56 protein-coding genes and 1 other RNA gene (2 of these 57 only partly in view) are annotated in these 54,245 nt (G+C 66.1%); 24 read left to right on the top strand and 33 right to left on the bottom strand.

Translation table 11 applies throughout. The features are described from left to right. From XARJCFBP2528_RS20710 to XARJCFBP2528_RS20700, 3 genes are all read right to left on the bottom strand, one after another. On the bottom strand, positions 1-605 hold the 5' portion of the coding sequence (locus XARJCFBP2528_RS20710) for a hypothetical protein (RefSeq protein WP_026064824.1). It extends 313 nt beyond the left edge of the window; 605 of the gene's 918 nt are visible here — the first part of the coding sequence; its start codon is at positions 603-605; its stop codon lies beyond the left edge, outside the window. A gap of 94 nt (positions 606-699) precedes the next feature. Continuing rightward, on the bottom strand, positions 700-1,059 hold the full coding sequence (locus tag XARJCFBP2528_RS20705) for a roadblock/LC7 domain-containing protein (RefSeq protein WP_016904518.1): 360 nt from the start codon (positions 1,057-1,059) through the stop codon (positions 700-702). A gap of 63 nt (positions 1,060-1,122) precedes the next feature. Continuing rightward, positions 1,123-1,575, bottom strand: a complete 453-nt coding sequence (locus XARJCFBP2528_RS20700; protein ID WP_016904517.1) for a roadblock/LC7 domain-containing protein — start codon at positions 1,573-1,575, stop codon at positions 1,123-1,125. Between the two features lie 478 nt (positions 1,576-2,053). On the opposite strand from XARJCFBP2528_RS20700, the gene rocF reads away from it, so the two are divergent. The 7 genes from rocF to XARJCFBP2528_RS20665 all read left to right on the top strand — a co-directional run bounded on the left by rocF (position 2,054) and on the right by XARJCFBP2528_RS20665 (position 8,616). Then, positions 2,054-2,977: an arginase gene (gene rocF, locus XARJCFBP2528_RS20695; RefSeq protein WP_026064823.1), complete on the top strand. Its 924-nt coding sequence runs from the start codon at positions 2,054-2,056 to the stop codon at positions 2,975-2,977. A gap of 109 nt (positions 2,978-3,086) precedes the next feature. Beyond that, the gene (locus XARJCFBP2528_RS20690; protein WP_006451340.1) at positions 3,087-3,239 is read left to right on the top strand and encodes an entericidin A/B family lipoprotein; all 153 of its coding nucleotides are present in this window, start codon (positions 3,087-3,089) and stop codon (positions 3,237-3,239) included. 82 nt (positions 3,240-3,321) lie between these two features. Continuing rightward, complete coding sequence (locus tag XARJCFBP2528_RS20685; RefSeq protein ID WP_016904515.1) at positions 3,322-3,456, top strand: entericidin A/B family lipoprotein; 135 nt, start codon at positions 3,322-3,324, stop codon at positions 3,454-3,456. 249 nt (positions 3,457-3,705) lie between these two features. Continuing rightward, positions 3,706-3,915: a CsbD family protein gene (locus XARJCFBP2528_RS20680; RefSeq protein ID WP_016904514.1), complete on the top strand. Its 210-nt coding sequence runs from the start codon at positions 3,706-3,708 to the stop codon at positions 3,913-3,915. 181 nt (positions 3,916-4,096) lie between these two features. Beyond that, positions 4,097-5,386, top strand: a complete 1,290-nt coding sequence (locus XARJCFBP2528_RS20675) for a tryptophan--tRNA ligase (RefSeq protein WP_016904513.1) — start codon at positions 4,097-4,099, stop codon at positions 5,384-5,386. Between the two features lie 57 nt (positions 5,387-5,443). Further along, a complete protein-coding gene (locus tag XARJCFBP2528_RS20670) occupies positions 5,444-6,388 on the top strand; it encodes an MBL fold metallo-hydrolase (protein ID WP_016904512.1) in 945 nt (314 codons plus the stop codon). 575 nt (positions 6,389-6,963) lie between these two features. Continuing rightward, complete coding sequence (locus XARJCFBP2528_RS20665; RefSeq protein WP_016905019.1) at positions 6,964-8,616, top strand: M28 family metallopeptidase; 1,653 nt, start codon at positions 6,964-6,966, stop codon at positions 8,614-8,616. A 124-nt stretch (positions 8,617-8,740) separates the two neighbouring features. Here the strand turns inward: XARJCFBP2528_RS20665 and XARJCFBP2528_RS20660 are convergent, their stop codons facing one another. Next, on the bottom strand, positions 8,741-9,157 hold the full coding sequence (locus tag XARJCFBP2528_RS20660; protein ID WP_026064938.1) for a Rap1a/Tai family immunity protein: 417 nt from the start codon (positions 9,155-9,157) through the stop codon (positions 8,741-8,743). Between the two features lie 86 nt (positions 9,158-9,243). On the opposite strand from XARJCFBP2528_RS20660, the gene yedA reads away from it, so the two are divergent. From yedA to XARJCFBP2528_RS23025, 3 genes are all read left to right on the top strand, one after another. Next, a complete protein-coding gene (yedA, locus tag XARJCFBP2528_RS20655) occupies positions 9,244-10,140 on the top strand; it encodes a drug/metabolite exporter YedA (protein ID WP_024939056.1) in 897 nt (298 codons plus the stop codon). Further along, positions 10,137-11,048: an EamA family transporter RarD gene (gene rarD / locus XARJCFBP2528_RS20650; RefSeq protein ID WP_016902633.1), complete on the top strand. Its 912-nt coding sequence runs from the start codon at positions 10,137-10,139 to the stop codon at positions 11,046-11,048. Before yedA ends, rarD begins: the two co-directional genes overlap by 4 nt. Positions 11,049-11,212: 164 nt before the next feature. Continuing rightward, positions 11,213-11,286, top strand: a non-coding RNA gene (locus XARJCFBP2528_RS23025) — sX9 sRNA. 4 nt (positions 11,287-11,290) lie between these two features. Here XARJCFBP2528_RS23025 and XARJCFBP2528_RS20645 read toward each other — a convergent pair. The 5 genes from XARJCFBP2528_RS20645 to XARJCFBP2528_RS20625 form a co-directional block, all read right to left on the bottom strand. Continuing rightward, positions 11,291-12,406, bottom strand: coding sequence for an alpha/beta fold hydrolase (locus XARJCFBP2528_RS20645; protein WP_016902634.1), 1,116 nt, complete (start codon positions 12,404-12,406; stop codon positions 11,291-11,293). A gap of 193 nt (positions 12,407-12,599) precedes the next feature. Then, positions 12,600-13,919: an ABC transporter permease gene (locus tag XARJCFBP2528_RS20640; protein WP_016902635.1), complete on the bottom strand. Its 1,320-nt coding sequence runs from the start codon at positions 13,917-13,919 to the stop codon at positions 12,600-12,602. A 13-nt stretch (positions 13,920-13,932) separates the two neighbouring features. Then, a complete protein-coding gene (locus tag XARJCFBP2528_RS20635; RefSeq protein ID WP_016902636.1) occupies positions 13,933-15,093 on the bottom strand; it encodes an ABC transporter permease in 1,161 nt (386 codons plus the stop codon). A gap of 12 nt (positions 15,094-15,105) precedes the next feature. After that, entirely contained in the window at positions 15,106-15,795 is a 690-nt protein-coding gene (locus XARJCFBP2528_RS20630; RefSeq protein WP_016902637.1) for an ABC transporter ATP-binding protein, read from the bottom strand. A 398-nt stretch (positions 15,796-16,193) separates the two neighbouring features. Beyond that, positions 16,194-17,438, bottom strand: coding sequence for an efflux RND transporter periplasmic adaptor subunit (locus XARJCFBP2528_RS20625; RefSeq protein WP_026064353.1), 1,245 nt, complete (start codon positions 17,436-17,438; stop codon positions 16,194-16,196). Between the two features lie 291 nt (positions 17,439-17,729). Here XARJCFBP2528_RS20625 and XARJCFBP2528_RS20620 point away from each other — a divergent pair, with 291 nt between their 5' ends. The 3 genes from XARJCFBP2528_RS20620 to XARJCFBP2528_RS20610 all read left to right on the top strand — a co-directional run bounded on the left by XARJCFBP2528_RS20620 (position 17,730) and on the right by XARJCFBP2528_RS20610 (position 20,576). Then, the gene (locus XARJCFBP2528_RS20620; protein ID WP_016902639.1) at positions 17,730-18,917 is read left to right on the top strand and encodes a sensor histidine kinase; all 1,188 of its coding nucleotides are present in this window, start codon (positions 17,730-17,732) and stop codon (positions 18,915-18,917) included. Between the two features lie 91 nt (positions 18,918-19,008). Further along, positions 19,009-19,611, top strand: a complete 603-nt coding sequence (locus tag XARJCFBP2528_RS20615; RefSeq protein ID WP_016902640.1) for a response regulator transcription factor — start codon at positions 19,009-19,011, stop codon at positions 19,609-19,611. A 176-nt stretch (positions 19,612-19,787) separates the two neighbouring features. Next, the gene (locus XARJCFBP2528_RS20610; protein WP_039815015.1) at positions 19,788-20,576 is read left to right on the top strand and encodes a ThuA domain-containing protein; all 789 of its coding nucleotides are present in this window, start codon (positions 19,788-19,790) and stop codon (positions 20,574-20,576) included. Positions 20,577-20,729: 153 nt separating this feature from the next. Here XARJCFBP2528_RS20610 and XARJCFBP2528_RS20605 read toward each other — a convergent pair whose 3' ends face one another. Then, positions 20,730-21,272 (bottom strand): cytochrome b, encoded by a 543-nt coding sequence (locus tag XARJCFBP2528_RS20605; RefSeq protein WP_039512593.1) that lies wholly within the window; start codon positions 21,270-21,272, stop codon positions 20,730-20,732. Next, a complete protein-coding gene (locus XARJCFBP2528_RS20600; protein ID WP_039815017.1) occupies positions 21,269-22,366 on the bottom strand; it encodes a catalase family peroxidase in 1,098 nt (365 codons plus the stop codon). The genes XARJCFBP2528_RS20605 and XARJCFBP2528_RS20600 overlap by 4 nt, the downstream gene beginning before the upstream one ends. Before the next feature lie 162 nt (positions 22,367-22,528). Here XARJCFBP2528_RS20600 and XARJCFBP2528_RS20595 point away from each other — a divergent pair, with 162 nt between their 5' ends. Together XARJCFBP2528_RS20595 and XARJCFBP2528_RS20590 are read left to right on the top strand one after the other, a co-directional pair. Further along, on the top strand, positions 22,529-23,044 hold the full coding sequence (locus XARJCFBP2528_RS20595) for an RNA polymerase sigma factor (protein WP_016902644.1): 516 nt from the start codon (positions 22,529-22,531) through the stop codon (positions 23,042-23,044). Further along, positions 23,041-23,796 carry an anti-sigma factor family protein gene (locus XARJCFBP2528_RS20590; protein ID WP_016902645.1) on the top strand — a complete coding sequence of 252 codons (756 nt, stop codon included), beginning with the start codon at positions 23,041-23,043 and terminating at the stop codon, positions 23,794-23,796. Before XARJCFBP2528_RS20595 ends, XARJCFBP2528_RS20590 begins: the two co-directional genes overlap by 4 nt. Before the next feature lie 55 nt (positions 23,797-23,851). On the opposite strand, the gene XARJCFBP2528_RS20585 is transcribed toward XARJCFBP2528_RS20590, so the two are convergent. The 7 genes from XARJCFBP2528_RS20585 to XARJCFBP2528_RS20555 form a co-directional block, all read right to left on the bottom strand. Beyond that, positions 23,852-25,222: a leucyl aminopeptidase family protein gene (locus XARJCFBP2528_RS20585; RefSeq protein ID WP_016902646.1), complete on the bottom strand. Its 1,371-nt coding sequence runs from the start codon at positions 25,220-25,222 to the stop codon at positions 23,852-23,854. A gap of 43 nt (positions 25,223-25,265) precedes the next feature. Then, positions 25,266-26,003: an HAD family hydrolase gene (locus XARJCFBP2528_RS20580; protein WP_016902647.1), complete on the bottom strand. Its 738-nt coding sequence runs from the start codon at positions 26,001-26,003 to the stop codon at positions 25,266-25,268. Positions 26,004-26,103: 100 nt separating this feature from the next. Beyond that, a complete protein-coding gene (locus tag XARJCFBP2528_RS20575) occupies positions 26,104-27,210 on the bottom strand; it encodes an AI-2E family transporter (protein ID WP_026064355.1) in 1,107 nt (368 codons plus the stop codon). Between the two features lie 184 nt (positions 27,211-27,394). After that, positions 27,395-27,778 carry a hypothetical protein gene (locus XARJCFBP2528_RS20570; RefSeq protein WP_016902649.1) on the bottom strand — a complete coding sequence of 128 codons (384 nt, stop codon included), beginning with the start codon at positions 27,776-27,778 and terminating at the stop codon, positions 27,395-27,397. Then, a complete protein-coding gene (locus XARJCFBP2528_RS20565; protein WP_016902650.1) occupies positions 27,775-28,263 on the bottom strand; it encodes a hypothetical protein in 489 nt (162 codons plus the stop codon). The genes XARJCFBP2528_RS20570 and XARJCFBP2528_RS20565 overlap by 4 nt, the downstream gene beginning before the upstream one ends. A 3-nt stretch (positions 28,264-28,266) precedes the next feature. After that, positions 28,267-28,629: a hypothetical protein gene (locus XARJCFBP2528_RS20560; protein WP_006450942.1), complete on the bottom strand. Its 363-nt coding sequence runs from the start codon at positions 28,627-28,629 to the stop codon at positions 28,267-28,269. A 115-nt stretch (positions 28,630-28,744) separates the two neighbouring features. Then, positions 28,745-30,184 (bottom strand): Do family serine endopeptidase, encoded by a 1,440-nt coding sequence (locus XARJCFBP2528_RS20555; RefSeq protein WP_016902651.1) that lies wholly within the window; start codon positions 30,182-30,184, stop codon positions 28,745-28,747. A 242-nt stretch (positions 30,185-30,426) separates the two neighbouring features. On the opposite strand from XARJCFBP2528_RS20555, the gene XARJCFBP2528_RS20550 reads away from it, so the two are divergent. Then, entirely contained in the window at positions 30,427-31,245 is an 819-nt protein-coding gene (locus XARJCFBP2528_RS20550; protein WP_016902652.1) for a hypothetical protein, read from the top strand. A gap of 501 nt (positions 31,246-31,746) precedes the next feature. Here the strand turns inward: XARJCFBP2528_RS20550 and XARJCFBP2528_RS20545 are convergent. The 8 genes from XARJCFBP2528_RS20545 to XARJCFBP2528_RS20510 form a co-directional block, all read right to left on the bottom strand. Then, positions 31,747-32,409: a DUF3313 domain-containing protein gene (locus XARJCFBP2528_RS20545; protein WP_016902653.1), complete on the bottom strand. Its 663-nt coding sequence runs from the start codon at positions 32,407-32,409 to the stop codon at positions 31,747-31,749. A gap of 59 nt (positions 32,410-32,468) precedes the next feature. Then, a complete protein-coding gene (locus XARJCFBP2528_RS20540) occupies positions 32,469-32,759 on the bottom strand; it encodes a hypothetical protein (RefSeq protein ID WP_026064356.1) in 291 nt (96 codons plus the stop codon). Positions 32,760-32,858: 99 nt separating this feature from the next. After that, positions 32,859-34,043 carry an ATP-binding protein gene (locus XARJCFBP2528_RS20535; RefSeq protein ID WP_016902655.1) on the bottom strand — a complete coding sequence of 395 codons (1,185 nt, stop codon included), beginning with the start codon at positions 34,041-34,043 and terminating at the stop codon, positions 32,859-32,861. Then, the gene (locus tag XARJCFBP2528_RS20530; protein ID WP_016902656.1) at positions 34,040-34,705 is read right to left on the bottom strand and encodes a response regulator transcription factor; all 666 of its coding nucleotides are present in this window, start codon (positions 34,703-34,705) and stop codon (positions 34,040-34,042) included. Before XARJCFBP2528_RS20530 ends, XARJCFBP2528_RS20535 begins: the two co-directional genes overlap by 4 nt. A gap of 149 nt (positions 34,706-34,854) precedes the next feature. Next, positions 34,855-35,742: a TIGR01777 family oxidoreductase gene (locus XARJCFBP2528_RS20525; protein ID WP_016902657.1), complete on the bottom strand. Its 888-nt coding sequence runs from the start codon at positions 35,740-35,742 to the stop codon at positions 34,855-34,857. A 208-nt stretch (positions 35,743-35,950) separates the two neighbouring features. After that, positions 35,951-36,544 (bottom strand): DUF4142 domain-containing protein, encoded by a 594-nt coding sequence (locus XARJCFBP2528_RS20520; RefSeq protein ID WP_047125044.1) that lies wholly within the window; start codon positions 36,542-36,544, stop codon positions 35,951-35,953. Between the two features lie 93 nt (positions 36,545-36,637). After that, positions 36,638-36,904 (bottom strand): hypothetical protein, encoded by a 267-nt coding sequence (locus tag XARJCFBP2528_RS20515; protein ID WP_026064358.1) that lies wholly within the window; start codon positions 36,902-36,904, stop codon positions 36,638-36,640. A gap of 42 nt (positions 36,905-36,946) precedes the next feature. Further along, a complete protein-coding gene (locus XARJCFBP2528_RS20510; protein ID WP_016902660.1) occupies positions 36,947-37,228 on the bottom strand; it encodes a hypothetical protein in 282 nt (93 codons plus the stop codon). A gap of 683 nt (positions 37,229-37,911) precedes the next feature. Here XARJCFBP2528_RS20510 and XARJCFBP2528_RS20500 point away from each other — a divergent pair. Further along, entirely contained in the window at positions 37,912-39,012 is a 1,101-nt protein-coding gene (locus tag XARJCFBP2528_RS20500; RefSeq protein ID WP_016902662.1) for a DUF3182 family protein, read from the top strand. Then, on the top strand, positions 39,012-39,878 hold the full coding sequence (locus XARJCFBP2528_RS20495) for an alpha/beta hydrolase family protein (protein ID WP_016902663.1): 867 nt from the start codon (positions 39,012-39,014) through the stop codon (positions 39,876-39,878). The genes XARJCFBP2528_RS20500 and XARJCFBP2528_RS20495 overlap by 1 nt, the downstream gene beginning before the upstream one ends. Before the next feature lie 115 nt (positions 39,879-39,993). Here XARJCFBP2528_RS20495 and XARJCFBP2528_RS20490 read toward each other — a convergent pair whose 3' ends face one another. Both XARJCFBP2528_RS20490 and fabR read right to left on the bottom strand, forming a co-directional pair. Beyond that, positions 39,994-40,806, bottom strand: coding sequence for a hypothetical protein (locus XARJCFBP2528_RS20490; RefSeq protein ID WP_016902664.1), 813 nt, complete (start codon positions 40,804-40,806; stop codon positions 39,994-39,996). Positions 40,807-41,423: 617 nt separating this feature from the next. Beyond that, complete coding sequence (fabR, locus tag XARJCFBP2528_RS20485) at positions 41,424-42,071, bottom strand: HTH-type transcriptional repressor FabR (RefSeq protein WP_016902665.1); 648 nt, start codon at positions 42,069-42,071, stop codon at positions 41,424-41,426. Positions 42,072-42,164: 93 nt separating this feature from the next. Between fabR and XARJCFBP2528_RS20480 the strand changes: the two genes are divergently transcribed. The 3 genes from XARJCFBP2528_RS20480 to XARJCFBP2528_RS20470 all read left to right on the top strand — a co-directional run bounded on the left by XARJCFBP2528_RS20480 (position 42,165) and on the right by XARJCFBP2528_RS20470 (position 45,796). Next, positions 42,165-43,241, top strand: a complete 1,077-nt coding sequence (locus tag XARJCFBP2528_RS20480) for a ferredoxin reductase (protein WP_026064359.1) — start codon at positions 42,165-42,167, stop codon at positions 43,239-43,241. A gap of 9 nt (positions 43,242-43,250) precedes the next feature. Further along, on the top strand, positions 43,251-44,375 hold the full coding sequence (locus XARJCFBP2528_RS20475; RefSeq protein ID WP_016902667.1) for a fatty acid desaturase family protein: 1,125 nt from the start codon (positions 43,251-43,253) through the stop codon (positions 44,373-44,375). An 89-nt stretch (positions 44,376-44,464) separates the two neighbouring features. After that, entirely contained in the window at positions 44,465-45,796 is a 1,332-nt protein-coding gene (locus tag XARJCFBP2528_RS20470; protein ID WP_016905121.1) for an IS4 family transposase, read from the top strand. A gap of 314 nt (positions 45,797-46,110) precedes the next feature. Here the strand turns inward: XARJCFBP2528_RS20470 and XARJCFBP2528_RS20465 are convergent, their stop codons facing one another. Further along, positions 46,111-47,670: an EAL domain-containing protein gene (locus XARJCFBP2528_RS20465; protein ID WP_016904459.1), complete on the bottom strand. Its 1,560-nt coding sequence runs from the start codon at positions 47,668-47,670 to the stop codon at positions 46,111-46,113. A gap of 382 nt (positions 47,671-48,052) precedes the next feature. Between XARJCFBP2528_RS20465 and XARJCFBP2528_RS23945 the strand changes: the two genes are divergently transcribed. Next, positions 48,053-48,229 carry a hypothetical protein gene (locus XARJCFBP2528_RS23945; RefSeq protein ID WP_010374782.1) on the top strand — a complete coding sequence of 59 codons (177 nt, stop codon included), beginning with the start codon at positions 48,053-48,055 and terminating at the stop codon, positions 48,227-48,229. Positions 48,230-48,825: 596 nt separating this feature from the next. Here the strand turns inward: XARJCFBP2528_RS23945 and XARJCFBP2528_RS20455 are convergent. The 3 genes from XARJCFBP2528_RS20455 to ubiK form a co-directional block, all read right to left on the bottom strand. Further along, entirely contained in the window at positions 48,826-49,335 is a 510-nt protein-coding gene (locus XARJCFBP2528_RS20455; protein ID WP_016904460.1) for a lipocalin family protein, read from the bottom strand. A gap of 281 nt (positions 49,336-49,616) precedes the next feature. Then, positions 49,617-51,137, bottom strand: a complete 1,521-nt coding sequence (locus tag XARJCFBP2528_RS20450) for a YifB family Mg chelatase-like AAA ATPase (protein WP_016904461.1) — start codon at positions 51,135-51,137, stop codon at positions 49,617-49,619. Between the two features lie 15 nt (positions 51,138-51,152). Next, complete coding sequence (ubiK, locus tag XARJCFBP2528_RS20445) at positions 51,153-51,431, bottom strand: ubiquinone biosynthesis accessory factor UbiK (RefSeq protein ID WP_016904462.1); 279 nt, start codon at positions 51,429-51,431, stop codon at positions 51,153-51,155. A 190-nt stretch (positions 51,432-51,621) separates the two neighbouring features. Between ubiK and XARJCFBP2528_RS20440 the strand changes: the two genes are divergently transcribed. Further along, the gene (locus XARJCFBP2528_RS20440) at positions 51,622-51,960 is read left to right on the top strand and encodes a P-II family nitrogen regulator (RefSeq protein WP_016904463.1); all 339 of its coding nucleotides are present in this window, start codon (positions 51,622-51,624) and stop codon (positions 51,958-51,960) included. A gap of 4 nt (positions 51,961-51,964) precedes the next feature. On the opposite strand, the gene XARJCFBP2528_RS24315 is transcribed toward XARJCFBP2528_RS20440, so the two are convergent. Then, complete coding sequence (locus XARJCFBP2528_RS24315; RefSeq protein WP_016904464.1) at positions 51,965-52,099, bottom strand: hypothetical protein; 135 nt, start codon at positions 52,097-52,099, stop codon at positions 51,965-51,967. Positions 52,100-52,412: 313 nt separating this feature from the next. Here XARJCFBP2528_RS24315 and XARJCFBP2528_RS20435 point away from each other — a divergent pair, with 313 nt between their 5' ends. After that, positions 52,413-54,245, top strand: the 5' portion of a protein-coding gene (locus XARJCFBP2528_RS20435; protein ID WP_026064812.1) for a glycoside hydrolase family 84 protein. 150 nt of this gene lie beyond the right edge of the window; 1,833 of the gene's 1,983 nt are visible here — the first part of the coding sequence; it begins with the start codon at positions 52,413-52,415; its stop codon lies beyond the right edge, outside the window.

The raw sequence follows: 54,245 nt of genomic DNA, 5'->3' as shown, positions 1-54,245 counted from the left end.
GCCGGCAGCGCGGGGCGCAGGTGCTCGGGCAAGGCGAAATACAGCGCTTCGAAGGAAATACGTTGGCTCAGTGCGCTATCGGCAGTGTCCGGCGCAATCTGCCAGCCGGGGCGGTCCAGGGCTGCCAGCAGCTCGGTCAAGGCGATGCCGGCGGGCAACTGCACGCAGCTGTTGGCCGGGTCCACGCGCACCTGCAGGTGCGCGTTGCGCAACAGCACCGCAGCGGTGCCGAATTCGCCGCGGCAATGGCGGACCAGCAAGGCCGGCTCGGCGACCTGCGCATGATCGGAGGACGACAGCAACAGGCGCATCTGCTCGTTGAGTTCGCGCACGGTGGCACCGTGCTTGAGCCATGCGCCGCCGACCGGTGTCCGCGACACCACCAGCACGCGCACGGGTTGCCCCTGCAAGGCCTGCCAGGCGGCCAGGCCATCGGGGCTTTCCAGCCCCAGCACCACCACCTCGGCGGCGTGTTGCGGCCATTGCCCCAACTGCACGTCGATGCGCTCGGCCAGCAGCAACGAACACGCCAGTTTCAGGCGCGTGGTGTGCAGCAGGTCCAGGCCGGCCGTGGCGACCCGCATGGTGTGAATGGGTGAGGTCATGACAGGGCGCCGCGTCGGCGCGTAGCAAGTGCGGTGCCTGCCGGTGCGCACCGGCAGGCGGGGCAGGCGACGCGTGCGCGCCGCCTGGTTGGCATCAACCGAAGTCCAGGGTCTTCTCGAACGCCTTGAGCTCGTGACGGGCCATGGCCAGATTGGCCTTGGCGCGATCCAGCACGACGTACAGGAACAAGGTGCCGTTGCTCTCCAGCGGGCGCAGCAGGTGGTATTGACGCGCCAGGGTGATCAGGATGTCTTCGATGGTGTCGTTGAGGCCGAGCTGCTCGGCAATACGGCGCTTGGCACGCACCACTTCGGTATTGCCGGCCGCGGCAAGTTCCAGGTTGAGATCGGTGCCGCCGGTCATGCCCAGCGCCATGCCGCTGTCGCTATCGACCAGGGCAGCGCCGACGAAGCCGGCGATCGAATGCAGGTGTTCCAGGTTGAGTTTTGACACGGGTCGTCCTTACGAGCGGTGAGAAATCAGTGCACTGGCACAAGCACGAACAGTGCCAAACGCTCAGTTGGCCGGCTGCGCCAGTGCAGTTGCCAGGCGGCCGGCGCAGTCGCGTGCGTTGAACAGCAGCGCCGCGGCGTTGAGGTCGCTGCCGCCCACCGCGGTGAGCGTCAGCGGTTTGTCGGCGCGAATGCGGATCAGCACCAGCTGCCCGCCACGCGTACTGATGGTGGCGTAGTCGGCTTCGCTCAGACTGGATTCGCGTGCCAGGGTCTCGCCCAGGGTCAGGAACGAATTGGCCATCGCTGCCAGCCGGCGGCCGTCCACATCCAGGCTGGATTGTTCGGCGATGGCACGCCCGTCGGCAGTGGACAGCATCAGCAGACGGATGCCCGGCTCGCGCTCGATGGTCTGCGCGAACTCGCGCCCGATGCGCTGCAGATCGTATTGGTGCGACGCCCGCGCGACCTCGCCCACGGCAGCCTTGACGACCTGGTTGACGGCGTTATGCGGCATGAAATCCTCCCGTGTACGAAACGCACTGCGCGATGAAAGGCCTTGCCGATGACACCGGGTCCCGCGCTGGCGGGCGAACAGTAGCATCGGCACCTTCCGTCATCGTCATAGCACCCTCAATGTCTTAACTGTGCGGTCAGACAAGCACATTCCGCAAAACGCAGATACGCCACAAACTGCCCAACCACGTCACTTCAAGCAGCCATCAGACCGCGTTTGCCGCCGCCAAGCGGGCGCGGCCGATGCACTGCCAGTGCTCCGGCCGAACTGCAGCGCGCCTGTACTGCGGCGTTGCGCCTGCCGTCCGTACCGGTCCGACGATTACCCGCTACGCAGTATCGGCCGCACTTTGGATTGCTGCAGTGGCAAATGCGATTGCGTGATCGGTGACGCAGGCCGGGCGCCGTGCTGCGCTGCCGCGCGTCAGTGCGCGAGCCGGCGACTAGACTGCAGCGCTTTCTCGATGCTGGAGCAATGCATGGCGACGCAGTACCTGCCGGTTTCCCTGATTGGCGTTCCCACCGACATCGGTGCCGGCCACCGTGGTGCGCGGATGGGGCCGGAGGCGTTGCGCATCGCCGGGCTGCAGGAGGCCTTGATCGGCCGTGGCGTGGAGGTGCACGACCTGGGCAACCTGGACGGCCCGCGCAATCCCTGGCAAGCCCCGCAGGCCGGCTACCGGCATCTGGACGAGGTGGTCGCCTGGAACCAGGCGCTGATGGAGGCCAGCTATGCGCAGCTGCGCGCCGGCCGCATGCCGATCATGCTCGGTGGCGACCACTGCCTGGGCATCGGCTCGATCACCGCGGTGGCCAAGTACTGCCGCGAGCAGCAACGCCCGCTGCGGGTGCTGTGGCTGGATGCGCACTCGGACTTCAATACCAGCGAGGTGACGCCGTCGGGCAACGTCCACGGCATGCCGGTGGCCTGCCTGTGCGGGCTGGGCCCGCAGGCGTTGACGCATCTGGGCGGCAGCGCACCGGCGTTGCTGCCCGAGCAGGTGCGGCAGATCGGCATCCGCTCGGTGGACCCGGAGGAGAAGCGCCTGATCAAGCAGCACCGCATCGATGTCTACGACATGCGCTACATCGACGAGGCCGGCATGAAGCGCACCATGGAGACCGCCCTGCAGGGCATGAGCGAGGACACCCATCTGCATGTGAGCTTCGACGTGGATTTCCTGGACCCGAGCATCGCACCGGGCGTGGGCACCACCGTGCCGGGTGGGCCCAACTACCGCGAGGCGCAGCTGGTGATGGAGATGATCGCCGACACCGGGCGCATGGGGTCGCTGGATATCGTCGAGCTCAATCCGGTCCTGGACAACCGCAACGCCACCGCCGAGCTGGCGGTGGATCTGGTCGAGAGCCTGTTTGGCAAGTCGACACTGATGCGAGATTGATCGATCGCTGAACGCAGCACGCCGCGTTCACATCAAATCCACGGCCGCGCAGTCAGATTTGTCGCCAGACACGGTGCGTCTGCACCGAACGCAGAACTGAGGAAGACCGATGAAGCGACTGCTGACACTGATGGTACTGGGCCTGTTTTCGGCCGGCGTGATGACTGGCTGCAACACCATGGCCGGCGCTGGCAAGGACATGCAGGGTGCAGGTGAGAAGGTCGAAAAGAAGGCCGACAATTGCAGCGACGGTAAGTGCTGATCCTTGCGTTTTGTTTGAACCCTAGTTGTTTGATTTGATTGATCTGCGGCAAGCCGCCGCTTTACCCACGAAGGAGTCTGTTATGAAGCGTGCAATTGTGCTGCTGGTGCTGTCGGTGTTGTCGGTCGGTATGCTGTCGGGTTGCAACACCGTCGCAGGTGCCGGCAAGGACGTGCAGGGCGCTGGCGAGAAGGTGGAAGACGCTGCGCGCAAGTAATCTAGCGCTGCATGCAGAAAAAACGGGCCGCAAGGCCCGTTTTTTTTGCCTGATGCCTTGCGCAGGCAGGGCAGTGCGGCGACGCATCTGGGCATGCGACAGTGCAGCCATGCGTAGAACTGCGCGGCAAGCGTAGGCAACCGTTCAGTGCGGTGAGTGCGGATTTGACGGCTTTTGATCTGCGGCGAACGGCGCCGTGGGCAACCTGCGTAGACGGTCAATCGCGGCCGCATCAGCGGAGTCGACGCAATGAACACTGACATCATTTCCGGCAAGTGGACCCAGCTCAAGGGCAAGGCGCAGGCCAAGTGGGGCGACCTCACCGACGACGATTTCAAGGTTGCCGAGGGCAATGCCGAATATCTGCAGGGCAAGCTCCAGGAGCGCTACGGCTGGGACCGCGACCGCGCCCAGACCGAGGTGCGCGCCTTCGAAAAGTCGTTGCGCGACGACACCTGACGGTGCCGCGCAACCGCGCCCACCCGCCGTGGTGAGCGCAACTGCACAGGACGGGCCGCTCGATGCGGCCCGTTTTGCTTCTGCCGCCGGTGCCGGCAGCGGCAGGCGCGAGGCACCGCCGCGGTCATGCCAGGGGCACGGAACCGCTAAACTTGCGTGCTGACTCCCTGGCCTTACGCAGATGACCACTCGCGTCCTTACCGGCATCACCACTTCCGGCACCCCGCATCTGGGCAATTACGTCGGCGCGATCCGCCCGGCCATCCAGGCCAGTACGGCTGCCGATGCGGAAAGCTTCTACTTCCTGGCCGACCTGCACAGCCTTATCAAGGCGCAGGACCCGGCGCGGACGCAGCGCTCCACGCTGGAGATCGCCGCCAGCTGGCTGGCCTGCGGCCTGGACCCGGAAACGGTGTGGTTCTATCGCCAGTCCGATGTGCCGGAGACCACCGAGTTGCTGTGGCTGCTGACCTGCGTGGCCGGCAAGGGCATCCTCAACCGCGCGCATGCCTACAAGGCAGCGGTGGACAAGAATCGCGCAGACGGCGAAGACGAGGACGCGGGCGTGACCGCCGGCTTGTTCATGTATCCGGTGTTGATGGCCGCAGACATCCTGATCTTCAACGCGCACAAGGTGCCGGTGGGGCGCGACCAGATCCAGCATATCGAGATGGCGCGCGATTTCGCCCAGCGTTTCAACCACGTGTACGGCCGTGACTTCTTCAACTTGCCCGAGGCGGTGATCGACGAGCAGGTCTCGACCTTGCCGGGTCTGGACGGCCGCAAGATGAGCAAGAGTTACGGCAACACGATTCCGCTGTTCGCACCGCGCGAGGAACTGCGCAAGCTGGTGTTCTCCATCCTCACCGATTCGCGCGCGCCGGGCGAGGCCAAGGACACCCAGGGGTCGGCATTGTTCCAGCTGTACCAGGCCTTCGCCACTCCGCAGGAAACGGCGGCCTTTGCGCAGGATTTTGCCGATGGCATCGGCTGGGGCGATGCCAAGCAGCAGCTGTTCGAGCGTATCGACCAGGAGATCGCACCGCTGCGCACGCGTTACGAGGCGCTGATGGCCGAGCCGGCAAAGATCGAGGCAATTCTGCGCGCCGGCGGCGCACGTCTGCGCGCGCGCTACGCCACGCCGTTTTTGGCCGAGCTGCGTGCTGCGGTGGGGCTGCGCGATCTGTCCAGTCAGGGCGATGCGGCTGTGACGCCGGTGGGCGAGAAGAGCGCGCCGCCGGTGTTCAAGCAATACCGCGAGAGCGACGGGCAGTTCTATTTCAAGTTGACCGATGGCGCCGGTGCGTTGCTGCTGCAGAGCGATGGCTTCGCCTCGCCACGCGATGCGGGCCAGCTGATTGCGCGGCTGAAGCAGGCCGAGCAGGGCAGCGACCTGCAATTGCCGGGCGTGCAAGCGCAGGTGGAGGCGGCGGTGATCCTGGCGGCGCTGCGCGTGTTGCGCGAGGCGTAACGACACCCGTGGAGCCGGTGGCTAGACTGTGGCCTCTCGCATAGCCGTGGGGGAGCAATGACAGCGACTGCCGATTCCAGCATCCACACCATCGACACCGGCTTTGGCGGTGTGCAGTTCGATGCGGCGTACCTGATCGTCGAGGCGCAACGTGGCGCCTTCGTCGATTGCGGCACTGCACTGTCGGTACCGCAGATGCTGGCCGCATTGCAGTCGGCCGGGCTGACGCCGGCGCAGGTGGACTGGCTGATCCTGACCCACGTGCATCTGGATCACGCCGGCGGAGCGGGTGCCTTGCTGCAGCATCTGCCCAATGCGCGGGTGCTGGTGCATCCGCGCGGCGCACCGCACATGATCGATCCCACCCGGCTGATCGCCGGGGCCACGGCGGTGTACGGCGCGGCGGAAATGGCGCGCAGTTACGGCGCGATCGTGCCGGTGCCGGCCGAGCGCGTGGTGGAAGCGGCGGACGGACAGACCGTGATGCTGGGCGAGCGCGCGCTGCGCGCCATCGAGACGCCGGGCCACGCACGCCATCATCTGTGCGTGTGGGATGCGCGCAGCCGCAGCTGGTTCACTGGCGACACCTTCGGCCTGTCGTATCGCCGGCTCGATAGCGCGCAAGGCGCCTTCATCCTGCCGACCTCCTCGCCGGTGCAGTTCGAACCGGAGGCGATGCTGCACTCGATCGCGCGGCTGATGGAGACCGCGCCGCAGGCGATGTATCTCACCCATTACGGCCGGGTGGAATCGCCGGCGCCACTGGCGCAGGCATTGGTCGAGCAGATCCATGCGATGACCGCCATCGCGCTGGACTGCGCGCAGGATGCGGACCGCCATCGCTGCATGGTGGCGGCGCTGACTGACCTGTATCTGCAGCGCGCCCGCCTGCACGGCTGCCGGCTGGACGATGCACGCGTGGCGCAGCTACTGGGCACCGATATCGAACTCAACGCGCAGGGCCTGGCGTGCTGGCTGGATCGCGCGACGCGCACCAATTAGCGCCACTGGAGTGGGTAACACCCCACTAGAACGCTGCAGCGAGTCGTCGCGTGGTTCGGCAACAGTCAAAAGCCGCGTCAGTCGAGCACGCGGTGCCCTCACCGCTTGCGTGACACGCCGTAAATCCGTCCGTGGAGGCGCGGTGGCGGCATCCATGCCGCCACACGGCCCCCGCAATCGGCGAGTACATCGCACCAGACAGTTGGTCGGCTGCTTTTGAAAGCTTGTTGCTCGGCTAGCGGTAGTAGCTGAGACGTTTTAAGGGCAGCTCTAAAAACCCCCGATCCTTGGCATCATAGTGCCAAAGCAATCGAGATTTCGAACCGTAGCCGCGTCTAGGCGCGAAAAGAGTCTCGGTTCAAAAAACCCAGTGAGTCGAAAGCGCGATGCCATCACCACGCGCATGACATTCCGTACACCCCCATGCAGCTCCGTGACCGCATCCATGCAGCCCAAGAGGCCTGCTAGAAAGGAAGACATCGCGTTTGCCAACGCGGCTCAAAGCACTCCCGTGGCGGCCGCGCGCTTGTAAACTGTGTGTCATCTATCTGTTGCAAGGCCATGCCGTGAATCCGATGCGCATCCTGTTGTTGTCCGCCTGCCTGTTCGTGGGGGGCGTGGCGCAGGCCGCCAACGATCTGCCCGGTGGCGGCATCGATGCCGAAGCGTTGTCGCGGCATGTGCGCCTGCTGGCCTCGGACGAGTTCGAGGGCCGTGCGCCGGCTAGTGCCGGCGAGCAGCGCACGGTCGATTACCTGGTCGAGCAGTTCAAGGCTGGCGGCCTGCAGCCGGGTGGCGAGCAGGGCAGTTGGACCCAGGCGGTGCCGTTGGTACGCGCCCAGGTCGATGGCCCGGTGCGCGCCAGCCTGCGTGTCGGCGGCAAGAGCCAGACGCTGGTCAACGGTACCGATGTGACCCTGCAGAGCCTGCGTCCACAGGACGCGGTGCGCTTGAAGCATGCGCCGCTGGTGTTCGTGGGCTACGGCATCAGCGCACCGGAGCGGCAGTGGGACGACTACAAGGGCGTGGACCTGCGCGGCAAGATCGCGGTGGTGCTGATCAACGATGCCGACTTCGAATCCAGCCAGCCTGGCGCCTTCGATGGCAAGGCGGTGACCTACTACGGCCGCTGGACCTACAAGTACGAAGAGGCCGCGCGTCGTGGTGCCGCCGGCGTGTTGATCGTGCACGAGACCGCGCCGGCCGCGTACGGCTGGGCGACGGTGCAGAGTTCGGGCCTGTCGCCGTTGTTCGATATCGAACGCAGCGATGCCGATGCGAAGGCGCAGCATGTGCCGGTGCGTGGCTGGATGCAGCAGGCGTTGGCGGTGTCGCTGTTCCAGCGCGCCGGGCTGGATTTTGCGCAGGCCAAGCAGCGCGCGCAGCAGCGCGACTTCGCCCCGATGGCGTTGGGCGATGCGACGCTGTCGGTGGACTTCAAGCTCAAGCGCGAGCGCGTGGTCACGCACAACGTGGTGGCCAAGCTCACCGGCAGCCAGCATCCGGACGAGACGGTGATCTTCTCCGCGCACTGGGATGCGTTCGGCGTGGGCAAGGCCGATGCCGGCGGCGACACGGTGCGGCGTGGCGCGGTGGACAACGCCACCGGCGTGGCCAGCGTGCTGGAACTGGCGCGCGTGTTCGCGGCCGGCCCCAAGCCGCAACGCACGCTGTATTTCATCGCGTTGACGGCGGAAGAGAAGGGCCTGCTCGGCGCCAACTATTACGCCGCGCATCCGCTGGCGCCGCTGGACAAGACCGTGGCGGTACTCAACATGGAGATGTTCAGCCCCGATGGCCCCACCCGCGATATCGCCTCGTGGGGACGCGGACGGGTGTCGCTGGAAGGTGATTTGGAAACTGCGGCCAAGGCGCGCGGCCGCAGCTATTCGCCGGACCCGAATCTGGAAGCGGGCTTCTTCTACCGCGCCGACCATTTCGCCTTTGCGCGCATGGGCGTGCCGGCGATCACCGCCGGTCCCGGGCTGGACATGCTCGACGGCGGCGTGGCGGCCGGCAAGGCGCTGCGCGACAAGTATTTTGCCGAGTGCTATCACCAGCCCTGCGATCGCTGGACCCCGCAGTGGGATGCCAGCGGCCACGCGGCCGACACCACCCTGGTCTACGACGTCGGCGTGGCGCTGGCCAACGGCCGGCAGTGGCCGAGCTGGCAGGACGGTTCGGAGTTCAAGGCGATCCGCGCCAGCAGCGACGCCGCGCGCAAGTAGGAGCAGCGGTGTGCAAACGCCTGCTGCTTTCGAGCCCGGGCGTCGGGCGATCGGCGAGGCGAACGTCAGTGCATCGGGATATTGCGTGGCGGTTGGTCGAGCCGGCTTGCGGCGACCGCGCCGCCTATTTGCGGCACGGGTAGCGCTTGGCCAACGCCTGCACGATCAACGCAGGTGCGGCCTCGTCCAGGCGCGCATCGGGTAGCGCGCCGATATCGCTGATGATCGCCTGCATATCCGGCGGGCCACTCTTGCCGGCCGGCATGCACCATTGCGTGCGGTAACTGCTGCTGGCGACGCCGAGCAGATAGGCGCCGGCGCGGTTTGCCGAGAGCATGACCTTGAGCTCGGTTTGTTCGGGCGCGATCTCCGGCGCCAACGAACCGTCCAGCCCGGCCTCGAGGAGTTTGCGCCCGCTGGGCTCCCAGGGTTCGGGCACGCGTGCCAATGCGCTGGCCGACAGCACGGTCAGGGCGGCCAAGATCAACCAGGGGACGCGACGCTGCATATGCACTCCGGGCCGGGGATCAGTGCGCACCATACCGCGGCAGGCGCCCGAGAGGCGTACGACGTTGGCGTGGGCAGGTGATCTAGAATTGAAGCTTCCGCTGTATTTGGCAATCTTCGATGTCCTCTTCACACGATGCTGTGGCGCCTGCGCGCAGCGGCCTGGTCGTTGTCGCGTTGTTGCTGGTCTATGTGGTCTGGGGCTCGACCTATCTGGCGATCCGCTTTGCGTTGGAAGGTGGTGCGCTGCCGCTGACCATGGTGTCCGGGGCGCGCTTCATCGTGGCCGGCACGGTGCTGTATGCGGTGCTGCGCTGGCGCGGTGTGGCTGCGCCGACGCGCGCGCAATGGAAGAACGTGGCGATGATGGGCGCGGCCCTGTTGCTGCTGGGTAACGGCATGGTGGTGCTGGCCGAGCGCAGCGTGTCGTCCGGCCTGGCTGCCACCTCGGTGGCATCGGTGCCGCTGTGGATGGCCTTGTTCGGCGCCTTGCGCGGGCAGCACGCCAGCCGTGGCGAATGGCTGGGTATCGTGATCGGCTTTCTGGGCGTGGTCTGGCTCAATGCCGGCAGCAGCCTGACCGCCACGCCGGGCGGGCTGGTGTTGTTGCTGATCGCGCCGATCGGCTGGGCCTTCGGCTCGGTGTGGTCGCGCGGACGCGACCTGCCGTCCCCGTTCATGACTGCCGCCGGGCAGATGCTGTGCGGCGGCGTGTTGCTGGTCAGCACCGGCCTGCTGATCGGCGAGCGCCCACAGAGCCTGCCGACCTCGCAGGGGCTGCTGGCCGTGGCCTACCTATGCGTGTTCGGCTCGATCGTGGCGTTTACCGCCTACGTGTGGCTGCTGCATCACGTGCGCCCGGCGTTGGCCGGCAGCTACGCCTACGTCAACCCGGTGATCGCGGTGGCGTTGGGTGCGTGGCTGGGGCATGAGCGTTTCAGCGCGCACGACATCGGCGCGATGGCGGTGATCCTGTCCGGCGTGCTGGTGGTGACCCTGGCCAAGGCCCGGCGATGACGGCGGTCTCGCCGACCGAGGCGCGTCGCGGGCTGTTGATCACCGCATCGACCTTCGTGATCTGGGGCCTGGTGCCGCTGTACTGGCATCTGCTCAAGGCGGTGCCGTCGCTGCAGATCATCGCGCACCGCATCGTCTGGAGCGCGCTGCTGGTGGTGGCGTGGTTGCTGGCAACATCGGGCCTGCGCTGGTGGCGCGCCATCGCCGCGCAGCCGCACGCACTGTGGATGCTGGCAGGCAGCAGCGTGGCGATTGCGTTCAACTGGGGCCTGTATATCTGGGCGATCAACGCCGGGCACGTGATCGAGGCCAGCCTGGGCTATTTCATCAATCCGCTGCTGAGCGTGTTGCTGGGCGTGCTGGTGCTGAAGGAACGCCTGCAGCGCATCCAGTGGGCGGCGGTGGTGTGTGCGGCGGTGGGCGTGCTGTGGCTGACCCTGGATGCCGGTGCGCCGCCGCGGATCGCGCTGGGGCTGGCGTTCTCGTTCGGTGCCTACGGCCTGCTGCGCAAGCTGGTGGCGGTGGATCCGGTGGCCGGGCTGGGTGTGGAAAGCGTGTACCTGTTCGTGCCGGCGCTGCTGCTGGCGGGCTGGGGCGAGCAGGGCCATGGCGGCGCCTTCCTGAGCGGCTGGGACCTGCGTACCGATCTGCTGCTGATCTTGGGCGGCGTGCTGACCGCGGTGCCGCTGATCGGGTTTGCGTATGGCGTGCGGCGGATTCCGCTGTCGCTGGTGGGCATCCTGCAATACATCGCGCCGAGCCTGCAGTTGCTGCTGGGCGTGTGGTTCTTCCACGAGCCGTTCGATCAGGGGCGCGCGATCGGATTTGCCGCGATCTGGGTGGGGCTGCTGCTGTTCGTCGGCGATAGCCTGTGGCGGCAGCGGCGGCCGGTGGTGGTGACGCCTTAAGCATCGGCCGCTGCGCGATCCGGGCAATCGCGCAGCGGCTGCGTTGCGCGGTGGGCAGCAGCGCGGTGCGCGCTTCGACAAGCCCGCTGTTGCGCAGCTCCTGCCTGGAGGTAGGGCGAGCAACAGACCACTGCGCTCACCGCGGTGCAGGTGCAGTCATCGGCATGTCATTCAGACCCACCGTTTCGTAGCGCGCGGTCCGTTCCCACCTGACGACCGCTCGCGACGTCTGTCAGCCGCTCTCAGCCGCGCGGTGCCAACGCCGGTGTCGCTACCGCCAGCGTGGAGGTGGGCAGTGCCTGCGGCGCGGGGCAGTGGCCTGGATCCTGTTGCGTCTGCGCCAGCCACTGGTCGATCGGTGCGCCCAGCAGATCCAGCCGCAGCGGCAGGCTCAGATGGGTTTCGCCAGGCAGCTCGACGTAGTGCGCGCGCGGGCTGGCCAGCGCCAGCGCACGCCCATGCGCGACCGGGATGTGCTGATCGGCATCGCCATGCACCAGCAGCACGCAGCTGCGTGTGTCGGCCAAGGCCTGCGTCACATCGACGTGGTCCAGGTCCAGCTGCAGCTGGCGGTCGGCGGCGGCGATCACCGCATCGATATTCTGGTCGGCATAGCGCCAGCGCGCATACGCGGCCACCGCCTGCCCACGCCAGCCATCCGGTTGGCTGGCGAGCAGGTGCGGGACCATGTCGCGAATGCCGCGCCCGGCGTTGGCGAAGGATTCCATCGCCACCACGCCGGTCACGCGCGGCCCGAGCTTGTCGGCGGTGAACAGCGCGGTGGCGGCGCCATAGGAAATGCCGAACAGGTACAGCGGGCCACGGATCTCGCCACGCGGTTGCAGCGCATCGAGCACGTCGATGACGTCGTCGGATTCACGCGTCCCGTAACCGGACGGGCCACCGCCGGAATGGCCATGGTTGCGCAGGTCGATGGTGATCACCCGGTAGCCGGCCTGCGCCAGTTCCAGCGACCATGGCAGCAGCGAATCGCCATCCATCATCCAGCCATGCAGCAGCACCACGGTGCCGCGCGGCGTCGGCGGGGTCGCGGTGGGCACCTTGAAACTGAAATCGACATCCAGCGCATGCGCCGGATCGTGGCGCTGGCCGAGATAGCGGTAGTGCATGGCGTACTGGCCGGGGTCGATCGCGCGCCAGAAGATCGGCACCTGGTCGCGCGTGACCACATGCCCGCTGCGGTTGGGCACCGTGGCGATGGTGGCGGCAATGCGCTCCTCGTCCAGCAATGGCGAGGTGCCACCGGGCGCAACCAGGCGCTCGCTGAGCGAGGTGGAGGACGAGGAACAGCCGGCCAGCCACAGGCAGGCGCAGGCCAGCAGAATCAGGCGCGTCATGGGCGAAGATCGATGGATGCAACGGCCGGGCAGCCTACGACCTGCCCGCCCCGCGCATCTACCGCAGTGCAGTGACAGAACGATGACAGCCCGCACTGCGTTCAGCCGCAGCAGCGCACTTGCTCCGCTTTGGCTGTCACCAATCCCCACTCCCGATTCCCGATTCCCGATTCCCGGCGGGCCAAGGCCCGCGCTACACCTCACGCAAGGCAGTGGTGATCGGCAACCGCGCCGCGCGCAAGGCCGGGAACAGCCCGCCGACCAGGCCAATGCCCAGTGCCCATTTGAGCCCGCTCCACAACAGCTCCGGCGAGACCTTGAACTGGAACACGATCTGGCTGAAGTTGCTGCCCAGCGTGGACACGCTGTAGCCATTGAAGATGGCCCAGGCGATCAGGCCACCGAGCAAGCCGCCCAGCAGCGCCAGCAGCATGGTCTCCAGCATCAGCGCCATGATCACCGGCGTGCCGCGGAAACCGATCGCGCGCATCGTGGCGATCTCGCGCGCGCGCGTGGCCACCGCCGCATACATGGTGTTGAGCGCGCCGAACACCGCGCCCACCGCCATGATCGCGCCGATCACCGTGCCCAGGATGCTGATCAACCTGTTCAAGCCACCGCCCTGTTTGCCGTAGTAGGCACGGGTGGTTTCCACATCCAGTTTGAGCCGCGGATCGGCGGCCATGGCGGTCTTGAACTGGCTGAAACCGGCCTTGCCGGCGGTGCGCACGCTGATCGACTGGTAGGCGCTGCGGTTGTAGGTGGTGGCCAGTGTCTGCGCATCGGTCCACAGCTCCGAATCGTGCGCATCGCCGGAGGCGAACACGCCGACCACGGTCCATTGCTGGCTGCCGAGGGTGAGCGTCTTGCCCAGCTGCAGTCCGCGGAACTGAGTCAACGCGCCTTTGCCGACCACGATCTCGCGCAGGCCGGGGGTGAAGCGCCGGCCCTGCACCAGCTTGACCTTGTCGTGCACCGCCCAGGCCTGTTCGCCCACGCCACGCAGTTGCGCGTTGACGTCGGTGCCATCGGATCTGGAGGCGATGTTGACCACCTGCGAGAGCTCCGGCGACAGCAGCGGGCGGCCTCTGGCATCGGCGGCGATGCCGGGCAGGCTGCCGATCAGCGGCACCAGGTCGCGGGTGATCACCGAGTTGGTTTCGGCCTGCGAGCCGCCGCGCAGAACAATCGCGGTGGTGTCGTCGCCGGTGCTGTTGAGCGTGGCCTGAAACCCCTGGCCCATCGCCAGCATCGCCACCAGCACGCCGACCACACCGGCGATGCCGACCACGATCACCGAGCTGGCACCCCAGCGTTGCGGCAGCGTGGCGATGCCGATACGTGCAGCGGCCAACGACAGCCGGCCGCTGCGCGTGACAACCAGCCACACCGCCAGCAAGGCGGCGGCGACCAGCACGCCGATCCACGGCAGCGCGATCCACACGGCCAACCCGACGGCCAGCGACACGACCGACAGCAGATTGACCAGACGGTTCTTCCATTGGGTTTGCATTTGCCTGCTCCTGTCAGCGGCCGGCGAGGGCATCGACGATCTTCAAGCGCTGCGCGCGTCGCGCCGGCAGCACACCCACCACGATGCCGATGCCGGCCATCAGGCCCAGCCCGACCAACCAGGTCTGCAGCGGCACGCCCTGCACCGGCATCACCCCGCCGCTGCGTGCGGCCACCAGCGGGATCACCAGCGACGCCAGACCCATGCCGATCAACCCGCCCAGGCCGATCAACAGCACCGACTCCACCATCACCAGACTCAACACGGTGCGGTCCTGAAAGCCCAGCGTCTTGAGCGTGGCCAGCTCCGGTATGCGCTCGCGCACCGCCTGCGCCATGGTGTTGCCGGTCAGCAGCAACAAGGTGAAGAACACCGCGGCCATGATCGAGGTGACGATCAGGCCGATATCGGCGAACTGTTTGATGAAGGCCTGCTGGAACGCCGATTCGGTCTGCGACTTGGTTTCATGATCGGAGTTGGCCGACAACGCGTCGATCGCCTGCGCCACGCGCGAGGCCTGGTCGGCACTGCGCAACGTCACGGTGTACCAGCTGACCTTGCTCTTGATGTAGTCGTTGGACTCGTCGAAGTATTTCCAGTTCATCATCAACTGGCGTTCCTGGTTGGCCGCCACCGCGCGGTCCTTCATGCGGAAGATGCCGACCAGTTGCAGCGGCCAGTCGTTGCTGCCGCCACGCGGGAAGATGGTGGCCTGCAGCGGAATGGTGTCGCCGATCTTCCAGCCATTGGCCTTGGCCAGGGTCTCGCCGACGATGGCGCCGGTGCGCGTGGTCTGGAACGCCTTGAGCTGCTCCCTGGGCAGTTCGTACTCGCTGTAGACGTCGAAGAAGTTGGGCGCCACCGAGAAGTTGGGGAAGAAGTTCTTCAGGTCGCGATAAATACCGCCGAACCACATCGCCGAGGTCACATCGCGCACGCCCGGCACGCTGCGGATCTGCGATTCCAGGCTGATCGGCAGTGATTGCGTAATCGACAAACGCGAAGCGACCACCAGCCGGTCCACACCGCTGACATTGCCGCCGGAGGTGAAGGCCACGCGCACCGAATCGAGCATGCCGAACAACAAAAATGCCGCCACCACCGACAACAGCGTCAACAAGGTGCGGGTCTTGCTGCGGAACAACTGCGCCCACACCAGCCAGAGATACTTCATGGCATCACTCCTTTAGAGCACAAGCGGCGCGTCGGCCAGCTCGCCCTTGTCCAGGTGGATGGTATGGGTGGCGTACTCGGCGGCCTTGGGGTCGTGGGTGACCATCACGATGGTCTTGCCGTGTTCGCGATTGAGTTCCTGCAGCAGGCGCAGGATTTCTTCGGCGTTGTGGCGATCCAGATCGCCGGTGGGTTCGTCGCAGATCAGGAAAGTCGGGTCGGACACGATCGCGCGTGCAATCGCCATGCGCTGCTGCTGGCCGCCGGACAGTTCGCTGGGCTTGTGGTTGCGGCGTTCCTGCAGGCCGACCAGGGTCAGGGCGATTTCCGCATTGCGCTTGCGTTGCGCGGCGTTGAGCGCGGTGAGCAGCAACGGCAGCTCCACATTCTTTTGCGCGGTGAGCATCGGCATCAGGTTGTAGAACTGGAACACGAAGCCGACGTGGTGACTGCGCCAGGTCGCGAGCTGGCCGCCGCTCATGCGGTCGATGCGCTCGCCCTGGATCTCGATCTCGCCACCGCTGGGGTTGTCCAGCCCGCCGATCAGATTGAGCAAGGTGGTCTTGCCCGAGCCGGACGGACCCATCAACGCGACGAAGTCGCCGCTGGCGATCTCCAGGTCGATGCCGTGCAGCACCTGCACCTGCTCGGGGCCGCGTTGGTAGGTCTTGGTGATGTTGCGCAAGCTGACGAGAGCGGTCATGGCGACTCCTGACGGTGCAATGGAAAGAGGCAAGCGCGATGCGGCATGGCGACCGCGATTGCATGAGGCGGCAACACGGCAACACGGCAACACGGCGATGCAGTGACGGTGAGGCGGCAAGACGGTACGAGGCTGGATGACGACAGACGCAACTGCTGGGTGACGTGCGCGACGACGCATGGCGGCGACAAGCAGGCGGCTAGTTCTGTACTGACCGATGACGCCGCTGGCTGTGGATCACCGACGCCGCTGTAATCGTTGCTATGTGCTTGCATTGCCTTGCGCGATCGCAGCGCCATCCAGGTGCCACGACCGCATCCGCCACTGCTGCCACTGTGGGCGCCGCGCTCCCCGGAGCGGCGTCGCTGCCCACCTGGTGACTGCAGTTACCGGCGCAGTTACTCGGCAGCGTCCGCGTCGGCTTCGGCCACCGTGTCGCCGTCTTTCAGGCCTTGCGGCGGATCCAGCACCACGCTGTCGCCCGCACTCAAACCCGACAACACCTGGCGGTCCTCGCCCATCACCACCCCGGGAGTGACCGTCTTCATGCTGACGGTGTTGCGCTCGCCGACTACGAACGCGACCGTGCGCGTGTCGCGTTCGACCAGTGCCGCAGCCGGCACGCGCACGCCCTGCGGCTTGCTGGCCTCCTGCGTATTGGCCCGTTCCAGAAAGCTCACCCGCACGCCCATTTCCGGCACGATGCGCGGGTCCTTGAGCTTGAGCGCCACGCGCACCTTCACCGTGGCCTTGCCGCGGTCGGCGGTGGGAATGATGGCGATCACCTCGCCGGGAATCTTCCATTCCGGATACGCGTTGAGCACCGCGTCCACCGGCATCTTCGGCTGCACGCGGCCGATGTAGGACTCGCCCACTTCCACTTCGATCTCCAGCGATTCCATGTCCACGATGGTGCCGATGCCGGTGCGGGTGAAGCCGCCGCCGGCCGACAGCGGCGAGACGATTTCGCCGGGCTGCGCGGCCTTGGCGGTGACCACGCCGGCAAACGGCGCACGCACCACGTTGAAGTCCGAGCGGATCGCCGAGATCGCCAGCTGGTCCGATGCCACGCGCACGTTGCGTTGCGCATTCTGCAGCTGTGCGCGCAAGGCATCGCGCTGTGCGGTGGCCTGCTCGTACTGCGAGCGCGACACCAGTTGCGCACCGACCAGCGATTGCAGCCGCGCCGCATCGGCATTGGCCACTGCCAGTTGCGCCTGCATGTTGTCGACCTGGCTGCGTGCGGCCGACAGCTGCGATGCCGACAGCGTGCGCTGCGCATCGGCATCCAGCGGGTCCAGCGTGGCCATCACCTGGCCTTGTTCGACGCGCATGCCTTCTTCGATCATCACCTCACGCACCTTGCCGGTGACCTGCGCCGACACCGTGGCCATGCGCCGCGCCACCACGTAGCCCGATGCGTCCAGCACCGAGGCACTGCTGCTGCCGGCGCTGATCGCCACCACCGCTGCGGTCTGCACCTTCGCCACCGGGCGGCGGGTGAACCACCACGCCGCGGCCGCCAGCAGCACGATGACGATCACGGCGGCGATGATCCAGCCGCCGCGCCGTGCAGGTTCGGGGGCGGCAGGACGCTGGCGGTCGATGCGGAGTTGCTTGAGCAGATCGGCAGAAGTATTCATCGAGGACCAGGACGGGATGCTGCGCGAAAATGTGACCGGCCGCGGGCGCCGCCGCAAGCTGCCGGAAGTCACCAATGCGGTTGCGGCGACGAACGGTAGCGCGACCAACGCTGCTGCCAGGTGCTGTGCAGCATGCGACCGCAGCGGCGGCATTCACCAGTGACAGCTGTCACCTGCCGCGCATGACAGCGGCAACTGGCCGCGCTTTCCAGGATCGGCGAGGCTGCAGCATCGGGCGCCCGGTCGGGCCCGTCAGTGGCAGAATCCGATCACTCACATGGACCCATCCCGATGCGCTTGTCGCTACCCGCCTGGCTTCGCCCCGCCGCCAATTCGCAGGTTGCCGCGCGGCTGGCGCAGGGCCAGTCGCCGTGGATGGATGGCGTGCATCTGCTGTGGTCGAGCTGGGTGTTCGTGGTGCCGGTGTTTTCCCCGCGCGGGTACGACAGCACCTGGCTGCTGTGCACCTTGCTGTCGTATCCGGTCTTCCTGCTGTTGTACGCGCGCATGTTGCTGGCGCCGCGCGGCACCCTGTATCGCTATGCCTGGGCGATGGGTGTGCTCAGTGCCGCGTTGCTGCCGGTGTATCCCTCGGGGATCAGCTATTTCGTCTTCGCCTGCCTGAGCCTGCCCCCGTCCACACGGCAGGCCTTGTGGCGGCACTTCGCGATGCTGGTGGTGATGAACGTGCTCTACCTGGGCTGGGCGCACTGGCTGGGAATGCGCCTGCAATCGCTGGTGTGGTTGCCGGTGTCGGTGCTGGGCATGGCCGGTGTCGGTGCGGTGTACAGCATCAACGAACGCAAGGACGCGTTGCTGCGCCTGTCGCAGGACGAAGTGCGCCGGCTGGCCGCCACCGCCGAGCGCGAGCGTATCGGCCGCGACCTGCACGATCTGCTCGGTCACACCTTGTCGCTGGTGGCGCTCAAATCCGATCTGGCCGCGCGCCTGATCGCGCGCGATCCGCAGGCCGCGCGCGGCGAGATCGATGCGGTGGCGCAGATTTCGCGCGATGCCCTGGCGCAGGTGCGGCGCGCGGTCACCGGCATTCGCGCCGCCGGGCTGGTGGCCGAGCTGGCGTCGGCGCGGGTATTGCTGGAGATGGACGGCATCGTGCTGGAACACGCGCTGGAAACGCTGGCATTGCCGCCCGAACACGAAACCGCACTGGCACTGGTGGTGCGCGAAGCGGCCACCAATGTGCAACGGCATGCGCAGGCCAGGCGTATGCGCGTGAGCCTGCGCGCGCAGGGCGAGCAGGCGGTGCTGGACATCAGCGACGATGGGCGTGGCGGGGTGATCGTGCCCGGCAACGGCCTGGACGGCATGCGCACACGCCTGCACGGCCTGGGCGGCGCGTTGGAGGTGGAAGCGCTGCCGCGCGGTATGCGCCTGCGCGCCAGCGTGCCGTTGCCGCAGCCCACGCTGGCGACCGCGCAGCCGCCAGTGCCGGTGCCGCTGCTGCCACCGTCGCGCTGATCGCGCACACGTCCACTGCATTGCACGCAATGCACGGCGGGCCCAAGCGCTGCTATCGTGCGCCACCGTTGTCTGCATATGAGCGCGCGCGATGATCCGGGTGTTGTTGGCCGAAGACCAGGCGCTGCTGCGTGGCGCGTTGGTCGCCTTGCTTGGGCTGGAAGACGATATCGAGGTGGTCGGCAGCGCAGGCGATGGCGAAACTGCCTGGCGCGAGCTGCAACGCCTGCAGCCGGACGTGCTGATCACCGATATCGAAATGCCCGGCCTGACCGGCCTGGAGCTGGCCCAGCGCATCCAGCGCCAGGCGCTGCCGCTGCGGGTGATGATCGTCACCACCTTCGCCCGCCCGGGATTTTTACGCCGCGCGCTGGATGCCGGTGTGGCGGCGTATCTGCTCAAGGACGCGCCGGCCGAACAACTGGTCGGCGCCCTGCGTCAGGTGCAGCGTGGCGGGCGGGTGATCGACCCGCAACTGGCGCTGGACGCCTGGGTGGAAGCCGATCCCTTGAGCGAACGCGAGCGCACGGTGTTGCGGCTGGCCGGCGAAGGCCGCTCGGCCAGCGAGATCGCGCAGCAGTTGCAGTTGTCGCATGGCACGGTGCGCAATTACCTGTCCGAATGCATCGGCAAGCTGGGCGTGGCCAATCGCATCGAAGCGTATCGGCTGGCGCGGCAGAAAGGCTGGCTGTGAAGCAGTGACGCAGACGCGTTGCGTTGCCAGCGAGCGCAGCACTGGATGGCATGGGCTGCGCATTGCCGCGTATCCGTTGTGCATTGCCGCCTGCCGCTATTCCAAATAACGCGAAAAGCATGCCGCGCAGGCGCGGGTACACTGCCGGGCCAGAACGATCCCTGCGAGCGAACGGCATGAAATCCCTGTGGCTGTTGGGCCTGCTGATGGTGTGCGCATTCAACGCGTCTGCCGAGCAGTTCAAGATCCTGGTGGCAGCGATTCCCAACCAGTATCACCACGACTATATCCCGGTCGCCAAGCCGCAATTCGAAGCGATGGCGCGCAAGCATTATGTCGAGTTGGTATGGGCGTGGAATGCCAAGGCCTTCGATGGCGATCTATCGCAATACGCGGCGATCGTGCTGCTCAATACGCCGGCTACCGATCTGGATCCCACGCAGCGTGCGAACTTTCAGGCCTACGTGCGCAACGGCGGCGGCGTGGTGGCGGTGCACAAGGCGTTTGCGATCAAGCGCGGCGACTGGCAGTGGTACGACCACCTGATCGGCCGCTCGTTCCGCACCCATCCGTACATGCAGACCGCGATGGTCGACGTGGTGGACGCCAACTTCCCGGCCACTGCCGGCCTGCCCGCGCGCTGGGTGTGGACCGACGAATGGTACGAATACGATCCGCCATACAGCGACGACCTGGTCACGCTGATGACGGTGGACGAAACCAGCTACGACCCCACGCTGATCTGGCCGGGCCAGGTGGCCAAGGGCATGGGCAAGCAGCACCCGGTGGCCTGGTATCACCACTTCGAAGGCGGCCGCGTGTTCGCCACCGCGCTCGGCCATCTGGCCGAGGCCTACAACGACCCGCGCTACCTGGAGCATCTGTACGGCGGGATTTACTGGGCCGCCACCGGCAAGGGCATCGAAGCATCCGTGCCAGCGGCCAAGACAAAACGCCAGCGTTAAATCCTAGCCCCTCTCCCATCGGGCTAGGGGTTGGGGTGAGGGTACGGGGCAACGCCACTCCAGACGGCGGTCAACCCGATGCTTCGCCCGTACCCGCATCCGCCCCTGCGGGGCACCTTCTCCCGGCAGGAGAAGGGAGCCAGCAGCCATCCATCAACGCGCAGACCGCTCGCCACGCGCCATGCTGGAAAACACGCCATCGCGGCGCACCCAGGCATGGAACAGCGCCGCGCTCAGATGCCCCAGCACGGTGACGAACAACAGGTACGCCAACCAGCCGTGCGCGCTCCGCAACCAGGCGTACAGCGCAGGATCGTGCGGCGCGATCGCCGGCAGGTTCGCGCCCGGCCACAGCACGATCGGATAAGCGCCGGCCGACAGCATCGCCCAGCCGATCAACGGCATGCCCAGCATCAGCGCATACAACAACCAGTGCGAAGCGGTCGCCGCGGCCTTCTGCCAGGCCGGCAGGTCGGCCGGCAGCGGCGGCGGGCGGTTGCGCAGGCGATTGATCAGCCGCAGCACCGCAAGGATCAGGATCGCAATGCCCAAGGGGCGATGCAGATCGATCAACCACGGCCGCTGCGTCACCGAAGCCACCATACCCACGCCGACGAACAGCATGGTCAGGATCATCGCGGCCATCAACCAATGCAGCACGCGTGCGGGCAAGTTGAAGTGGGTGTGGCTGCTCATTGGCGTGCTCCCTGGCCGGTGGCGGCGCTACCTGTGCCATTGGCGATCTCATGCTCGCGTCGGTTGAACGATTGCGAATACACCGACGAGCGCGCCGCCAGGATCGGGTCGTTGGATCCGGCGATGCCCTTGGGCAGGATCAGCGGGTCGTAATTCAGGTCGCGGCACGGGCCGGTGGCCTGCGGCTCGGCATGATCGATCGACACCGTGCCGGCGACGATCTGCTTGCGGCTTTCCGGCCATGGCTGCGAGGGATCGTCCACCGCATCGCCCGGCTCGGCCACGGTCAGCACCAGGTCCCAACGCAGCGGCCCCTGCGCCAGGCGCGTGTCCAGATCGGTGGCGAGAAAATCGCCATCGGCCTGCGCGCGCTGCTCGGCGCTGAGCTCCTGGAACGGGGTATGCGGACGCATCGACCAGCGGATGTAGCGCTCGCGTCCATCGGCGGCAATCGCGCGGAACGCATTCACCCCGTTGTATTGCGTATTGGCCCAGCTGTCGGACCACGGTGCGGTCTTGGCCCACTGCTGGAACTTGGCTGCTTCCGGATACTGCTTGCCGAACGCGGCCAGCTTGGCCGGGTCTGGCTTGCCGGTGGCCGGGTCCGGCCGGGATGCCACGTTCAATGCCTGGAAACCGGCCGGTGTGGCCACCACGAAGAACGGAAAGCTGTTCATCGCGGTGCGCCATTCCTGCCCGTCGTCGCTGCGCAACAGCAATGCCATGCTGCGTACGCGTGCCGCACCATCGGCGCCATGCGGGTCGCCGCCGCCGATCGACAAACGCCCGAGCACCGGCGTGCTGGCCTGGCTGAAGATGCGTGCCGACGACAGCCAGGCGGCCTTGCCGCTGGCCTTGAAGTCCCCGCTCACACACACGCCCTTGGTATGTGCGCGGCGAAAGCCCGGATGCGGCGGCCCGCTGGCCTCGATGGTGTCGGTCATGCGCGCGGCGGTCAGCCGGTCGCCACCGATCCAGCCGGCGGTCCAGGCGAACGCAACCGCCAGGCCGCCGGCAATCGCGGCGATCCCCAGCAAGGGCGCCACGCGGACGCGTCCATGCTGTGGCGGTGGGGAAGGAGGTGGCAAGGTCATGGCTGGCTCCAGGGGTCGGTGCGGTGAGTGGTCGATGCAGTGAGACGACGTGCAGGCCGACTTATTCCCGTGATCGCCCAGGCGTTGTGGCACGCGCATCAATCGTGGGAATAGTCCACGCTCCAGCGCGTCTACTGTGTGATGCCACCACCAAACCTGCCGATGGATGCTCTGGACGATGACCAACTGCGTGCCGTGCTGCCGGCGCTGCGTCGCTTCGCGCGCTCGCTGAGCGGCGAGCCCGCCAGCGCCGACGACCTGGTGCAGGCCACGCTGGAACGTGCGCTGCGGCGTTGGCGCACCCGCCATACCGCCGAGGCCCTGCAGCCGTGGCTGTTCGCCATCCTGTACCGGCAGTTTCTGGACGGGCAGCGCCGCGCCGCGCGCTGGCAGCGCGTGGTGGGCTTGTTCGCGCCGCAGCAGCCCAGCCAGTCCGCATCGGCCGAGCAGGTGCACGACGGCCGCGCCATGCTGGCCAGCCTGGCGTTGCTGCCGCCGGAACAGCGCGCCTTGCTGCTCCTGGTCAGCGTGGAGGGTTTCAGCTACCGCGAGGTGGCCGACACCCTCGGCATCCCGATCGGCACGGTGATGTCGCGGCTGTCGCGTGCGCGCGAACGCCTGCGTGCATTGAATGAAGGCCACGTGCGCCATGCACCCGCATTGAGGATCCTGAAATGACCAGTACCCCGCCGCCTGACGAACACGCACTGCACGCCTATGTCGATGGCCGGCTGGAGCCGGCGCAACGCGCAGCGGTGGCCGCCTGGTTGCAGGCGCACCCGGCGCAGGCTGCGCGCGTGGCGGGCTGGAAACGCGATGCCGAAGCGCTGCGCGCCGCGCACGCCGGACTGGAGCCGGAGATGGCCGCACTGGCGCTGACGCCTGCAGCGATTCGCCGTGGCCTGCAGCAACGCCGCCGGACCCTGGTGGCCATGGCCGCCAGTTGCGTGCTGGCGCTGGGCCTGGGCACCGGGCTGGGCTGGCAGTTGCGCGAGAGCCGGCTCGCCATTCAGCGCGTGCCGATGGCCGATGCAGTGGCCGCATACCGCCTGTTTGCCGATGTCGACGCGCATCCGGGCGTTGCGTTGGAGGTGCAGCGCCGTACGGAATTGGAGCCGTGGTTGCGCACGCATTTCGGCAACGCCGGTGTGGTGCCGGATCTGCGTGCGCAGGGCTACGTGCTGCGCGGCGGGCAGTTGCTTTCCACACCCGAAGGCGCGGCAGCGATGCTGGTCTACAGCGATGCCGACGGCGCGCGTATCGGCCTGTACCTGCGTCCGCGCAGCGGGCCGATGCCCACCGGCGAACGGCGCGATGGCCGTCTACTGGCGCAGTACTGGGCCGAAGGCGAGACCGCGTTTGCGCTGGTCGGCCCGGCGACGCAGACACGCATGCGCACGATCGCGCCATTGCTGCGCAGCCAGGGATGACCGGCGCGACTTGAGGCGCGTGCTGATGGCCGCGCGCGCTGCGTGCGCGGCGAGCTCAGCCGCCGTAGCGTTGCTGGAGCATCGCAAAGGCCGAGCGCAGCGCCAGCGCCTCGCCGCCCGCCGGGCGGCCGGGGCGGTCGCTGTCGTTCCAGGCGTACACGTCCAGATGCGCCCACAGCTGGCCCGGCGCGACAAAGCGCTCCAGGTACAGCGCGGCGGTGACCGCGCCGGCCATGCGCGAGCCGGCGTTGGCCATGTCGGCGACGTGGCTGTTGAGGTAACGCAGATACGGGCGCCACAGCGGCATGCGCCAGACCGGGTCGCGGGTCTGCTCGCCGGCACGCAGCCAGGCCTGCGCCAGCGCATCGTCGTTGGCGAACAGCGCGGGCAGGTCCGGCCCCAAGGCGATGCGTGCGGCACCGGTGAGCGTTGCGAAATCCAGGATCAGATCGGGGCGCTGCTCGGTGGCGTAGCTCAGCGCATCGCACAGCACCAGGCGGCCTTCGGCATCGGTGTTGTCCACTTCCACCGTGACGCCGGCGCGGGTGGTGATGACTTCGCCCGGGCGGAACGCGTCCGGGCCGACGGCGTTTTCCACCGCGGCAATCAACAGGGTCAGTCGTACCGGCAGCTGCTGCGCCATCACCAGGCCGGCCAGCGCCAAGGCATGCGCCGCGCCGCCCATATCCTTCTTCATGTTGCGCATGCCATCGGCCGGCTTCAGATCCAGCCCGCCGGTGTCAAAGCACACGCCCTTGCCAACCAGCACCAGATGCGGATGCGCCGCATCGCCCCATTGCAGCTGGATCAGTCGCGGCGCCCGGTGCGAGGCGCGCCCGACCGCGTGGATGGTGGGGAAGTTCTGCGCCAGCAATTGCTCGCCGACGATGGCATCGACCTGGGCGCCATGCGTTTGCGCCAGTGCGCGCGTGGCCTCTTCCAGATGCTGCGGGCCCATGTCCTCGGTCGGCGTGTTGACCCAGTCGCGCACGCGGATGCAGGCCTCGATCAAGGCACGTGTCTGCGGTGTCGGCGTGGCGGCCAGTTCGGCCGGTGCGCGAGGCACCTTGCGGTAGCGCGAGAAGCGGTACGCACCCAGGCCCCAGCCCAGGTGCAGCAGCGCCTGTTCGCTCTCGCTCAGCGTGTTGGCCAGCGTCCAGCGGCTGGCCGGCGGCAGCGCCATCGGTGCATGCGCGTAGGCGTAGGCATCGGCGCGGTCGCCGATGCCCAGCACCGCGCCGGCCAGCCCCTGTTCGCCCGGCAGCAACAGCACGCTGCCTGGTGCGGCATCGAACCGTTGCGCCTGTGCCCACGCCAGCACGCGCGTGGGCTGCTCGGCGCACCAACGTGCAAAGCCTTCGCGGTCGAGCACATGCAGCGGCAAGGCTGCGGCGTTGGGATCGATGAAACCGGTGAGCTGCGACATGGAAATCCTCGGGGGCGGCGCCATGCGCCGAGCAAGAAGTGGCTCAGGCGGGAAGGCGGATGCCGGCGTGTGCGGGGTCGGGGTGCGGTTGCTGCGCGTCCAGCCAGTCGGCCAGCCCGGTCATGGAGTCGAACTCCAGATCCGGTTGCTGGGTCGGGTGCGACCACTGCGCTCCATCACGGTTGATCCAGCAGGCGCGCAGCCCGGCATCCAGCGCGCCCAGCACGTCCATGCGCACGTGGTCGCCCACATGCAGCACCTGCGCCGGCGGCACCTCCAGCCGCGCACATGCGGCCAGGAAGATGCTCGGGTCCGGCTTGGCGCTGCCGTGCTCGCGCGAGCCCAGCTGAAACGCGAAGTGATGCATCAGCCCGATGCGTTGCAGATCGGCATTGCCGTTGCTGAGCGCCGCCACCGGCACATGCGCGGCGATGCGCGCCAGCGCGTCCAGCGCATCCGGGTAGCACTCCACCTGGTTGCGCGCGGCGTAGAAGACGTCGTACGCAGGCTCCAGCAAGGCCAGGTTGCCGCCGCTCTCGCGCAGCGCCATTTCCAGCGTCAATCGCCGCAGCGCGCTGAGGTCATGATGCAGGTGCGGGTTGTCGGCAAAGCTGCGCTCGCGCAGTTCGCGCATCGCCTCCACCGGAAACCGCTCGGCGGTGACCGGGCTGTGCTCGCGCATCCAGTCGTACAACACCTGGTCGATCCGCGCCCCGATCGGCGCAAAGGGCCACAACGTATCGTCGAGGTCGAGGGTGATGGCGCTGATGTGGAAGCTCATCGCGAGATTGTAATGCCGGGAATGGGGAGTCGGGAATCGAGAATGGGTAGAGCGCAGCCACTGCTCTTGCGATTCCCGATTCCCAACTCCCGATTCCCGGCTACTCCAACAGCCGCGCCCAACGCTGCATTCCCTCCACCCGGCTCAGCACCATCTTGATGCAGACCAGCAGCGGTACCGCCAGCAGCAAACCGACCATGCCCCATAGCCAGCCGAACAGCATCAGCGCCAGGATCAGCATCAGCGGCGAGATCGCCATGCGGCGGCCGAGCACGATCGGGGTGACCACCTGGCCTTCGATGGTGTGCAGTGCCAGGTACAGGATCGCCGGCAGCATCGCCGACAAGGTGGTGCGGAATTCCACAAAGCCCATCAGCAGCATCAGCATCACGCCGATCAACGGGCCCACATACGGCGCGAAGTTGAGCAGCGCCACCACCGTGCCCCATAGCAGCGCTTCGGGCAGCGGAATCTTGAGCACATAGAGAATGCCGGCGAAGACCAGTCCGACCAGCGTATTGATCACGCTGATGGTGAGCACGTAGCGCGAGACCTCGCGCTCGATGTCCAGCATGATTTCGGTGGTGAAGCGTTGCTGCTGTCGATTGGGCAGCAAGGCGATCGCATGCCGTTGCAGGCTTTCGCCGTAGACCATGAAGAAGAACGTCAGCAGCACCACCGCAAGCACCGAGGCGGCCAGCTTCGGCGTGCGCACCAGCGCCTTGTAGGGGTCGTCCATCTGCGTGCGCACGATCTGCACGCTGCGCTGGCCATCGCCGCCTGCCGCGCGTGCAAAGTTTTCCGCGGCCTGGTTGGCCTGCATCACCGGCTTGGTGAAATCGCGCACATCGCGGGCGATCTGGCGCATCTGCCGGGGCGCCTGCTGCACCCATTCGGCGGCCGGCCCGGCCAGCTGCGCGGCCAGGGTCACGGTACCGGCCAGGCCCAGGCACAACACCATCAAGGCGCCGAGGAAGCGGGGGATGTACAGCTTGCGCAGACCGCGCAGGATGGGGTTGCCGATCAAGGCAAAGAAGGCGGCCAGCATCACCGGCAGGATGATCGTCTGTGCAGCCCACAGCGTATAACCAACCGCAAGCGTGGCCAGCACCACCAGCGAGACAGGCGCACGTGGGCGCGGCGCCGGTGGCGGCGGGAGCGAATCTGCCGCAACGGCAGCATCCATAGAATCGACGGGAAGAGTCATGCGCGCCCTGGCAGCAGACTGGCGTGCTGCCAGCGGTGGGCCATTATCAGCCGAACGCGTCAACGCAGCGCACAGAGGGTGTGCGCGTAACGTCAGTCCTTAACAGCACCAGTGGCGGGCTCTGCCGCGCAGCGGGCGGCGGACACCCGCAGCGTGATCCCGAGCGGTGCTCGGGAACCCGCCATTACGCAGCGCGATCGATTGGCGCCTGCACCACCGTCACCGGCGGATCGGCAGCGACCTCTTCGGCACTGTCTGCAGCACGTTCGGCCTGCTCGGAAGCTTCCTGCGCACGGTGTGCGGTGAATAGCGCAGAGATCGTGCTGATCATCTGCAGAATCTTCGGGATACCGCCCAGTTTGCTGGCAATGCTGCCCAGTGCTGCCTGCGGTTCGTTGCGGCCGGTGACAAACCCCAGGCCGAAACCAACCACCATGATCCGCAGCGGAGACCACCCGGCACGCCAGGTGTCACGCAATTCTCCCCAATGCAGGCGTGTTTCCTGGGCGCGCCCTTCCACCAGGAATTCGGCGCGTTCCACGCGCTGACGCAAGGTGCCAAACTTCATGTGCGTGCTCCATTGGCAGCCGATGCGTGGGCATCGTCGTCGTCGCTGCTGTCATCGAAGATGCCCAGCTTGACCAGCTGACGACGTGTTGCATTCAAGCCGGTGTGGTCGAAGTAGAAGAACACCCGCCACGCCGCAATGCCGGTGACCAACAAGCTGGCCAGTGCGGTGAAAAACATCGCCTGGAACCACGAAAGGCCGGCGCGTTGCAGCAGCGCGATGATTGCACCTGCCAGCAACAACCACGACGACGCGCCGAAGACCACGGCAACGCATGCCCAGGCCAGTCCGCGCCCGAACGCACTGCGTGCAAGTTGCAAGTCGGCCGACACCAGCCGGCGCAACGCGCGGCTGGTGTCCTTGGCCGAGCCCAGCGTTGCGCGGCCGGCTGCGCCGACCGCACGTACGCTTTCGTCCAGTCCTGGCGTTTCCGGACGCGCGTTGGGCGCGTCGGAGGCGGCAGCTGTAGAGGCCTGGTCGCTCACGACTTAGTTGTCGTTGCTGCGTGCCAGCTTGGCAATGATCCAGCCGGTCGCAAACGCAACGCCGAACGCAGCCAGCGGGCGCTCACGAATCAGATCGGTGGCGCTTTCCAGCAGGTCGTTGCCCTTGCTGACCAGCACATCGAGCTGTTCCTTGGCAGCGGCGCCGCCGAACTCGGCAGCGGCCATGCCAGCCAGTGCGGTATCGGAGAGCTCAGCCTTGACGTTGGCGCGACCGAGCTTGAGCTCATCGCCTGCAGCACTGGTGGCGCCCTTGACGGCTTCGCCTGCAGCGCTGGCGGCAGACTTCAGGTGGGTGCTGGCTTCGCTCAGATTTTCTTTCAGCTGGTCGGTATTAGTGGGGCTCATGCGATATCTCCTTCGGTCATTGATGGCAGCCGCGACAGCATGCGGGCGTGGTGCAGCAATAGCATCGCTGCGGTGTAGGAGGTGTTAGTGCACGCCGATGGCAGTGCACGCCACGTCAACGCATCAACGCGTCGTACTGCGCGTTGCCACGCAGGATGCGCACGACCAGTTGCTGCGGCTTGCGCTGGAAATTGGCGCGCCAGCTGGCCAGATCGGCAAACTCGCCCACGCTGCTGGCCACGATCACATCTCCGCTGACCAGACCATTGGCTGCGGCACGACCGCCGCGTTTGACCTCGCTGACCATGACGCCGGTAATGCCGGATTGGCGCAGCGATTCGGGCAGATCCACGAAGGTGGCGCCGCCCAGGCGCGGGTCGAGCATGTCACCGGTGACTGCGCGGTCCTGCTCCTTCAGTTTGGCGGTGAGCGTGAGCGGTTTGCCATCGCGGCGAATCTCCAGCCTGACCGCGCTACCGACCGCCTGCAGGCCTTCGTAGTTGTGCAGCGCCTCTGCGCTGTCCACGCGCTGGTCGTTGGCGGCCACCACCACATCGCCTGGTTGCACGCCTGCGGCGGCCGCAGCCGACCCTGGCAACACGCGCGTCACCAGCGCACCGCGCAACGAATCCACGCCCAGGCCCTGCAGCATCTGCTGGGTGAGGTTCTGGGTTTCCAGCCCGAGCGTGCCACGCACCACCACGCCCTTGGTCACCAGTTGCTCCACCACATTGCGCGCCAGGTTGGACGGGATCGCCAGGCCCAGGCCGATATTGCCGGCCATGCTGCCCTGGGGATTGAAGCTGGCGGTATTGATGCCCACCAACTGGCCTTGCAGGTTGACCAGCGCACCACCGGAGTTGCCCGGATTGATCGAGGCATCGGTCTGGATGAAGTTCTGGTAGCCCAGCCCGCGAATACCGCTGCGGCCCACCGCCGAGACGATGCCGGAGGTCACCGTCTGGGTGAAGCCGAACGGGTTGCCGATCGCCACCACGAAGTCACCCACGCGCAGCGCATTGCTGTCGGCCAGCTTGATGTCGGTGAGGTTGTCGGCCTTGATGCGGATCAGCGCGATATCGGTATCGGCATCGGAGCCGATGAAATCGGCCTTGACCGTGCGCCCGTCGCCAAGCGTCACCTGCACATCGTCGGCATTTTCGATGACGTGGTGATTGGTCAGCACATAGCCTTTTTGCGCATCGATGATCACGCCAGAACCCAGCGACTCGTTGATGCGGTCCTGCGGCACCTGCGGAAACAGCCGGCGCAGGATCGGGTCGTTGAAGAACGGGTTGCGCACGCGCACCACTTGCTTGGTATTGACACTCACCACCGCCGGCATCGCCTGTTGCAGCATCGGCGCCAGCGACGGCACCGGTTGCCCGGCGACGGCGGCCGGCAGTGCGGCGGCCGCGGGCAGGCTAAAGGTGGTGGCCGCGCCGGCCGGTGTGGCCTCGGCGCGGTTGTCCATCCAGGCGTTGATGCCGGTGGCGGCAAATCCGCCGAAGGCAGCGGCCAGAGAAAGGGTCAGCAAGGTGGGCAGCGGGCGCATGCAACGAGTCCGGGTTACGCGGTGGAAGAGGAATAGGGCGTCTGACTGCGTAAATCAAGCTGAACGAGAGTGCCAGCGGGCAATTTAACGCCTGGTGAAAGCGCCGCCGAGCCCTTGCCGGCGCTGCGTTGACAGTCGCTTGAGCCCGGCGTAGCGTCCGCTTGATCCGATGCCTGTTCAGCATACGCATGCCGCTGCGCATCGCCCGCGTTTTCAGCACTGATGCCCTTAAGGAGGGTCCTATGAGCAACGGCAATGGTGTGACGGCAACCCTGTCCGAGGCTGTCGATAGCGTCAAGAGCACTGCCACCGAACTGGGCGAGACCATCGCCAGCACCACCAGCGACGCGGTGGCCAGCGTGCAGGACGCGGCCGGCACGGCGGCGGCAGAGGTCAAGATCCGCGTCGCCAAGGCCCGCAAGGCCGTGGTCAAGGTCGAACAGCGCGTTGTCGAAAAGGCCGGCGATGCAGCCACCGCGGTCAAGCGCAGCGTGGCCAAGACCAAGCGCTCGCTGGTGTCGGGCAAGGAGGCCGCCAAGGACAAGTTGACCGCCACCAAGGACGCTGCCAAGCAGAAGCTTGCATCTACCAAGGATGCCGCCAAGCAGAAGCTGAGCAGCACCACCGATGCTGCCAAGAAGAAACTGGCCAACACCAAGGCCAGCGCCAAGCAGAAGCTGGAAACCGCCAAGGCCAATGCCAAGGCCGAAGCCGCAGCACTGAGTGCCAAGACCGCTGCCAAGAGCGCAGCGCGCAAGAGCGCGGTGGCCACGGTGGGCGCGCGTACGGCAGCGAAGAAGGCTGCGGCCAAGGCGGCCCCGGTCAAGAAGCCGGTCGCCAAGACCATCGTCACGCCCGCCGCCAAGAAGGCACCGGTGGCCAAACAGACCGCCACCAAACAGGCCGCAGTGAAAAAGGCCCCGCTCAAGAAGGCGGTGACCAAGACCACCCTGAAGAAGGCAGCCAAGGTCACCAAGACCCCGGCCACGCGTGCCGTGGCCAAGACCACCGCCGCCCGCAAGGCGGTGGGCAAGAAGGTGGCCAAGCGCGTGACGCGTTGATGCTGCAGCACCAAGATGGCATTGCACGCTGACGATGCGTTGGCCGTGCAGACTGACAAAGGCCGGCGCTGTTCGTACAGCGCCGGCCTTTTTTGTGGTGTGATCGTTAACGAGGCGGTCCCTTGCTTGCTGCGCTCATGTGATCGGGCAAGTGACTGGATCTGACATTTGAACCGGATGGGCATCTGTCCGCACCGCTCGCCAGATGCGGAACATCAAGCCACTCTCCTCACGGAGCGAGAAGGTACGGCTTGCACGCCATGGGTGCGCGTGTCCTGGAGCGCCCGCGCCGCAAGAGTGGGTTAGGCGTGCAGCGGCGCTGGGATGAAACCGACGAAGCCCGCGTGTCGTTCCGAGTTCGCGAGGCTTCGCCCGGACCCTCATCCGCCTCTGCGGGGCACCTTCTCCCGGTGGGAGAAGGAAACTGCAAGCCATCGCTTCCGCTAATCCGATTCCCGATTCCCGATTCCCAAATCCCAAATCCCAAATCCTAAATCCCAGCTACTCCATTCCCTTGACCAACTGCTCGGCGCCCTTGCGAATACCGGCCTTGGCCGCGTCGTAGGCGCCCAGGCTGGCCTTGATGTTCATTGCGCTCGGATACTGTTTTTCGACATAGGCGGCGAGTAGGCGGTTGCTCTGCGCGTCGAAGATTTCCACCGCGTAGCTGACCGAGCCGGAGAATGCGCCTTCCTTGCCGCGTGCGGCCTGCACCGCGTTATAAGAGCCGCCACCCAGATCCACCTTCATGAAGGTGCCCAGCACCCGTTTGCTGGGCTTGGCACCGGCCAGGCTGATGCGCACGCGCAAGGTGTCGCGATCGGCCACCGTCGCGCGTTGCCAACGCTGCCCGATCGCATTGCCGAACTCCTGTTGCATGTAATCGGCGAGCATGCGTTTGTCCTGCTCGGGCACGTCTTCGAATTGCGCGTCAGGACCGCGATAGATGCTGACCGGCTCGACCAGTGCGGCGCGGTAGCGCGTCCAATCCACCTCGCCCTGGTAGGCGTACGGCATGCGGTCACCACGGCTGCCATCGTGCGGGCGCAGATAGCTTGAAGACGGCAGCTGGCTGTACGGCATCGGGCGCGTACTGGCACAACCGATCAGCGTCACGCCGACAACCAGCAGCGCGCAGCAACGGACAAAAGAATGCGACGACATGGGCAGATACCTGGAGAGGAAGCAGATAGGGACAAGCACGCGCGAGCGGGGCCGCGCGCTCAATGCATCAGATAGCTGGCCACCGCCAGCGCAAACACCACTGCGGCAGCAGTGAACATCACCCCGCTCTTGGCCCAGTGCTGCAGCCGGCGCGCCTGACGCGCGCTGCGGATATCCGGCAGTTCGCTCCAGATGTCGCGATTGCGCGTGCCGGTGCGGCCACAGCGAAAGTCCAGCAGCAGGACATCGGCGACAGGGGCAGGGGCAACGCTATCGTTGGCAGCCGTATGCGGTGCCAGCAGCGCGATGGCGGCGGGAGAGAGCGGGGTGGAACGGATCGAGTGGAACATCACCATGCATCCTGGATGCGTGCGGTGAGTGCACTGTAGGCAGCGGGTGTTGGAAACTTATTGGTTGGGCGCTGGACGATCGCCGCACGCCGCCTGCGTTCAGCCGGTGCGGCGCACGCCCTCGCTGGCGAACACCACGCGCACGCACAGGCCGCGGCCCTCGTGGCCTTCGCAGGTTTCGATGCTGGCTTCGTGCAGGCGCGCGATACCGGCCACCAGCGACAGACCGATTCCGCTGCCCTGCACCTGGCTGCCGGCAACCCGGTAGAAGCGTTCGAAGATGGATGCGTGGGCACTCTCCGGGACGCCGGGGCCGTCATCGCTGACCTGCACGAACGGATGCAGCGCATCGGCGCGCAGGCAGTAGCCGCAACTCACTTCCACCATGCCATGGAGCCGGCCATAGCGGATGGCGTTGTCGACCAGATTGCGGATCAGGATACCCACCGCATCCACATCGCAACGCAACAGGCACGGCGATGCTTCCACCTGCAAATTGATGTGGCGGGCCTCGGCCTGCACGCTGAATTCGTCCAGCACATGCGAGATCAGCTCGCCCATGTCCACCTGCTGATACGCCGCCGAGCTGATGCCTGCATCCAGCCGCGCCAGATCCAGCAATTGCTCGGCCAGGCGATTGCTGCGGCGCGCGGTTTCAAGTAGCTGCTGCAGCGCCGCGTCCTTGGCCTCCAGCGTGGGTGCGCGCAGCGCGACCTCGGCGTAGGCATGCAGCGCAGACAGCGGGGTGCGCAGTTCGTGCGCGGCGTCTGCCACGAAATCGCGCTCGGCCTGCACGGTCTTCTCCACGCGGGCCAGCAGCGAATTGAAGGAGCCGATCAGCGGGCGAATCTCGTCTGGCACCTGCGCCAGCGGCACCGGCTCGGTTTCCAGCCCGGTGCGTTGCGCGATGGCGCCGGAGATGGCGCGCAGCGGTGCGAGCGAGGTGCGGACCGCCCACCACACCAGCACGCCCAATACCCCCAGTTGCAAGGTGTTGAGCACCATCGCAATCAAGGTCTGCTTGAAGCTCATGCGCGAGGACGCATTGCCGATCGGGGTGTGCGTATCGACCGCGGCCGGCGGCTCCGCTTGCGTATCGAAGCGGTGCTCCAGCGCATCGGGCAGGGCGCTGATCAACTGGTCGCCGAACATGTTGAGCTCCTGCTCGAACACGCTGTGATGGCCCTGGGTGACCAGGGCGACCAGGATCCACAACGAGGTGGACCAGCTCAACAACACGATTGCGGCCAGCGCCGCCAGCATGCGTGCCTGCAGCGATTTCATTCCGGTGCCTTGCCGACCATGTAGCCCTGGCCATACACCGTGGAGATCAGCTCGTCGCCGAGCTTGCGGCGCAGCTGGTGCACGTATACCGCAATCATGTTGCTGCCGCCTTCGGACGGACCGCCGTAGACGCCTTCTTCCAGTTGATCCTTGGTGACCACGCGCCCGGCGCGTTCCATCAGCGCCAGCAGCAGGCGGTATTCGTGCGCGCTCAGCGCCACCCACTTGCCGTCGCGGGTGACCTTGCGGCTGCTCGGGTCCACGCAGACATCGCCCTGCGTGAGCAGCGGCACCACGCGGCCCTGGCTGCGCCGGGTGATCGCACGCAGTCGCGCCATCAGCTCGTCGAACTGGAACGGCTTGACCAGGTAGTCGTCGGCACCGGCATCCAGGCCGCGGATGCGGTCGGTGAGCTGGCCGCGCGCGGTCAGTGCGATCACCGGCGTGGCGTCGTAATGGCCGCGCATGAAGCGGATCACCGTCAGCCCGGACTCGCCCGGCAGGCCGATGTCCAGCAGCACCGCGGTGTAGCGGTGGTCCACCAGCACGGTCTTGGCGGCATTGGCGCTGCCGACGTGGTCGATGGTCCAGGACTGCTGGCGGACGCCATCGCAGATCGCGTTGGCCAGCATGGTGTCGTCTTCGACAAGCAGCAGGTGCATAGGTGTTCCGCCGGGCCCAGGGCCAGTCCGAGATCGGCAGCACTGTCGGAGATGGTCGTTAGGCAAATATTAGTGCATGGCACGCCGGGCCGTTACAGGCGGCCGGCAGCCCTGCCATTGCGCAAGGCCGCAGGGCCACCGCGCAGGCGCTAGCGCTGCAGGATGGCGCGCAATGCCGCTTCCAGGTGGACGTACTGGAAGCGGAAGCCGGCATCCAGGGCGCGTTGCGGCAGCACGCGCTGGCTGACCAGCAGCAGCTCGGCCATCTCGCCAAAGCCCAGCCGTAGCAGGCCGGCCGGCAGCGCCAGCAGCGCCGGGCGATGCAGCACGTGGGCCAGGGTGCGCGCGAACTCGGCATTGGTAACCGGGGTCGGCGCGGTGGCGTTGTAGGCGCCGGGCTGGCCGTGTTCCAGCAACCACAGCAGCAAGGCCACCATGTCGGCGCGGTGGATCCAGCTCATCCAGTGCCGGCCATCGCCGAATGGGCCGCCGCCGCCGAAGCGGAACGCCGGCAGCATGCGCGCCAGCGCGCCGCCGTCGCGGTCGAGCACGATGCCGGTGCGCACCCAGCTCACGCGCGGGCCGAGCGCGGCGATCTTTGCCGCTTCGGCTTCCCAGTCGCGGCACAGCTGTGCAGAGAAATCGTCGCCTGCGTGGTCCGCCTCGGTCAGGACGCTGTCGCCACGCTCGCCGTAATAGCCCACCGCCGAGCCGGAAATCAGCACCGCCGGGCGCCGTTCGGCCGGCTGCTGCGCGATCCAGGCATGCAGCTGGCCGGTGATGCCCAGGCGCGATGCGCGGAAGCGCTGTTTGCGCGCATCGGTCCAGCGGCCGGCCGCCAGCGGCTCGCCCGCCAGATTGATGACCGCATCGGCCTGCACGCCGTCCAGCGTGTCCACCACGGTCATGCCGGGCAGGTGACGCGCCGCGCGCCGCAGGTCGCGGGTCAGCACGCTGACCTGGTGCCCGGCCTGCACGAGTGCCGGACACAAGGCCTGGCCGATGAACCCGGTGCCGCCGGTGATGAGCAACTGCATGGGATATTCCTGCGCTGAATCGATGCGGCACGATAGGCCAGCGCTGCCTGCTGCAAAGTGAAGTCGCTGCACACGCTGCGATGGCCGCGTGCGGCACCAGGACGGTGGCCGGGCGGAGGGCGTGTCCGATCGGCAAGACCGGCAAGGCTCAAACGCCAACGCGCCGGACAGGCCGGCGCGTTGGCTGCTTGCAGACGCTGTAACAGGCTCAGCGCGAGGAGGACACCGCGTGGGCACGCTCGAAGTGCGCTGACACCACGCGCCGGCTTTCTTCCAGATGCTGCTTGAACGGCGCGCTTTCGGCGGCGGGCAGCAGTTCGGCGTCGATGATCTTGATGGTGTCGCCGTGGTCGCTGACCATCGTGCGCAGGAAGGCATTGCGGTAGGCGTCCTTGCCATCGGGCAGGGTCGCTGTCTTTGCCAGTGCGTCCACCGCTGCCTTGCCCTTGGCGCGCATTGCATCGGCCCGCGGGCTGTCGGTGGCACCCAGTGCCTTGCTCTTTTCCAGGTTGGCTTCGTGGTCGTGCAGCAGCTGCTTGGCGAAGGTGTCGGTCGCGCCGCCCAGATCCTGGGAGATGGCCTGCTTGGCCAGCGCGATTTCGTTTTCATCCAGCGCCGCCAGCACGCCGAGCACGGCGGGATCGCCCTTAGCCAGTTCGGCAGCGCCGGTGCCGCTGACCGGTGCGGCAGTCGGCTCAGGCGATACTGCCGGCGCAGTCCGCGAGGCATCCCCGCCGGGGCGATCGCAGGCGGTCAAGGAGAGCATGGCAAGGAGCGATGTCGCGACAAGAAGGGATTTCATGGAGGTCCTAAAGAATGCGGCCAATACTGCCGACGGTGAAATGCAAAGGAGCCGCTACGCGGCTCCGGTGATGCGTGGATCGGCGCCTGCCGGTCAGGCCAGCTGCGCCTGGGCGGCTGCGCCAAGGCCCAACGATCTGGCTGGCGTACGCACGGTGTCCTGTGCGGTGCGGCACACGCGCGCCATGCGTGCGGTGCGTTCGCGAATCAAAGCGTGTTCGCTGGCCGGGGCACTGCCCAGCAAGCTGGCGACATGGAAGCCTAGGATGTCCTCCGCGCGGTCGCCTTGGTCGCTGACGATGTGCGGAACCAGCCGCTCCAATCGCTCCAGCTCCTGCTGCACTTGATACGGGGTTTTCATGATGCTCTCCAATGAGTAACGGTCCTGCTCAATACGTGCTGCTCAACTATTGCGTGTGCCCAGCCGCTGCCAGCAATCGGTAGCCAACTGTTCGTAGTTGGACTGGGTGCTGGATGAGATGAAGTGATGCTCCAGGCGGTCGCGAAACAGGCGCAGACGTTCCTGATCGCTCGAACGCGGCGCCTGTAGGTAGATATCGCAGGCCATTTTCACCACCGGGGACAATTCGCTGAACTTGCCTGCACCCAAGTTGCCCTGGGCGTGCCGCGCCTGCCAATGCGCGATTTCGGCTTGTACATCGATGACGGATGGGTCTCTGCTCATGACTTCGCGTGGTCCGGGTTAAACAAACTTGACATGCAGGGTAACTGCGGCTGTGTCAACGAATGATCATCGAACACGACTATTCAACGCGTTGCGGTGGTGCGTGCTTAACTGGTCAGCTTGCGTTTGCGCCTCTACACGCTGCGTATGCAGGCAATGTCGCGCGTGGACTGCAGTTGTGATCGAAGTCGTAGCGTCGTGCTGAGCAACAGCCAGCAATCGATTGCATTGGCTGCAATGTCGGCAATCGAGGTACGAGACTTGCCATCGCGCATCGGCTAGTAGCTGCGTTGATGAGCGATAAAACGCCCACGCAATGCCGCAATTTACGGAAGATTCTGAATCGTTCCACACTTGTGTAACGTCTGATGCTTAGGATGTGGGATGACTTTAGGGAGATGAGAGTACTCAGGATGCAGGACAGCGAAAGCAGCCGTAAGCCGCAAGCCGCCAGCGGTACCTCCGAAGCACGCGTGTGGTGGCATGCCTTGGTGGAGCTACGAGGGGGACGTGTCGCCATCAGCTTGATCGTCGTCCTTGCGATCGTATTTGCGTTCTATCTGACGCTGAAATAAGCCGGTTCTCCCAGGCATCGCGTAGCGCTGCATCAATGCCTGCGTGCGTCTCAACTGTTTGAACAAGCCAGCAACGGCACGCAGCTCGACGCTGCGAGGGGAGACGTGATGGCGCACAAGCAGTACTGCCAGGTCGTGGGGCATGTCACGCGGCCGGTGCCCGAGTACGGTCACGAGCGTGCCACGCATGCCTGGGTCTGCGGTGAAATTGCGCGATTGTTGGGCGTACGCGGCGCAGGGCATGCCAGTGACTCCAAGCATGCTGTCCCCAAGACCGTGTTTCATGTGCCCGATGAGACCTTGACCTCGGAACAGGCGCATGGACTCGGTATCGATGACGCGGCGGACCTGCTGGGCGGCATCGTGCCGCATGCCTTCCTGGCGACCAAGGTGATCGGCCACCCGCTCATTGGCGACCACGCAGCCAGCATCGCCGGATGGAACCAGGCATTGGCCACCGCGCTGATCCCGGCTACATTGGTGGGCTATACGGTGTTTTCGCGCATCGATGCCCTGCGTGCATTGGAGATCCTGCTTCCGGACGGCGGTGTGCGACTCAAACTGCCGACCGGCGTGGGTGGCAATGGCCAATGGCGCATCGCCGGCGCAGCGCACCTCGCGCAGGTGCTGGACAGCCTGCCGGAGCACTATCTGGGCACGCATGGCGCGGTGCTGGAGCGCAATATCCTGCAGCCCGTGACGCACAGCGTTGGCGAGCTCTGCGTGGCTGGTGTCCAGATCGCCTATTACGGCACGCAATGCAGCGTGCGCAACATGCAGGATGAAGAGGTCTACGGCGGCTCGTCGCTGCATGTGTATCGCGGATCGCTCGAGGCACTGGCCATGACCGCGCTACCGTCGCTGCAACAGCGCGTGGTCGAGCAGGCCTGCAGATACGATCGATTCATCACCGCCGCCTATCCTGGGTTGCACATCTCGCGGCGCAACTACGACGTGGTCAGCGGCGACGATGGGCAGGCCGGTCCGGTCTGCGGTGTGCTGGAGCAATCCTGGCGCGTCGGCGGCGCGACACCGGCCGAGCTTGCCGCGATCTCCAGCTTTCAGGATGACGCCAATCTGCGGTGGGTGCACGCATCCACGCATGAGATCTATCAGGGCGAACCGCCCGCGGATGCGCAGATCTACTACCGCGCAGAGCGCGCCGGGCCGGGTCCACGCTTCAAATACAGGAAGGTATTCACCCCATAATGGAAGCCAAACTTTCCAGCATCCAGATCCCGGTCGACCAGGACGAACTCAGCGGCACCTTGCTGACGCCCACCGGCATTCCCGCCGTGTTGTTCGTCCATGGTTGGGGCGGCAGCCAGCACCACAGCCTGGTGCGTGCGCGCGAAGCGGTTGGCCTGGGCTGCATCTGTATGACCTTCGACCTGCGCGGTCACGAAGGCTATGCGTCGATGCGCCAGAGCGTGACACGCGCGCAGAACCTGGACGACATCAAGGCGGCCTACGATCAGCTCGCTGGCCTGCCGTACGTCGATCCGCAGTCGATCGCGGTGGTTGGGCTCAGTTACGGCGGCTATCTGTCAGCATTGCTGACGCGCGAACGCCCGGTGGAATGGCTGGCGCTGCGTTCGCCCGCGCTCTACAAGGACGAGCACTGGGATCACCCCAAGGTGAGCCTCAACGCCGATCCGGAGTTGATGGACTACCGGCAACGCGTGCTGACCCCTGACGATAATATCGCCCTGGCGGCCTGTGCCGATTACAGGGGCGATGTACTGTTGGTGGAGGCGCAACACGATGTGATCGTGCCGCATCCGGTGTTGCGCAACTACGCCAATGCCTTCGTCAATGCGCGCTCGCTGAGCGCGCGCGTGATTGCCGGTGCCGATCACGCATTGAGCGTCAAGGAACACCAGCAGGAATACACGCGTACGCTGATCGACTGGCTGACCGAAATGGTGGTCGGCCGGCGCATCGCGCTGGCCAAGGAAGTGGTGGCCGCGCGCAAGCAGAGGCTCAAGCAGCAGAGCGATGCGCCATCCTCGCCTGGGCAAGGCGCGAACGAGTTCCGTGGCGATATCCGCGCGGTGGAGAACAGCTCCAGCTGATTCGAGCGTTCGCCAACGCGTCTCGTGCCTAATGGCGCTTTTGACAAAAAAGAACGGGCCCTCGGGCCCGTTCTTTTTCCAGTGTGAGCGTTGTTTAACGCCAGGCTGTCATGACTTAGACGCGCGGATCGGTCGGGTTGCGACGTGCCGCCTCATCGTGATTCTCGGAATCGAAGGCTTCGCGCACTGCATGCTTGGCCTTTTCCCAGCTCAGACGCGAGTTGGACTTGAACCGGTCCCAGCCATCGCCCAGGTCGCGTTCCAGATGGTCGTCCCACTGGCGGCCGGCATGTTGCTGGCGCGCCTGCATGCCATAACGGTAGGCCGGACGATAATCGTCATAGGAATACTCGGCATCGCGATAGCTCGCGCTGTCGAAGCGGCCTTCGTAATGCGTATCGCCCTCACGATAGACGCTGTGCGTGCGATCGGCACGTTCCCAGGCATCGCGCGCGGCAAGGCGCGCTTCTTCCCATTCCAGCCGCGATTCGCCGCGATTGCGCGGCCACTCGCCGGCCAGGGTCGCTTCGGTTTCTTCCCAGGTGCTGGTCGGCCGCGTTTCGCGCGCCTGCAGGCCGAAGCCGTAGACGGTGGCGTAATCGCGGTCGTAATCGGTGCCTTCCTTGTAGTAAGGACGGTTCTGATGTTCCTGGCGCCAGTATTCGGTTTCCACCGTCGGATCCAGGCGCTCGGCCACGCCTTTGCCGGCTGCAGCGCCGGCCACCACGCCCACCGCAGCGCCGATCAAGGTGCCCAGCGGGCCGAACACCGTGCCGGCCAGCGCGCCTGCGGCAGCGCCGCCTGCGATGCCGCCAACACCGACACCCACCGGATGCGAACCGGGTGCACCGGAGATTGGATCACGATTCAGATCCTGCGCTTCGGCCTTGCGTTCCTGCTTGTCGAGAGGGGTGTCGTGGTTGCTCATGTCGTCTCCGGGGTGCCTGTAGGTGCGTCTGTCGAGCAGATCGCGAACGTGGCGCCACCTTGGACAGGGCGGAGTGAAACGCATGTGCTTGGACGTGAGTATCGTCGCGACAAGACTGAACTGTGCATCTATCGGTATGGATGAGGTTGCTGACGCCGGCCTGCAACATCGCGCTCAAGCAAGTTCATCGTGCGGGTCTTTTGATTAAGGCCTCGACTTATTGGTGTAGACGGATAATCTCGACCACGTCGTCAGCCGATAACGCCAAGCTTTTCTCCGCAAAGCAGTGGTCTGCAGAACGTGCGACCGTAGCGCGCTGCAGGTCGTTGAAATACCTTCCTACGCGAGCAGGCAGTGCAGCTGTTGCATCGATCACTATTTCTGGCTGGCTTTGCGAAACGCAGTACCTGCGACCATGGCGATGCACGGGCGCTCGAATGACGCTCGACGCGGCAACGCAGGTGGACTGCGCCATCATGACCACAAAGTCATTGACGCACTGACAGTGCAGACGTGCGATGTAATCCGTACGCAGCCAGCCAGGCTGCAGCGCTCAACGATCAAGCGTCATAGATGAAAGCGGGGCAGGCACGCAGGCCTCCAACGTCGAACCACGCTCACCCGCCGTGCGTGCCCAAGGTGCGTGCGCCGGTCAATATCATGCGCAGCATCTGCGAGATCTGTTCGATCAATTCGGGATCTTTTTCCGGCGGCGAGTCCATCGCCACCGCGCCCATCGCAAACACCAGCCGGGTGATCGCCTTGGACACCAGCGCCGGTGCATGCAGCTTGGCATTGTCGGCGGCGGCCAGGCGGATCAGGTCCACCCGCAGCTCATCTTCGAAATAGCTGAGCTCGCGCTCCACCGCCTGCTTGAATGCATCCGAGCCCACTGCGCCCTCGCGCAGCAGCACATGCAGCAACTTGTCGTCGGCGCGCAGCTGTTCCATGAAGGCTTCGACCGACACGCGGATGACGCTGCGGTCGGTGGAGGTGGCGCGCTGGCGGGCCTGGCCGATGATGGTGCGCAAAGAACGCCCGGCCAGATCGATCAAGGCCACCGCCAGCTCGTCCATGTCGCGGAACTGGCGATAGAAGCTATTCGGCGCGATGCCGGCTTCGCGTGCCACCTCGCGCAGGCTCAGCGTGGACAGGCTGCGGTGCGGTCCGATCAGCGACAGCGCCGCGGCGATCAGGTCCTCGCGTGAAATCGCCGGCTTGCGTGACGGCGGCGCGTCTTGGGAAGGCAGGGCGATGGAAGTCATGAGGCGGCAGCCGGGCGTGGGCCTGAATCATAGCTCCTCTGATCGATATACAACTGTATACACGGATGTGCATGCATGCGTATAGTGCAATCCATGAACCTGGCATCTCCTCCCAAGTCCAAGTCCCCATTGCCGACGCGTCTGGCGCGCCGGCTGGTGTCGCCGCAGCTGTTCGACTTCTGGGCGACCCGGCTCAACCCGCTGTGGACGCTGGAACGGCCGATGGCCCGCCTGGTCGCGCGCACGGCCGCCAGCCGCGACGCGGTGACCCTGGTGCTGCGGCCCAACGGCCACTGGCAGGGCCTGCAGGCCGGCCAGCACGTGAGCCTGGGCGTGGAGATCGACGGCCGCCGCCTGCTGCGCAGCTACAGCCCGACCGTGCTGGCCGATGGCCGCCTGGCGATCACCGTCAAGGCGATCGAGGGCGGGCTGGTCAGCCGTTACCTGGCCGGCGCTGCGCCGATCGGGACGGTGGTGTCGCTGGATCCGGCCTTCGGCGACATGCTGCTGCCGACCACCCCGACGCCGCTGTTGCTGCTGGCGGCCGGCTCGGGCATCACCCCGATGCGCGCGTTGCTGCAGGCCGCCGCGCAGGCCGGCATGCCGATGGACGTGGACCTGCTTTACTGGGTGCGCCAGCGCGACGAAGCCTGCTTCGTCGACGAATTCGAGGCGATGGCCGCCGCCCATCCGCGCTTGCGCGTACGGCTGCTGACCACCCGCGAAGGCGCCACGCCGGCGGCGCGCATCGATACCTATCCGTTGGAGCAGATTGCCGATCTCTCCAGCCGTCACGTCATGGTCTGCGGGCCGGGCGGTTTCGTGCAGGCGGCGCGTGCGCGCCTGCAGGGCCGCGTGGCCGCGTTCCAGGCCGAAGCCTTCAGCGTGCCGACGCTGGAAGACGGCGAAACCGGTGACGTGCAGGTCCAGCTGTCACGCAGCGGCCGTACGCTCAGCCTGCCGCGCGGCCAGTCGCTGCTGGAAGGACTGGAAGCGCAAGGCCTGCGCCCGAAGTACGGCTGCCGCATGGGCATCTGCAACAGCTGCGCCTGCGCGCGCCAGTCCGGCACCACGCGCCACCTGTTGACCGGTGAGCGGAGCAACGAACCCACCGCACAGGTCCGCCTGTGCATCAGTGCCCCGAGCACTGACCTGATCCTGGATCTGTAAGGAATCTTCATGAGCCGAGTCCATAACCGCGCCCTGTCCGCTGCCGAACTGCAGTCCTTCGGCGACGAGCTCGATGCCATCCGCGCCCGCGTGCAGAGCCAGGTCGGCGCTGCCGATGCTCGTTACATCCGCCGCATCGTGGCGGCTGTGCGCTGGACCGGCGTGGCCGGTCGCGCGCTGCTGTTCCTGGGTGCGTTCGTGCACAGCGTGTTGATTCCGGCGTGGATCGCCGGCGTGGTGCTGCTGACCCTGTCCAAGATCCTGGAGAACATGGAGCTGGGCCACAACGTCATGCACGGCCAGTACGACTGGATGGGCGATCCGCAGCTCAACGGCAACGCCTACGAGTGGGACATCGTTGCCACCGGCGACAACTGGCGCAAGACGCACAACTTCAAGCACCACACCTACACCAATGTGCGCGGCATGGACGACGACATCGGCTACGGCCTGCTGCGCATTTTCCCCGAGCAGCGCTGGCGCCCGTTCTACCTGCTGCAGCCGTTCGTGGCGGTGTTCTTTGCGCTGCTGTTCGAATGGGGCGTGGCCATCCAGGACCTGCGCCTGGGTCGCTGGTTCGCCGGCAAGATGAAGGCGGCCGAATTGCGCGCCTCGTTCCTGCCGGTCGGCCGCAAGATGGGCCGCCAGATGCTCAAGGACTACATCGTGTTCCCGCTGCTGGCCGGCCCGTTCTTCCTGACCGTGCTGCTGGGCAACCTGGCCGCCAACGTGCTGCGCAGCATCTGGACCTTCGTGATCATCTTCTGCGGCCACTTCACCGCCGATGCGGAAGTGTTCCCGAAGGAGTCGATCCGCAACGAGTCGCGCGGCCACTGGTATCTGCGTCAGCTGCGGGGTTCCTCGAACCTCACCGGCGGCAAGCTGATGAACGTGCTGTCGGGCAATCTGAGCCACCAGATCGAGCATCACTTCTACCCGGACCTGCCGGCCAATCGCTACGCGCAGATTGCGGTCGAGGTGAAGCAGGTCTGTGCGCGCTACGGCCAGCACTACAACACCGGCTCGCTGCCGCGTCAGTTCGGCCAGGTGATGTGGCGGATCGTGCGGCACGCGTTCCCGAGCCGGCCCAAGCCGGTACGCCGTCAACGCGAAGGCGCCTTGCAGAGCGCCTGATCGAAAGGGCCGCCCTTGGCGTAATGCTGTTCACTTAAGCAATTGAGTTACCGAAAATCTGGTATCAGACCTCTGGTATCGGATTTTTTGTGTCCCTTCAACAGCAGCTGTTCGACCTTGGCGATCTGTTCAACTTCTCCGACCTGAGCACGTTTACGCAGAATATTCCGGTGGAGTGGGTGGCCAGCGCGCTGGAACTGTCTTCCAAGGCCAGCATCCGGCGTCGGCGTCTTCCCAGTGATCAGGTGTTGTGGCTTGTCCTGGGCATGGCGTTGTTCCGTGACGAACCGGTGCACGAGGTCGCACGTCGTTTGAACATCTGCGCACAAGGGCTGGCCTCAGAAGATCTGTTGGCTCGCAGCGGTGTCAGTCAGGCGCGCGCGCGACTGGGCGCCGACCCGGTCCACCACCTGTTTGCAACGACTGGGGCGCAGTGGGGATGCGAACGCTACAAAGGCGATGAATGGCAGGGATTGCAGGTCTTTGCCGTGGATGGCGCGCTGCTGCGGACGCCAGACACTGAAGAACTGCGCGAACATTTTGGTTCCGGTAATACCAGCACGGACCGTCAGACACCATTTCCCATGCTGCGATTGGTTGCACTGATGAACGTACGCTCGCATGTCTTGCTCAATGCCCAGCTCAGTCCGTACCGGCGCAGCGAAATTCGCTTGAGCGAGCCGTTTCTACACTCCATTCCCGACCATTCGGTCACCTTGTTCGACAAAGGATTCTGGAGCGCTGATCTGTTGCTTTCGCTAGCCAACACTGGCACTGCACGCCACTGGCTGACACCAGCACGCAAAGGCCTGGTGGCTGAGGAAATCACGCGTTATGGCACTGATGATCGGTTACTGCGCATGCGTGTCTCGCCGCAGGCCAGAAAACGCAATCCAGCGCTTCCCACGCACTGGGACGTACGTGAAGTGAGCTATCTGCATCAGGGGAAGAGAAAGTCGGTGCTGACCTCGTTGCCTGTCACCACTTACAGCACCAAGTCTGTCGCACTGCTTTACCAGGAGCGATGGGAAATCGAACTGAGTTTGCGCGACATCAAAAGCTCGATGCAGCACAACGCGACGACCTTACGTAGCAAGAAGATCGACTTGGTGTACCAGGAGGTCTGGGGGTTGCTGCTGGCTTACAACATCATTCGACGTGAAGCCGGTCAGGCAGCGGAGGCGTTTGGCAAAACGCCTTCGGACATCCGATTCAAACCGGTTTGCCAGTACATCGCAGTGCAACTCATCGTGATGGCCGCAGCCAATCCAGCTTCCGCCACAGGAAGACGCTTATCCCAGCTTCGCTCAGGCATCGCGAGCCTGTTCCTCGATCACCGTCCAAGGCCTACCCGGCCAAGGACGGTGAAGATCTCGAAGACCCGCTATCCGGTAGATCGGAAGGCTGCTCCGCCTAAGTGAACAGCATTACGCCCTTGGCGGCCCTTTTTTTGGGGTGCAGTCAGTCCCTGTTTGATCGCCACACGAGATTGCGCCTCGTCGGGTGCCCAGCATCGGTGCTTGTGGCAGGGGGTGAACGCAAAGCGGTAGCGCCAGCTCGGGCAACACGCTTTCGGGCAATTTGAGCTTGCGTGCGGGTGAGATCAGCACCTGCGCTGCGATTCGAGCATGCCGTGCGCGCACAACGTTTATCGCGGTGCCTGGATTGCCGTGGCCGTTGGTCGACTGCGCGTCCTGACGGTTCAGGTCAGTGCAGGGCGCCGTCCCGGCGCCGGTCAGTGCGCAGCGCCGCGCATCAGTGCGTGGTAGGCGATGAAGCCGGTGGCCGGCAGCGCGCGCGAGAACAGCCAGCCCTGCGCCAGATCCACGCCGTGCGCGCGCAGATAGTCCAGCTGCTCCTGCCGTTCCACCCCTTCGGCAATGGTGCGCAACTGCAGCGTCTTGGCCATGTCGATGATGTGCGAGGTCACCGCGCTGGTGGCCGAGTGGGTGCCGATGGTATCCACGAACGACTTGTCGATCTTCAGCGCGTCCAGCGGCAAGCCTTGCAGGTACTGCAGGCTCGAGTACCCGGTGCCGAAGTCGTCGATCGACACCGTGTGGCCGGCACCGCGCAGGTGGGTGATGGTGGTACGTGCCGCTTCGATGTCCATCAGGCTGCGTTCGGTCGCCTCCACCCACAACTGCCCGCTGTCCACGCTGGTGCCATGCAGCGCCTGCGCAAGCACGGTCTGCACACGGCCGCTCTTGATGTCTTCGGCGGAGACATTGATGGCCACGTGCAGGGAGGGGTCGGTCGCCAGGGTGGGGCCGAGGTCGCGGATGACTTCGGCCACCACCAGATCGGTGATCGGCAGGATCAAACCGCTTTCTTCGGCCAGCGGGATGAAGGCATCGGGCGGGATCAGCACGCCATCGGGTTGCTGCCACCGCACCAGCGCCTCGGCACCGACGCAGGCACCGGTGTCCAGCGCGATGATCGGCTGGTAATGCACGACGAACTCGTTGCGCTGGACGGCGATCTCCAGCCGTGCCAGCGGCGACAACCGCCGCCGCGATACCCAGATCACCAGGCTGACCAACAGCAGCGCCAGCGCAATGCCGACCGGCACCACCTGCAGCCGCGCCGCCGCCAGCGGCCCCCGCAGATAGGCCGCCGGCTCGGTGACGACCGCGGCCCAGTCGCCGCGGCGGTCGCGGCCGGACAACACCTGGCCATCTGCGTCGGTGCCGGATGCATCGGTCGGCGGTGCGATCAGCAGCCGCTCGGCGGCAGTGCCGGTGCTGCTCAGGATCTGCCCGTCCGGCGTGCCGATCGCCAACTGCAGGCCGGGCGGCAGATTGATGTCGGTCAGCGTGGTCGGATTGATCAGGACGTTGTAGTCGCGCAGCTGCAGGGCCATCAACGGGTGTTGCGGATTGGCCAACGGACGCAGCCGCGTGGTGACCGCGATGCCGCGCTTGACCACGAAGTCGGCCGTGGTGTGGGCAACGGTCGCCGGCGATGGTCCCCACGAGGTGCAGCGCAACCGGCCCTGCTGCATGTATCCCAGTTCGACGATGTAGTGACTGGCCAGCACCAGCGCGCGCATCTGCCCCAGATGCGATTGGGAGCAGGGCTGCAGCTGCGATGCGGCCATGCTCAGGAGCGCACCATGCGCCTCGTCGAAGGCGGTGTCGGTGCGCCGTATCGACAGTGCCGCGAGCTGCGCGAGTTTGCTTTCCTCGCGGTCCAGCGCCAGCCGCCATGCCAGGTAGTAGGACAGGCTGACCGGAAGCGTTGCGCACAGCACTACCAGCAACACGGTCAGACTGATGATGCGTTGACGCTTCACCTCACCACCCACATCTGCGTGGAGGCGTGCTCACGCACAACAGCCCGTGCAGAGCGGCGCTGACACGCATCGCCCCACGAATGGCGTGGCGTATTTGCGCCGCGCACGGACGTGCCGCGCGAGGACGCTGGAGACAGTGACGGTGGACTGATGAGGCTGCACGTCGCGAATGTACGACAGACGCGCGGGTTGCGCGCGTCCGCGGGGCGAAGCAGATGTGATTTTCTGCAAATGACGGTGCCGGCAGGTGTGGTAATCGGCCTCGTCAATGGATTCACGCGCCTGCACCAGGCAGCGCGCTAGGGTCGGGTGGTCTGTGCTCCCAAGCGGGAGCCGCGGCGCCATCCGGCCCCGTGCAAGGCACTTTCCTGGAGGAATCACCATGACAACGCAGAAAGAACGCGTCGGCGGCACCGATGCAGTGCCGATCTTCAAGATGCAGGAAACCACCCGCGATGGCGAGCTGACCAAGTACGTGGTCGGCGACACCGGCGTCGCCTTCGACAGCCTGGAAGGCGCGCAGGCTGCGGCCAAGGATCTGGGCACGCTCAACGGTTGAGCCGGGCTTCAATCCGGTCGCCAATCGTCGAATACCAGATAGGCGAGGGGGTAGATCGAGGGGCGCGGCGCCCTCACCGCTTGCGGGACACGCCGTGCATCTGTCCGTATAGGCTCCTTGGCGGCATTGATGCCGCCAAGGGTCCCGCAACCAGCAGGGGTCCCGCACTAGCAAGTTGGTCGGCTGCTTTCTCGAAAGCGTGTTCCTGAGCTTGTGGCGGGCAGAGGAGACGTTTGTCGGTTGCGCGTTGAAAACCTGTGTGCTGCGCGGCTTGGGATGGGAAGCCGGTGGCACATGCAGTGATCCGACCAACCATGTCTTGCCCTGCTTGCTCCATGCACACCGACCATCTCGACTGGTCCTTGCCTGCCTACCATCGCGTAAGAGCCTACATGGACGTACTTGCGGCGTGTCCCGCGATGGTAGGCGGGCAAGGGCCCTGCAGCCAAGTCGCAGATCAGCCGCTCTAGAGTTGGTCTGGCTCTACAGTCGAGCTACCCGTAACCCCGATCCTCAAAGACACAAGACCTTCGCTGGCCCGGAGTGCGTGCCCTAGCGAGCAGGTTGAAGGCTGCTTTGCCAGCTCTGCGCAGCAGTCAGGGAAGTGGCTGCTCCGTCAGCCGCCCGGTGTGCGGGGTGTGGATCAGCGGGGCCAAATCGAAGCCCTGCTCGCGCGCATGCGCCAGATAGGCCTGGGTGATGTTTTCGTCCAGCTGCGGCAGCCTTGCCAGCAGCCACAGGTACTTGCGGTCGGGGCCACCGACCAGCGCGGCGGTGTAGTCCGCATCGATGCGCATCACCCAGTAATCGCCTTTGGTGAAAGGAATCCAGCGCAGGCCTTCGGGGAGGAAGGTGACTTCCAGCCGCGCGTTGCTGTCGTCGATGGCGCGCGCCTGCCCGATTGCTTCTTCCAGTTCGCCCTCGGCGGTCAGGCAGCGGTTCTGCACCCGCACCGTGCCATCGTCCTGCAGCGAATAGTGCGCCGACACGTCGGTGCAATCGGCATCCTCGAAGCGAATCGGCAGCCGTGCGATTTCGTACCAGGTGCCCAGATAGCGATTCAGATCCAGGGACGGGACGGTGACTAGGTCGGGGAGTCGGCTCATGGCGGCCTCTGCGCAGTGGTGTGGCGGACGTTGTACGTGCATTGCCATGAAATGGATGTTGCGACGCTGGAGAGAGCGTGTGGACGTACCGGCGAATGCAGTGCTGCCCGATGCAAGCACGTGCACGCACCTTGCCGCCGAACCGGCAGCAGATAGTTCTGCGATGGACGCAGCGGTCGATCGCATGGCCGTCTCGAACTCCTCAACGTCCTAACGAAACAGCGCGGCATCGTCGTACGGTGGACCAATGCCACCACGTTGAGGCGTTTGGATCGGCGCTGCTACGCCGCGCTCGCCGTACCCATGGCGCGATCCAGTTTGCGGTAGCCAATGGCCTCAGTCAGATGCCGGGTGGCAATGGCCGCACTGTCGTCGAGATCGGCAATGGTGCGGGCCACGCGCAGGATGCGATGCATCGAGCGTGCGGACAGCTGCAGGTGTTCGATGGCGCGTTCCAGCAGCACCTGATCGTCGCCCTCCAGGCGGCAATGATGATCGGTCTGCGCCTGATCCAGCTGCGCGTTGGGTGCGCCGGCACGCGCGAGTTGCCGTCCACGTGCGGCAACCACGCGGGTGCGCATGCTGGCACTGTCTTCGCCGAGATTGCCGCTGCGCAAGGCTTGCGGGGGCAGTCGCGGCACTTCGACATGCAGGTCGATCCGGTCCAGCAACGGGCCGGAGATGCGGCTGCGATAGCGGCGGATGCTGTCGCTGCTGCAGCGGCAACGCCCGCTGCCATCGCCGGCCCATCCGCATGGGCACGGGTTCATGGCAGCAACCAGCTGGAAGCGTGCCGGAAAATCCACGCTGCGCGCTGCGCGCGAGATCGTCACCAGGCCGGATTCCAGGGGCTCGCGCAATACTTCCAGCGTCTGCCGCTGCCACTCGGGCAATTCGTCCAGAAACAGCACGCCGTTGTGGGCCAGCGAGATCTCGCCGGGGCGCGGATGTGTGCCGCCACCGACCAATGCGACCGCGCTGGCGGTATGGTGCGGGGCCCGGTAGGGCCGCTGCCGCCAGCGCGCAAGATCCAGCCCGCGGCCGCTGACCGAGGTGATGGCAGCGGTTTCCAGTGCCTCGGCCTCGCTGGATTCCGGCAACAGGCCGGGCAGGCGCGAGGCGAGCAGGGTCTTGCCGCAGCCAGGGCTGCCGACCAGCAATAAATGGTGACCACCGGCAGCGGCGATCTCCAGCGCGCGACGCGCGTGCGGCTGGCCGCGCACATCGGCCATGTCGGGCAGCGCGCGCGCGCCGAGCGCCGGAATCGCTACTTCGGCAGCAGGCGCCGGTTGGCTTCCGTTGAGCGCGGCGCAGACTTCCAGCAGCGTGCGTGCGGTAAAGGCCTCGACATGCCCGGCGACAGCCGCTTCGGCACCGTTGGCCAGCGGCACGATCAGCCGTCGCCCGGCCTGCGCGGCAGCCAGCGCGGCCGGCAGCACGCCATCGACGCCACGCAACTCGCCGGTCAACGCCAGCTCGCCGAGAAACTCGTAGTCGGCAAGGGTCTGGCGATCGATCTGCCCGCTGGCGGCCAGGATGCCGAGGGCGATCGGCAGGTCGAAGCGGCCGCCTTCCTTCGGCAAGTCGGCCGGCGCCAGGTTGATGGTGATGCGCCGCGCGGGAAATTCGAATTGTGCGCACAGCAGCGCCGCACGCACGCGTTCGCGCGATTCGCGCACCGCGGCCTCGGGCAGGCCCACGATCTGGGTGGAGGGAAGCCCGCCGGAGAGATGCACTTCCACCCGAACCTCAGGCGCATGCACCCCCACGCGGGCACGGCTGTGCACCAGCGCCAGACTCATGGTGGAAGGTCCTGGTCAGGGAGCGGCAGGCGGCGCTGTGGGCGTCGTCGCAGGCGCGCGGGCTTCCAGCGCGGCCACGGCCTGCTCCAGCGCGTCGAGTTTTTCGCGCGTGCGCAGCAGCACCGCGCGCTGCACGTCGAACTCTTCGCGGGTGACCAGGTCCAGCTTGCCCAGGCCGGCCTGCAGCGCGCCCTTGAAGGTGCTCTGCAGTTCTTCGCGCGATTGGCGCAGGCCCGGCGGCACCAGGTCGCTGAGGCGGCGGGCGAGGTCGTCGAGCTGGTTGAAATCGATCATGGGTGTTCTCCGCAGGTCCGTAGGAAGCCTAGTGCAGGCCGGACACGCGGGACATCGGCAAGGCAGTCGGCAGGCGGTAAGGATAGTCCCATTCGACTGTCGGCCGCGGTGACGGGCGCACGCTGCTGGGTGAGTGTTACGGCCGTCCACGGTATGCTGCGCGCCCTGTCATGCCGCTGGATTTGCACCGATGAAAATGATCATGGCCATCGTCAAACCGTTCAAGCTCGACGATGTGCGCGAAGCGCTCGCCGGCTGCGGGGTGGCAGGTATCACGGTCACCGAGGTCAAGGGCTTCGGGCGCCAGAAAGGGCACACTGAGCTGTATCGCGGTGCCGAATACGTGGTCGATTTCCTGCCCAAGGTGAAGATCGAAGTGGCGGTGACCGACGACCAGGCCGAGCGCGTGGTCGAAGCCATCGTGACCGCGGCCGGGACCGGCAAGATCGGCGACGGCAAGGTGTTCGTCTACGACCTGGGCAGCGTGGTGCGCATCCGCACCGGCGAACTGGACAGCGACGCGCTGTAAGGCGTCAGTGGGCAGCGCCTTCGGCCGACATTGCGCCGTTGGTGCTCAGGGGATTGGCCGGTTGCTGAGATACCGCATCCGTCATCGGCGGATTGCCGCGACGCAGCGCCACGGCGTCCACCACTGCGTCGTGGGTCACTGTTCGCCGTGGACAGGCGGCATCTGGCATCGGCGGTCGACGCAGCTGAGAAACGTTGAGCCGGCTCGATTTCACTCGAGCAGCTGGCCTGCCACACGACCCGAGCGGTGCCATGCCACGCAACCTGCTCATACCATTTCAATACCGAAGAGTGGATCCAGCACCTGAGGCCCGCAGCGGCACAGGCGCCATGCCCTCGAACAAGCTTTTGGCTCCCGGCCTGATTTGAGTGTCCCAAGATCGGCCCGCTTGTCGCCACGCGATGACTTGCCTACTCTAGGGCCTAATACCATTTCAATACCGGAGTTCGGGGATGAAGCGACGCGATAGGAAGTCGGGCTTGCGCCCGCTCTCGCTCTGGCTGGCAGCAGGCCTGGCAGCGGCAACAGTCCCCGCGCTGGCCCAGCCGGTCACCCAGCCGGCGATCTTCCCCGCCCCGGTTTCGATCACGCTCGAGGGTGGCACCGTCGCGCTGGGGCAATCAGTGGTGCTGGTGGTGGCGCCGGGTGCGGATCCGGAGTCGGTCGCGTTGGTACGCCGCATCCTCGGTACGGCCGGCGTCGCCAAGATCGCCACCGCGGCGCGTCTGCCGGCCACGCTCGACCGCCCGCACATCGTGCTCGGCACCGGCGAGGCGGCAGTGGTGCGCGATGCGCTGACCCGCAGCAAGGCGGTGCAGGACACCCACAAGGAGGGCTATACGCTCGCCAGCGTGGCGCTCGGCACCGGCAGCCTGATCACGCTGGCCGGTCAGGACAACGAGGGGCTGTTCCATGCGGCGCAGACGTTGCGCCAACTGGTCGAGCGCCCGGCCATTCCGACCCTGGCGATCCAGGATCATCCGGCGATGCCGATCCGCGGCACCATCGAAGGCTTCTACGGCGCGCCATGGTCGATGGCCGACCGCAGCAAGCACATCGAGTTTCTCGCCCGCAGCAAGGCCAATACCTTCATCTACAGCCCCAAGGACGACCCGTACGCGCGCGACCGCTGGCGCGAGGCATATCCGGCCGCCACGCTGAAGGCGCTGGGCAAACTGGCGGCCACCGCCAGGCGCAACCATGTCGACTTCGTCTATGCGATCTCGCCGGGGCCGACGGTGTGCTTCTCCGATCCGGCCGATGTCAAGGCGCTGCTGCGCAAGTTCGATGCCTTCCGCGCGCTGGGTGTGCGCAGCTTCTACGTGGCGCTGGACGATATCGAATACACCAAGTGGAACTGCGAGCGCGACAAGACCACCTTCGGCGCGTCCGGCGCGCAGGCGGCCGGTATCGCGCAGTCGCATCTGCTCAACCTGGTGCAGGCCGATCTGGTCGCCCGCCACGATGCAGCCTCGGAATTGATCATGGTGCCGACCGAGTATTACGACGCCAAGGAAAGCCCGTACAAGGAAGCGCTGCGCAAGCATCTGGACCCGAAGATCGTGGTGCAGTGGACCGGCACCGACGTGGTGCCGCCGGCTATTTCCATTCCCGATGCACGCGCGGCGACCAAGGCGTTCGGTCGCAAGACGCTGCTGTGGGACAACTACCCGGTCAACGATTTCGAAACCTCGGCCGGGCGCCTGCTGATGGCGCCGTATGCGCGGCGCGAGGCCGGCCTGTCGGCGGAGTTGTCCGGCATCGTCTCCAACCCGATGAATCAGGAAGTGCCCAGCCGGGTCGCGGTGATGGGGCTGACCGCCTTCGCCTGGAACGACGCCGGCTACGACGCCCAGCGCACCTGGCATGCGGCCGCACGCGACCTGGCCGGTGGCGACGCGCAGGTGACCGCCGCGCTGCTGACCTTCTTCGATACCCAGCATCTGGCGCCGACCTTCGGCAGCCAGCCGTGGCAGGAACAGGCGCCGCGGCTGAAGGCCGTGCTCGACCATGTGCGCGAGGCGATTGCGCTGGGCGATGCAGCGGCGCGCAGCCAGGCCATCGCCGAGCTGGTGCGCACGGCCGATGTGTTCGCGGCCGCGCCGCAGAGCATTCGCGCAGGCGTGGCCGACAAGGGCTTTGCGGAGCAATCGCGCCCCTGGCTGGAGGCGATGGAAGCCTGGGGCCGCGCGCTGCAGCAGACCGCGGCCGGGCTGGAAGCCGCCAATCGCGGTGACGCGCAGGCGGCAGTTGCGTTTGCCGATGCCAAGCGGATCGCTGCCGAA

The sequence above is a fragment of the Xanthomonas arboricola pv. juglandis genome (assembly GCF_001013475.1).
In the GTDB taxonomy this organism is placed as follows: domain Bacteria; phylum Pseudomonadota; class Gammaproteobacteria; order Xanthomonadales; family Xanthomonadaceae; genus Xanthomonas; species Xanthomonas arboricola.
Note: the sequence above shows the minus strand (reverse complement) of the source record. Positions and strands in the feature narration are given on the sequence as shown.

Bases quoted from the DNA above. Each gene is read 5' to 3' on its own strand.
- XARJCFBP2528_RS20455 (WP_016904460.1), bottom strand. From the start codon at position 49,335: ATGAGCCGACTCCCCGACCTAGTCACCGTCCCGTCCCTGGATCTGAAT.
- XARJCFBP2528_RS20700 (WP_016904517.1), bottom strand. From the start codon at position 1,575: ATGCCGCATAACGCCGTCAACCAGGTCGTCAAGGCTGCCGTGGGCGAG.
- XARJCFBP2528_RS20450 (WP_016904461.1), bottom strand. From the start codon at position 51,137: ATGAGTCTGGCGCTGGTGCACAGCCGTGCCCGCGTGGGGGTGCATGCG.
- XARJCFBP2528_RS20665 (WP_016905019.1), top strand. From the start codon at position 6,964: ATGCGCATCCTGTTGTTGTCCGCCTGCCTGTTCGTGGGGGGCGTGGCG.
- rarD (WP_016902633.1), top strand. From the start codon at position 10,137: ATGACGGCGGTCTCGCCGACCGAGGCGCGTCGCGGGCTGTTGATCACC.
- XARJCFBP2528_RS20540 (WP_026064356.1), bottom strand. From the start codon at position 32,759: ATGTTCCACTCGATCCGTTCCACCCCGCTCTCTCCCGCCGCCATCGCG.
- XARJCFBP2528_RS20615 (WP_016902640.1), top strand. From the start codon at position 19,009: ATGATCCGGGTGTTGTTGGCCGAAGACCAGGCGCTGCTGCGTGGCGCG.
- yedA (WP_024939056.1), top strand. From the start codon at position 9,244: ATGTCCTCTTCACACGATGCTGTGGCGCCTGCGCGCAGCGGCCTGGTC.
- XARJCFBP2528_RS20625 (WP_026064353.1), bottom strand. From the start codon at position 17,438: ATGAATACTTCTGCCGATCTGCTCAAGCAACTCCGCATCGACCGCCAG.
- XARJCFBP2528_RS20495 (WP_016902663.1), top strand. From the start codon at position 39,012: ATGGAAGCCAAACTTTCCAGCATCCAGATCCCGGTCGACCAGGACGAA.
- XARJCFBP2528_RS20690 (WP_006451340.1), top strand. From the start codon at position 3,087: ATGAAGCGACTGCTGACACTGATGGTACTGGGCCTGTTTTCGGCCGGC.
- XARJCFBP2528_RS20575 (WP_026064355.1), bottom strand. From the start codon at position 27,210: ATGACTCTTCCCGTCGATTCTATGGATGCTGCCGTTGCGGCAGATTCG.
- XARJCFBP2528_RS20580 (WP_016902647.1), bottom strand. From the start codon at position 26,003: ATGAGCTTCCACATCAGCGCCATCACCCTCGACCTCGACGATACGTTG.
- XARJCFBP2528_RS20550 (WP_016902652.1), top strand. From the start codon at position 30,427: ATGAGCAACGGCAATGGTGTGACGGCAACCCTGTCCGAGGCTGTCGAT.
- XARJCFBP2528_RS20480 (WP_026064359.1), top strand. From the start codon at position 42,165: ATGAACCTGGCATCTCCTCCCAAGTCCAAGTCCCCATTGCCGACGCGT.
- ubiK (WP_016904462.1), bottom strand. From the start codon at position 51,431: ATGATCGATTTCAACCAGCTCGACGACCTCGCCCGCCGCCTCAGCGAC.
- XARJCFBP2528_RS20680 (WP_016904514.1), top strand. From the start codon at position 3,706: ATGAACACTGACATCATTTCCGGCAAGTGGACCCAGCTCAAGGGCAAG.
- XARJCFBP2528_RS20635 (WP_016902636.1), bottom strand. From the start codon at position 15,093: ATGAAGTATCTCTGGCTGGTGTGGGCGCAGTTGTTCCGCAGCAAGACC.
- XARJCFBP2528_RS20500 (WP_016902662.1), top strand. From the start codon at position 37,912: ATGGCGCACAAGCAGTACTGCCAGGTCGTGGGGCATGTCACGCGGCCG.
- XARJCFBP2528_RS20560 (WP_006450942.1), bottom strand. From the start codon at position 28,629: ATGAGCCCCACTAATACCGACCAGCTGAAAGAAAATCTGAGCGAAGCC.
- XARJCFBP2528_RS20645 (WP_016902634.1), bottom strand. From the start codon at position 12,406: ATGACGCGCCTGATTCTGCTGGCCTGCGCCTGCCTGTGGCTGGCCGGC.
- XARJCFBP2528_RS20595 (WP_016902644.1), top strand. From the start codon at position 22,529: ATGGATGCTCTGGACGATGACCAACTGCGTGCCGTGCTGCCGGCGCTG.
- XARJCFBP2528_RS20440 (WP_016904463.1), top strand. From the start codon at position 51,622: ATGAAAATGATCATGGCCATCGTCAAACCGTTCAAGCTCGACGATGTG.
- XARJCFBP2528_RS20535 (WP_016902655.1), bottom strand. From the start codon at position 34,043: ATGAAATCGCTGCAGGCACGCATGCTGGCGGCGCTGGCCGCAATCGTG.
- XARJCFBP2528_RS20585 (WP_016902646.1), bottom strand. From the start codon at position 25,222: ATGTCGCAGCTCACCGGTTTCATCGATCCCAACGCCGCAGCCTTGCCG.
- XARJCFBP2528_RS20490 (WP_016902664.1), bottom strand. From the start codon at position 40,806: ATGAGCAACCACGACACCCCTCTCGACAAGCAGGAACGCAAGGCCGAA.
- XARJCFBP2528_RS20610 (WP_039815015.1), top strand. From the start codon at position 19,788: ATGAAATCCCTGTGGCTGTTGGGCCTGCTGATGGTGTGCGCATTCAAC.
- rocF (WP_026064823.1), top strand. From the start codon at position 2,054: ATGGCGACGCAGTACCTGCCGGTTTCCCTGATTGGCGTTCCCACCGAC.
- XARJCFBP2528_RS20475 (WP_016902667.1), top strand. From the start codon at position 43,251: ATGAGCCGAGTCCATAACCGCGCCCTGTCCGCTGCCGAACTGCAGTCC.
- XARJCFBP2528_RS20555 (WP_016902651.1), bottom strand. From the start codon at position 30,184: ATGCGCCCGCTGCCCACCTTGCTGACCCTTTCTCTGGCCGCTGCCTTC.
- XARJCFBP2528_RS20640 (WP_016902635.1), bottom strand. From the start codon at position 13,919: ATGCAAACCCAATGGAAGAACCGTCTGGTCAATCTGCTGTCGGTCGTG.
- XARJCFBP2528_RS20510 (WP_016902660.1), bottom strand. From the start codon at position 37,228: ATGAGCAGAGACCCATCCGTCATCGATGTACAAGCCGAAATCGCGCAT.
- XARJCFBP2528_RS20570 (WP_016902649.1), bottom strand. From the start codon at position 27,778: ATGAAGTTTGGCACCTTGCGTCAGCGCGTGGAACGCGCCGAATTCCTG.
- XARJCFBP2528_RS20675 (WP_016904513.1), top strand. From the start codon at position 4,097: ATGACCACTCGCGTCCTTACCGGCATCACCACTTCCGGCACCCCGCAT.
- XARJCFBP2528_RS20520 (WP_047125044.1), bottom strand. From the start codon at position 36,544: ATGAAATCCCTTCTTGTCGCGACATCGCTCCTTGCCATGCTCTCCTTG.
- XARJCFBP2528_RS23945 (WP_010374782.1), top strand. From the start codon at position 48,053: ATGACAACGCAGAAAGAACGCGTCGGCGGCACCGATGCAGTGCCGATC.
- XARJCFBP2528_RS20600 (WP_039815017.1), bottom strand. From the start codon at position 22,366: ATGACCTTGCCACCTCCTTCCCCACCGCCACAGCATGGACGCGTCCGC.
- XARJCFBP2528_RS20605 (WP_039512593.1), bottom strand. From the start codon at position 21,272: ATGAGCAGCCACACCCACTTCAACTTGCCCGCACGCGTGCTGCATTGG.
- XARJCFBP2528_RS20660 (WP_026064938.1), bottom strand. From the start codon at position 9,157: ATGGTGCGCACTGATCCCCGGCCCGGAGTGCATATGCAGCGTCGCGTC.
- XARJCFBP2528_RS20545 (WP_016902653.1), bottom strand. From the start codon at position 32,409: ATGTCGTCGCATTCTTTTGTCCGTTGCTGCGCGCTGCTGGTTGTCGGC.
- XARJCFBP2528_RS20620 (WP_016902639.1), top strand. From the start codon at position 17,730: ATGCGCTTGTCGCTACCCGCCTGGCTTCGCCCCGCCGCCAATTCGCAG.
- XARJCFBP2528_RS20670 (WP_016904512.1), top strand. From the start codon at position 5,444: ATGACAGCGACTGCCGATTCCAGCATCCACACCATCGACACCGGCTTT.
- fabR (WP_016902665.1), bottom strand. From the start codon at position 42,071: ATGACTTCCATCGCCCTGCCTTCCCAAGACGCGCCGCCGTCACGCAAG.
- XARJCFBP2528_RS20530 (WP_016902656.1), bottom strand. From the start codon at position 34,705: ATGCACCTGCTGCTTGTCGAAGACGACACCATGCTGGCCAACGCGATC.
- XARJCFBP2528_RS20515 (WP_026064358.1), bottom strand. From the start codon at position 36,904: ATGAAAACCCCGTATCAAGTGCAGCAGGAGCTGGAGCGATTGGAGCGG.
- XARJCFBP2528_RS20525 (WP_016902657.1), bottom strand. From the start codon at position 35,742: ATGCAGTTGCTCATCACCGGCGGCACCGGGTTCATCGGCCAGGCCTTG.
- XARJCFBP2528_RS20685 (WP_016904515.1), top strand. From the start codon at position 3,322: ATGAAGCGTGCAATTGTGCTGCTGGTGCTGTCGGTGTTGTCGGTCGGT.
- XARJCFBP2528_RS20630 (WP_016902637.1), bottom strand. From the start codon at position 15,795: ATGACCGCTCTCGTCAGCTTGCGCAACATCACCAAGACCTACCAACGC.
- XARJCFBP2528_RS20590 (WP_016902645.1), top strand. From the start codon at position 23,041: ATGACCAGTACCCCGCCGCCTGACGAACACGCACTGCACGCCTATGTC.